Source organism: Arenibacter hampyeongensis (genome assembly GCF_002909255.1).
GTDB classification, from domain to species: domain Bacteria; phylum Bacteroidota; class Bacteroidia; order Flavobacteriales; family Flavobacteriaceae; genus Arenibacter; species Arenibacter hampyeongensis.
The window spans coordinates 461,371-519,041 of the sequence record NZ_PIOB01000003.1 but is presented as its reverse complement, the minus strand read 5'-3'; the positions used below and the strand labels follow the sequence as shown (position 1 = coordinate 519,041).

Below are 57,671 nucleotides of genomic sequence, written 5' to 3'. Positions count from 1 at the left end.
TCCTGTGCAAAGCTATTTCCGGAAGTGAATACAGTACCCAATACTAATAGAACAATAATTACCGTGGTGCTTTTATTGACATAGCTTTCATCATCTTTATTACCCTTTTTTTCTTTTCGGGTTTCGAGCCAATAGTATAAAACAGGGATGACTACCAAGGTTAAAAATGTTGCCGTAAGCAGTCCACCAATTACCACTGTTGCAAGAGGCCGTTGAACTTCAGCACCACCAGAGGTAGAAACCGCCATAGGGATAAAGCCCATAATAGCCGCAGTTGCAGTAAGCAAAATTGGACGTAAACGTTCGTGCGTAGCTTCGTATATACGTTTTTTTAAATCTGTCATTCCACCTTCTTTTAGTTCATTGAATTTATTTATGAGTACCAGTCCATTCAATACAGCAACTCCAAAGAGTACAATAAACCCAACACCTGCAGATATACTAAAAGGCATACCACGGACCAACAGGGCGAAAACTCCACCAATGGCAGCCAAGGGTACGGCCATATAAATCATTAAGGACTGAGAAAATGAGTTGAGTGCGAAATAGAGCAATATGAAAATTAAGAACAATGCAATTGGTACAACAATCATTAATCGGTCTGTTGCTCGTTGCAAATTCTCAAAAGAACCGCCGTATGTGATATAATAACCCGCTGGTAATTTAACTTCGGCTTCCAATTTCTGCTGAATTTCCTCCACCATCGTTTTTACATCACGCCCACGGACATTGACACCAATGGAAATACGACGGTAGGTATTGTCCCTTGATATTTGCATCGGGCCAGGTTTGTAACTGATATCAGCTACTTCTTTTAAAGGTACTTGTGCACCACTTGGTAAATCGATATAAAGATTTTTTAGGCTATTGATGTCTTTTCTAAATTCCTTGGCCAAACGGATGACCACATCAAATCGTTTTTCGCCTTCGAAAATGACACTGGCTTTTTCACCCGCAAAAGCAGCACTCACATAATCGTTCAACTTATCAACGGTAACACCGTATTGTGCCATCTTTGCACGGTTGTAAACCACGGTCATTTGAGGCAGACCGCTGGTGGCTTCCACATTCAGGTCGGCCGCTCCGGGAACGGTTCTAATGACGGCTGCTATTTCTTTAATTTTATTAGCCAATACGCCCAGATCCTCGCCATATAATTTTATGGCGACATCTTCCCGAACACCTGTAAGCAACTCATTAAAACGAAGTTCTACGGGTTGTGTAAAAACAAAATTGACACCGGGAATCACAGAAATTTTCTCTTGAATTTTTTCTCTGAGTTCTTCTTTACTATCTGCCGAAGTCCATTTGCTTTTATCTTTCTCCAGAATAATATAGCTGTCGGCGATGTCCATAGGCATCGGATCAGTTGGGATTTCAGCAACACCAATACGTGAGACCATTGTTTTTACTTCAGGGAATTGTTTTACGATATTTTGAAGTTTTTTTGAAGCTTCAATGGATTCCGTAAGGCTACTACCAGGTTTTATAAGGGCCTGCATCGCAATATCGCCTTCATCAAATTTTGGAATAAATTCGCCACCCATATTGCTGAAAATAAATCCTGCAATCAATAATAGCCCGACGGCTCCAATTACAACACCTGCCTTAAAGCGCAGTGCAAAATTGAGCAACGGTACATAGGCTTTGTTTAAACCGAACATTATTTTATCACTAAACCTGTCAATCTTGTTTTCAAATTTGGCGAACCAACTATTTTGATCTTTGATGGGTTTTAAAAATAATGCCGAAATCATTGGTACGTAGGTAAGACAAAGAATTATCGCTCCCAAAACGGCAAATCCAAAGGTAAATGCCATCGGACGGAACATTTTTCCTTCAATTCCAGTTAAGAATAGAATAGGTGTAAATACTATTAGAATGATCAATTGTCCAAAAAATGCGGAATTCATCATCGTACTTGCCGATTCATAGGCTATTTCATCCATTTCAGATTTCTCGATAACAGTTGTAGTTTTTTTCATCCGTTGATGAATATGGAATACCATTCCTTCCACAATAATTACTGCTCCATCTACAATAATTCCAAAATCAATAGCTCCCAATGACATCAGATTGGCCCAAACACCAAATTGTTTCATTAAGATAAATGCGAACAATAGGGATAGTGGAATAACCGAGGCTGTTATCAATCCGCCACGGAAACTTCCCAAAAGTAGCACCAGAACGAATATTACGATCAACGACCCTTCTATAAGATTTTTTTCGACGGTACTTGTTGTTCTGTCAATGAGATCGCTTCGGCTTAAAAAAGTATCAATGTAAACGCCCTCCGGAAGGGATTTTTGAATTTCGATTATACGTTTCTCGACATTTTTGACCACGTTGCTCGGGCTTTGCCCTTTTAGCATCAAAATTTGTCCACCAACGGATTCGTGTCCATCTTGGGTAAAAGCACCATAACGCACCTGACTTCCATAACCTACTTTTTCTGCAACGTCACGAACTAAAACAGGACTACCGTTCTGTGAGGTAACAACAATATTTTCTAAATCGGCGATGCTACGTGCCAAGCCTTCGCCTCGAATAAAATTGGCTTGATGGTTTTTTTCGATATAAGCACCGCCCGTATTGGCATTATTAACTTTCAGGGCTTCAAAAACCTGATTCATTGTAATGCCAAAACTTTTCAATTTATCGGGGTTAATGGCTACTTCATATTGCTTTACAAATCCTCCAAAAGCATTGACCTCCACAACACCGGGCACTAATGCCATTTGACGCTTTACAATCCAATCCTGAATGGTACGTAACTCCATTGCATCAAATTTATCCTCGTAGCCTTCCTTTACTTTTAGCGTGTATTGGTAAATTTCGCCCAATCCCGTAGTAATTGGTGCCATAAAGGGCTTCCCAAATCCTGCGGGGATTTCTTCGCTCACTTCTGCAAGTTTCTCTTGCACCAACTGTCGGGGCAAATATGTTCCTGCTTCATCATCGAAAACAATGGTAACTACGGAAAGCCCAAAACGGGAAACGGAGCGCAACTCAATAACATCGGGTAAATTGGCCATTGCCAATTCCACCGGATAGGTTACAAATTGCTCAATATCCTCTGTCCCCAGATTAGGTGCAGTTGTTATAACTTGTACTTGGTTGTTGGTAATATCTGGTACCGAGCCCAGGTTTATAGTGGCCATAGAGTAAATGCCCGTGCCTACAAGTGCCACTATAAATAGCCCAATAATAAATTTATTATTAATGGAAAATGAAATGATTTTGTTAATCATGGATTACAGCGTTAATTCAGTTAAAAAAATGATGGTGTGCGCAATTGAATCCGATACTTATCGAAACGAAAGCTTCATAATAGGACAGAGTTATCCTAGTTGTCCTATGAAAACTGAATTATCCCCGTGGGGGTTGGTAAAGTGATTCCAGGAATCTGGAATTGAAGAGGAATGAATATTTGCCATACTCAAAGCTGTTTTCAAATCTTATAGACTTAATTTCAACTGAATTAGCGGGAGCAACAAATACTATGGGATGGCAGCACTGATTATGGGTATGTGATGGAATTTTGTCCTCTTCCGAACCCGTATGGTGGAATCCATTATCGCCTTCTGAATTAAAATAATCCTCGACCACATACTCAAAAAATGAATCTCCATCGTACTCCCTGTGATCTTGATAATGTTCAACGAAATGCGAAATTTTTTCAATTTGTTCACATAAGTCCATATCCATAGCTACTCCTTGAAGAAGAAAAATAAATGACATTGATATGGAAACAAATATATTCATTTGAATTGCAAAGGTAATTGAATTTTAGTGCAACTGGGTTGCAAAATTTTTAAATCCAATTGGTTTCATAAAACGACAGTGGCTGTCGCAGAAAGGTTAATTCTATAATTAGAGCTGTTTGTATTATAATATTCCGCGATATGTAATTTCGCTTTGGTACGGTATGATATTAAAAGGGCTTGCAGACCTTTTAATATTTGAGAGGTTGGCATACTTTGTACCACACTTTGTATATGTTTTTCTTCTAAAAAGTTTCATTTACAAGCGTAATGTGAGCGGGATGGTAAATAATCCAATCCTTTCTTTTAGAATATAGATAGTTTTTTCGCCGTATAATTTTTCCAACCAAATTGCACCTTAGAAATAGAACTTTATTCTTACATATTACGGTAATTTGATGCTTTAGCCTCGCTCACTTCAGGTTTGACCAAAATGCTTTGTTTGCAAGGTAACATGATAGAAAAAATTATAACTGACATAAAATTCCTACAAAATATACAATATTCTCTACTAGATATACAATCTGTTCTTGGGATATTCATTTTTGAAGTACCTTCCTATATATTCTTTTTTTAAAGACCTCACGACTTGCCAACAGCGATTGAACTTTTGGCATGATTTCCTTCCTCCAGTTCTAAAACCTTGTTTTAGATTCCTTTATTTATAATACGAAAATATTAACAGTTAAATCGAATGCTATGGCTGCAACAGGAAACAATTATATCGATTTCGTTTCGGAATTAATTTACGGTGATTTGGGAGCCGGGGAATTGGGAGCAGTAGCCCCCATAGGAGCAAAAAACCATATCCATTGGACACGAGATAATATTCCTTCATCAGGTGCAACCGCGGTAACTGGTGATGCCTTTCTTGAGCATCACCTAGATTATATGCTAAGCTTATACGAATCATGGCGAAGTAAATATTTCCTTCCTCCGGTGAGACCATGGGATGGACAAAGCAGTATGGAAGGCGAGCAATCGGCTACAGTTCCTGGAGCCGGCCCCTTACCTGGAAATACAGATGCATTGGGAACGAGTATTCGACTATATTACAACACCAATTATCGTAGCCTATTAACAGAAGAGATGGCTGATGAAGTAAAGGCGCCCTATAGTTACCGATATTGGGCATTTGTAAAATGGGCAAGCGATTTAAGAAAACGAGTTTTGGGGCAACCGGTAATACATGTTCACAAGGTTTTTGATAGAAATGGTACGATACTTTCTGAAAAAGATTTCACCGATATTTTTCATCAGGTGCATCATGTTTGGCATCCTAATGGACCAATAGGTGGAGGCTGGACAACTGCAACACCTTTCTTCAATACGAGTGTAGGTCAGCACCAAGGAAAAAAGGAAATAAGCCGTACCCAAGTGGGTGCGGAATTCTTCACTTTTCATAGGGATCATTTGGAGTTATTTGATCGCTGGTTAATAAGCACAGGTCAGGATGTAATACAAGACATAAATACATGTGCCCACGATACCGATCCCAATGACCCACCTCCTGCCGGAGTGCAATCTGATTACTCAGGTTATCCACATATTGAAGATTGGAGCGATAATCCACCGGATGTTATCTTTAACGATATTCATACGACTTATTGGGAAAGTGATGTGGATGAGTTTAGTAATATCGGGGAAATGGGTCAACGTTTTGCCACAGATTTTAATCAGTTTCCTGCTATAAATATACCCGGAGTTTCGGATACCGGTTATCATGGAACAGGGCATGTACTTAATGCTGATCTAGCACCACCAGTTGATAATAATCATTCGCCTCGTTTTTTTGCTTGGCACGGTTATAATGATAGTGTTTGGCGTAAAAGAGAGCCTAGATTTGACACTTTTAAATTGGTGCAATCAGACAATTCAGATTTTCCACAGCCAAATATATTGACCATTCTAAGAGATCTTAATGCGTCAACTGATACTGTTGAACCAAGTTTGGGTGTTGCCGGTATTGATATTACTAATGGTCAGGGAGCTTTACAAATTAAATTAAATGTAGAACCAGACCCTTTTGGTCGCACTTTAGAATTGGAATTAAAATGTGAGGTTTTTCGCGGAGCACTAGGTAGTACTGCCGTAATAGCATTAACACGAAATCTAACAATAATTCCAGCGGGTGTTCCAGCGGGGAATCAACGTTTGGCGAACGTCGATTTTTTTGAAGATTTTGATTTTGATGGAACGGCCGGAACCGAGGATACAGATTTTGATGGGCCTTTTAAATCAGATAATTTACTTTTTGTACCTACTCCAGTTGGTTTTAAAAATCACACTATCCGAATTAGCGGTTATCTAACTTGTACTTCGAAGCCAGATGGAACTGTGCCCATCGTAACTGGAACAATTTCAAGTGCCGGTTTAAATGTAACCGGTGTTGGGTCTGCATTCTCCTCTGAATTGAGACAAGGCGATTTAATTCGTAGCAACGGACAGGTTAGGATGATTACTAATATAAGCAACAATACCAGTTTAATTTTGCTTGAACCTTTTAGCCCGGATTTACCGGCTGGATCCACCTATGAACGATTGGACGGTTTTGATCATAAATCGGAAGTAGAGATCTCGTTAATTCAGGAAAAATCGGTACCTGATATCACAACTTATTTGGATTTAAGTACTTTTAGTATTGAGCAGGTAGCCGCTGTAGGAACCACGGTTTTTGACGATGCATTTTATGTTGTCTTACAAGATCAAACTACCAGACCGTATACAATTACATGGCCCGCAGATGTAGAGCCTGCCCTGTACGGCCTAATTGCTCCTCCATTATATTCAGCTGGTCTTTACACAGATTTGGCACACCGTCCTACCATTGAGTTGCGGGATGCTATAACGGATGCAGTGATACCGGGCGTGGAGGTGCTGGTTACCTCCTTACAACCTGAAGACCCGGGATTACATCCTACATTTCAGCAACGGGTCACTTGTCCTTGCCAGGTTACATTTACCGGGCAGGATGCGTTTGCCGGCTTAATTGCAGCAGGCGATTTCACTATGGTAAAGGTAGTGGTTACTGCAACAGACCGTTGTGGAAATCAAGTAGTTGATGATAGTATTCAAATCAGATTACAGTTTAATCCAAATCCATATATGTTGGATGGTCCAACGCATTGGTTAAGCACCGATACAAGGGTATTTCAAATTCCAGAAGGGCAGGCTCGTTTTGGGGTTCCAGCCGGATGGACAGATCCAAATACATTTATTCAACAAGTAATTTCTAATTTTAGAACAGGGAACGGTACTGCAGGAGGGGAAACCTTCGACGGTTTGGAGGCTGATCAAGGAGATGCTAAATTGGAGTATTCTACTAGCATAGGTGGAGTTAATATTTATAATTTTGCTTTGGCACAAGTGCATTTACAGAGTGAGGTTCCACTTGATGATCTACGGGTAACATTTAGGTTCTTTCGTTGGGGAGTGGCAAATGTAGAGTTTAACAATACACTGGCATATCGCTCAGATGCATCAACCATTGGTTTGCTCGGGAAAACCACGTCTAACGAGTTGGCATCCATTCCGTTTTTTGCTGAACCTCGGGTGGCAACCACTGTGGATATGGGCACACAGATCGATCCTTTCAACTTATTTGATTTCGCCCCTACCGGAGGAACGGAAGCGCTAAGTTATTTTGGTGCTTATCTGGATATAAATCAGACAACGCCACGCTTTCCGCAGACGTACACGGGTGATGGACCCTTTATTGGCGCTTTGCAGAGCATTCGGGATTTATTGGAAGATCATCACCAGTGTATGGTAGTTGAATTGCTACATCCTTCAGATCCCACTATAAATGGATCTACACCTGGCAATTCAGATAATCTATCCCAGCGAAACTTGCTGATCGTTCAAACAGCAAACCCCGGTTCGGAAATAACCAGGACTGTACAACATGCTTTTAATATTGATTTAACAAGGAGTATAAAAAGACCACAAAAAGATCTTCCTCCAATAATAGATCCAATTCATTTGCATCATTCCCATAGTGATGACGGGCACGGTCTGTCCGTGGCTGACACTGATAATCATGAAAATCACGATAAGGGCAATATACTATTGAACAATAGTTTATCACCAATAAAAATCAATCGAGCTCGACCCATAGTGGATGGAAACCACCATAATGGCGACTTAAAATCGGAAGTATTACATCTTGAGGAAAGTTGGTTGGCGCAATCTCCTGGATTGCTAAAGCGCTTTAAGGATAAGTTGCATGCCAAGCATGAAGCAATGGAAAGGTGGACCTTTAGTATTGACAAATGGAAACCCACAACTGGACTGGATGAGTTGGCGATTTTTTGGAATAACCTTCCCAAAACCTCAGAAGTTGAACTCTACCTACCAGGGGTGAATGTCGAGGAAATATTCAATTTCAGAAGCCTAAGACACGCACCCTCTACGGTAAAAATAGTTGATTCACATACTTTAAGACTTTTCCCCACTGGGACCACATATTTGCCAATTGCCCCATTCTGGGGTGATAATATATCGGGCTTGATAAAAGTAAAATTACCGGCCGGTATAAAAAAAGGACAACGCTTTAAAGTTGATATTTTGCAAATGCGTGCAGATGAAGCACGTACCTTAGGTGGGTTTCAGCTAAATATTCAAGTGGAAAAAGCGTTAGAAATTCTAGATGCCGATCTTCGCATACTTGAATTGTTTCACAAGCGGTTTAGTGTGAAAAAGGCTGACGACAGATGGTATCCTATAGTTGCCAGACAGGTTGAATTTGCAAGAAAACGTGCAAAAGATATGGTTGCTTTGGCAAATGAGGAGAACCCGGAAATGGAGCCTTTGGAATGGAAGGACCCCACAGAATTTCAGAAGGGTAAAAAGGTGAGGGTCGTAATAGAGAAAATTCAAATCACAGATGATAGGGAACCATTTTTTAAAGGCAAAGGTGAGTTTCGTTTTTTTGCCAAAGTATATACGCCGAACAACGGCGGGATATTAACAAAAAACATATTTCCTTTAAAGGGGCACTACCATTTAAGTGATATCAAAGGGTCGAATGAAATTATTCTCAATGCCGCCATATTTGAAAATTGGGTTGAGGACAAATTAAGGATCCAGATCGGCGGCGTAGAGTTGGACACCTTTGATCCGGATGATCATCTTCTTAATTATAAGCAAGAATATGACGGAAATCCAGTGTCATGGTTTAAAAATTATTCACCTTCAGGAGACCCCATTGATTCGATGGATATGGATGGATGGAAACTATGGTATCGAATTGAGCAGGCGGGATAGAAATTAAGACTTTTGGAAAAATATCTTGTAGGTTGGGATTTGAACCTATTAAACTTATATGTCAATCTGTACTATACTGTCTTGCGTGGCGCATGTCTCTACCCACCCGAGGGAAAACTTTGAGCGGATCCACATGGACGTTCGTAAATTTCTCCCGTTAAAGCTAAAACGGCCTTAATTTGTTGATAACTAATGGCTTTGGGGTTATATGCGTTTTAATAAAAGCTTCGGATTTTGTAATTTAATAGGTCAACAATAATGATGAAACCATGTATTATAATCAGGCCATCTGCGATATATATATCGGTACGGGAGCCGGAAAGAAATTAATGGAGGACATTGAGAATGCCAAGCAATCGGTAAAAATTGTATCGCCATATCTTTCTCTCTTTCTGGTCAAGAAATTGATCGACCTGTATTTTAGGGGCATTGAGGTGCAATTGATTACTATGGATAACATAGAGGATTTTTACGGGGATAGACAAAAGAATATCTGTCAACTTATCATTCAGGACAGAAGTATTGATAATGATGCAAAGTCCCTTCGATTAAAATGGGTCAATAGAAAAAGATTGCTTTACTTTTTTTTGATTGTAATGATTTTAATGTTGTGTATCATGGCATTTATTACCTGGAATCGCATGGTTTTATGGGGAGGTATTCCTTTGATCCTGGTTTGGCTCTTGATTCGGCATTACACATCGAAAATTAGGAACGCTAAAATCTACAAATATTCCTACAGACAGTTATTTCCATTCAAGGTATTTACAACTCCTGAAGATAACTCCTATTCACATCCTTTTGTTCATGGGAAATTGTACTTGATCGACGATGGGATTGCGTATTTGGGTTCCTTGAATTTCACTGGAAATGGGACCAAGAATAACTATGAAACCAGAATTCGAATTACAGACAGAAATGCGGTTAAGGAATTGGTGGTTGAATTTGATGCCTTGCTTCATAATGAGAACCAACCCGAAAGATATATTGTTGAGTGGGGAAGGGAATTGTATGAGGAGGCCAGATATTGACAGATAACGTTCTGCGTTATCTCTTTCCATAGAAGGCATTACAATGACAAGTCTTCAATATCTAAATTTTTTGTGCTGGTTGGTGCGCTGGCGTATTTGTCTCATCTTTTTCTTTAAGTTTATCTTTTAAAAATATTCTTCGTAAAAGGTAATAGAACACTTAATACGCGAGATGACAATAAGAGGTAACTGTAATGTCTGTGGAATGTTTTTGATAAATGAAGTATATGTCCTAAATTTGAGATATGGGGAAATCAACGATTTATTCAATTGGTCATGGGAATAAGCAATTTGATGAGTTAGTTAGTGAACTTAAAAGATATCGAATTGAATTTCTCTTAGATGTTAGGTCTAGTCCTATGTCTAAATTTAACTTCCATTTTAATAGAGCGTGGCTGGAAAAAGATTTGCCTGATAATAATATTACATATGAATTCCTAGGAGAATATCTTGGGGGCCTGCCCAAAGACAGGTCTTGCTATACAAATGGTAAAGTAGATTATGCTAAAATAAGAACTAAAAAATTCTTTAAAGATGGTATAGATTTATTAATTGAAGCAAATGAAGAAAAAATGCGAATTGCTTTAATGTGTAGCGAGTCCAAGCCAGAAGAATGTCATAGGTGTAAATTAATTGGTCAGGAACTAATGAATCATGACATTTCAGTCCAGCATATTACTGCAAATGGGCTTAAATCTCAAGAGGAGGTCATTGAAATATTAACTCAGGGATTCGGGGTCAATGATCTTTTTGGAGAGAATGACTTCACTTCTAGAAACACATATTTGTAATAATAATGGAGTTTTATACTATAGGTGTGTACAATTCTTCAGAGGCTAATTTTTATCAGAAGCTTATTGAAAATAAAATTGATACTTTTTGTGATATACGCCAAAGAAGAGGTGTTCGTGGTTCCAAATACTCATTTGTAAATAGTAAACAATTACAATCCAAGCTTCAAAATCATAATATCAAATATATACATTCCCTTGATTTGGCTCCTACCAAAGAAATTAGAGCATTACAGAAAGAGGCTGATTTAAACAATTCTGAATTAAAAAGAAATAGGAGATCTTTGGGACAGGTATTTATAAATGAATATAACAATCAAATTATTAATACTTTTAATTTTAACCAGTTCATTATTGATCTTGAAAATCTTAATGCTAACAAGATTGTTCTATTTTGCGTAGAAGAAGATCATAAGGCATGTCATAGGTCATTGGTAGCGGAAAAGTTATCTTCTATGGAGTATCAGTTCCAAGTAAAAAATATTTAATTTTGGAGGTACTGATAACATCAAAAACCAAATGGAGCAAATATTATTGCATAGGTGGGTTGGAATTGCCTTCCAATAGGATGGTCAGGTTAATGACTTCAATTGGCACTTATCAACCACTTAACTGTCCCTTCGAAATTGGAAATATTTGGGATTTGGAATACAATTATTACCCCGATTCCCCACCACATATAGAAGATGTTAGAGTCATTCGCAGAAATGGATTGGTAGGTAAACATCATGACTTTGTTAGCTATGTAAAAAACAATTGTGTTATTTGGAATGGTGACTTTAATGAATTATACGAAGGAAAACTACAATGGACATATGCAGGTAGTGGATACTTAAATAATCCAAATAATGTACCAGCAAACAGTGTAGGATTTTGGATTTCTGATAATGAATTAACATGGGATGGTAAGGAATATTATGTTTATGAAAGAGGAATTTTGCTTAGAAATCGAAAATTTAAATACAAGGGTATTGTTCCGCCAATTGATGTAATACCAGTTGGCACATTAATTAGAGTTTCACTTGCGAAATGGTGGGATGCACATGGGGAAAAAAGATGTTATTTACAACTATCTGGTTGGCATTTATAAGTTCCCCTTTTTCTTAAATTATTGCAGCAAAATCTTTAGATATTCTCGAGTGGTGGTCACTTTAGCATATTTCTTCGAAACCTGCTAAGTCCTTCAATAGTCTTTCCTTAGATAAACTTTTAAGAAATTCGACGCACTTGAGATGACATCTTTTGAATTTTTTATCTAATCCGCATATACATGGCCGATCATTTCTACCTGGCAGGGCGTTGATCAAAATGGCATTTAGAATTCCAATTATTAAATGCTTATTATCCAACAGCAGTTTTTCACTATAAAATTGTTGCACACCCTTAAAAAAATGACGGTATTCTCCATTCGAATATTTCCCAAAATTCATTTTGTATACCGTATTTGCAAAAAAAGGGTAGATACTATTCTGATAGAAATCTATAAATTCAATTCCTTTTTTAGCTTTATATTCTAACTCATGTTCAATATCCAAACAACAAATACCGTCTTTATCAATATGCCAATCCTCGTGTCTTTTAATCTTGGTGGAGCGTTCTTTAACAATTGGTATAAAATATGGGTATCTATCATTATCTAAATAAATTTCAATATTAAAAGAGTCTAGGTAATTCCCCATAGTATCACAAACATCAATTTCTCCCTTAATTACTGAATATTTCTCTCCATATTTTTTATAGTAGGAATAGCCAGGGTAGATTTCCAAAAAAGACTTTACATCTTTTTTTAGTTGTTGATTCGTCCTAGTTGAGATTTTCTTCATGACTGTTTACAGAAATATGGTTTGTTTTTAACTGCAATGGGTCTTAAATTCGTATCTGATATTGGCCGAGCGTAGTCCCTAAACTTGACAATGGGATTGCCATACTGGTCTAAGGCAATAAAATCGAGTGTTTTTAAGAATTTGGACCAAAGAAAGTCATACTGTGTATAATAGAATTTTTTGGCGTTATCTATATAAATATAGCGTTCGTTTTCTCCCTTTCTTGCGGCCACCGGAGTAAAATAATCGTCCCCATTACTGATTTCATTCTTAACATGAGCGCCAACCACCACACCATTTTTTTCGGCGGATGATTGCATCTTACTTGCTAAACTAGTATGTAGACTGCACGTAGTAACTTCACTAATATCTCCAATCCCTGAATTACCCCAAATGACATGCTCCTTATATCCAAGATCTACCCCGGTTCTAATTCCGATATATTCAATACCAACCGATTCCAAATACTCCTTCAAATCCGTTTTCACGAAATGTGTAAAGACGCTTACTGCTGAAAGAGCCTTTTTTACAGCTTCCTTCTCGTTCATCTTTTTGTCACCAAAATAGACAAAAATTCCATCGCCTTGCAAACGATGAATATATCCGCCAAAAACTAACATTGTATGAATTCCAGCTTTCAAAATCGTGTTTGTTATAAGAAAAACAGTCTCTTTGTCAAATTTCTTGAAAAGGTTAGTGCTACCTTTAATATCAATAAAGCTTGACACTACATAATGCTCTTCAATAGCTTCTGTTCCTTTTAAATAGTTAAAATCTGGGTGTGATCCAAGTTGTTGCTTATAATTAATTTCTCTATTAATGCTCTCAGATAAATTAACCATGCTAGGAGCTATTTCGTTTTGTTTAATTCTAGAAAATAATGCCTTAAATTGATCATTACTTCTTTTTATGTTTTCAATTGGCACACCAAGCCCTTTAGATAAATAACTAGAAGAATCTGAGTCAACAGCTTCCTTTATTAATTTCATATAGTCTTTATATACATCCATTTTTTAAAATTTATTTATTATTAAAATTGATATGAGCAAAGAAAGAATCACGAACTGTGAAAAAATCAACCAACCGGATATCTTAAGTCGCGTAAACTTCAGGTTTAGACCTTTTGAAAGTGTATGAACTTGATTTCGTAAATCATCCATTTCATTTTTCTTACTTATGCTCTTAGAACAGTTAAAGAATTTTTCTTTAGTCATTGAACCGATACCTCCAAAGTAATAAAGGGAGTCCGAATCTTTCGAAAAATATGGTATGCTGGCAATAGTTATAACCATTAGCCCAACAACACCCAAAAACATTTCAAATGCTAGTAACAAATTAAACGTAAACTGGAATTGACATATATGTTCTTGTACTGCTATGTATCCAGTAATTATACCACCAAGCAGAAAAGTATTCATGGCTAAATAAACAGCAGTCTTATTATTTACGCTTTCAAAATAATGATCAAATCGGTTTATAGAATATAGCAGTCTATCCTTTTCAATATTTCTTTTGTCTTTATCCATCAATTATTTTTCTTTTCTTACACCTTTAAACTTGCCGCCAGTAGTTTTTACATCCATAAATCTTCCCGTTTCAGTATCTCTCTTTACATAGAGCTTAGTTTTCGGGTTTAATACTTGGGAACGTCCTTTTACAGCTCCTTTTCTAGCATTGTCTCCTTTTGGTGGATTTTTAGCCATTTTATTGTTTTATGAGATTAATATTTTTGTTTTTGTAAGTAAATGCTCACGGTTTTTTATATTTTTCCATAACGAATTAAATAAATGAGCAAACCTTTAATGTTGTCCCATTTTTATATTTTTCCATAACGAATTAAATAAATGAGCAAACCTTTAATGTTGTCCCACAATTGTATATGCTCATAGGTTTTGTTTTTTAGCCATTCACATGGATAATTTTTAATAATAATGAGCATACTCTATTGAAATATGGCTTTAGCGAGTAAAAAGGAAATTCTTGAACATCTTGATTCTATCGATTTGAACGAACTTTTAGATAGGATGGAGAACTATGTCCGAAATCGTTTTTACAATAAGTCAGAGAAAGAAAGAGAAGGGTTTGATTATCTTGATTTTTGTTATAATGTTCTAGTTAAAGCTTCTACAGGTGTTAGAAATTGGGATAAGGAAAAGACCTCTTTTGATAAGTTTATTTTTGGGTGCTTAAGAAGTGATTTATATAACTTCTTTAGAAAACAAAAGAATAAAAAAAAAGAGGTAGAAGATTTGCAATCTAAAGACCAAGAAATATACCTAATTGAAGTAAATGACTTTATTGAATTAGATGAAGTTGAAACGGATGATGAACCTCCAGATATTGATTTTAAAGATATATCACAAGATGCACTAAAGTCTTTACGAGAGCAAGGGTCCGATAAATTAGAGATAGAAGTATTTGACTGTTGGCTAAATGGTTATTATAAGCCAAAAGAAATAGCTGAATTATGTGGAATAGATACTACAGAAGTAAATAACACTGTTAAGAGACTTTCTAGAAAAACTATCAAGTTAAAAGAAAAATGGAAAAGCTTAAAAAAATAATAGATAAAGGTTTTACCGAGAATTATCTTTTTGGGGATATAAATGATGTTCGTAAAAGTTTATCTGATTTCGGAGTCAATTTAGGCGATAATCGTGAGCGTCAGGATAAATTGATTAAGCAATTAAAGTTTAAACTTCGTTCATCCATAAACAAAGAAAAAAATGAAATCCTTTTACTTAAGGCAACAGAATTCTTTCAAGAAGCAATAAATAAGGGGTTAGATAAACCGATTGCTTATTTAAATAACCTGATTGAAGATAATAGATTGTTAGTTCAGTATAATAAGTTGGATAAGCTAAGCCCTGATGAAATAAAAGAGATTATTAAAGACCAAAATTTGATTGAAATAATTGAGTTACTTGAAAACGAACAGTAAAGGGAAAAATAAGGCCAAAGAGGTACTAAATGATATTGGTTTTGATGAAGTAACAAAACTCAAAAATTCAGATTTAGTTAGTGGTTTTGGTATACTTTTTATTTCTGAACCTTTAAAAAATGCTGATGGAAAAATTATAAGAGGAAAAACTAAAACCATAATTAAAGTAAACTCTTTAATACCATATCCTCAAAGAATTCGCTACGTAGTAGCTCATGAATTAGGACATTATTTTTTACACGAAAAACTGGAAATTCATACCGATGATTCTAAAACACTAAATTGGTTTAAGGTAGAAGACCAGGCGAAAAGAGGGCTACAGGAATTTGAAGCAAACGATTTTGCATCGGAATTATTAATGCCAGAAACTGTTTTTAGAAAGTTTATTGAATACAAATCTTTTAGTCCACCTTTAATAAAGGAAATTTCGAATAGATTTCAAACTAGCTTAACTTCAGTAGTTTACAGATTAATAACTTTAGATGTTTTTCCGTTATTAGTAGTTTTCATTTCTGATGGAGTAGTTCTGTATTGGAGAAAATCCCCCGATTTGAAAGGTTGGCTTAAAGATATGACCAAGCTTTCCCCACCAGAGGATTCTGTTGCAAAAGAATATATTGACGCCAATTACGATTTTATTTACAAAGGAGATGAAAAAGCTCAGGAAATATACCGTTCTACTTGGTTTAAATTATATGAAAATCAAGAAGATTCTGATTTTATGGAGTATTGCATTCCAACCAAGCAGTACAAAACTATCATCAGTATAATATGGGAGGCTTAATATTGATTTTGATGGCCTAAGAGAATTTCAGCTAAAGTAATAGGGGAGAGGAGCGTTAACAATTTTAGGAGGGTGGTTATAATAGTTGTTGACTGGCAGTATTGGTTATATTGCCTTTGAGCGGTTTTAAGAGTTACAATGGATCCTAAAATTTAGTGACCGACCCGTACGTTGTTTCCAAAATTATCTGTAAGCCTTGATTTTTTTTGTTTCTTTTTTCATCAAGTAAAAAAGAAAAGAAGACTTTTATTTTATTTCAAAAATTTAAATCAACTTAAAGCTACTATGAATCTGAAGATTCCGGTTTTTTCTTTCCAGCTTTTTTAGAAATCATAGAACTTATATAATTCCCAAATGCACTTGCTAGAGCTCCTAAAAAAAAACTTGCTAAAAGATTAATGAATGAATATCCATTAGAAGATTTGTCAAACTGTTTAATTACTGCAGTTGCTTCTTCTTTACTTAAATTGGATAAATTTTTGTAAAAATCTATTTGTTCTATATATCCAGCTCTTTCACTTTCAATTTTTTTGAGTTCTTCATTTTTATTCTTTATCTGCTCCATTAAAACATCAAAAGTACTATTGATATTGCTAGTTTCTATGGAAATTACGCTGTCCAATGAGCTAATGTTTTCATTTATTTTATAAGCACTTTCTTGTATACCCTCAATACCAATCTGATAATCATCTATTTTTTTATAGGGATGATTCATATCGAGTGTCGCATAAGTTATTACACTCAGTGCGAGGAAAAATCCAAGACTTTGACCTGTCATTCGTATAATTTTCATTATAAAACGTGGAAGAATTGGAAAATAAAATAATAACGCATCTAGTAATATCGGTAAAATAGCCAGGAATAATAATAATATTATAGTATTGGAAATTGGCCCTTTTTCTGGCACGTAGGAATATAAGCCTCCTATTGTAATAAGTGGTACAATTATGTAGGCCCATGAATGGTAGTAAACCGATTCTATTGGTCTAAACGAAAAATCAATATCTCTTGACCTTTTAACTAGATTATAAAAGCCTAAAAAAAAGGTAACTATAGCTAAGCCCAAAAAAATATACAAATTCATCATCGGATTTTGATTGGTTTATTCCTGTATTATTTTGAAAGATAAAAGAATTTATGGGTAATATAATTTCTATTTTTCATAATATTACATGCACTATTTATAAAAGGCTAAAACAAAAGAATGGTGGTAGCAAGTGCTAAGAATCTTACTCGCTGAGAAAATTTTAGCTGTTGCGCCAAGAAATCTAAAATTCCCTGAAAAATTTACTGGCAGATCGTTCCTCATAAATCGCATATTTAAAAATATCTAAAAAGTTTTGCTTTTTTGGCACTGGCAAAGCGGCTGAGAATTGCGTATAAAACTAAATGCATATGTATTTAGTTTTATGAAAGCAATAAGTTGTTGGCCGATCGGCAATTTGACATAACGGCAAATTATAGATACAAATGCAAACAAACTCTGCGCAGCAAACCGATTATTAGTTTCATGACCCTGCTCATTATTCGTATAAATAATAAAATGCTCAGGGATATTTTACATAATAGAATTATTGCTACATTTATTAAACTTCTGTGGAATTTAGATAGCACGCCAGCTTTCTTGATTATTGCTTCAGCCACTGGCTAAACCAATAATGCAAAATGTACGATAATGTTCTGCGTTATGTAACCTGAGCTTTGGTTAAAAGCGAAAGGTTCTTCTTAAGTTTCTTAAAAAAATTTATTTTCAAAAGGTTCTTCTACCATTTTAATGGAACACTCTTTTTACGAAGCGACGATAGGAGAGTAGTGGAATGTGTGTGGAATGGGTTTAAAGTCCTAATACACAACAAAATAATCAAAAATTATCACGATGGTTTGTATAAATATTACGTTTATATGTAAAATTATTACGTTTTATTATAAATATATTACATTATTTACTATCTTTGTAACATAAATCCAAAATAATATCACACATATATGTATACTGAGCTCATTAAAATAATTGAAGGTGGTCTTAATCACGATCCAAAGAAGGTTATTAGCTATTCTAAACACTTGGCTAAAAAGTTAAGAGAAGATGGAGCAGATAAACTTGCAGATAAGATTATGAAAACTATTGAAGGCTCAACAGGTATTCCTGTTTTTAAAGATCAATTATTTGATGCCCCTGTAGATAATGATACAAGATTAAATATTGCTGATATTATTTTACCTCAAGATATAAAATTAGATATATTACTTTCTGAAAGTATTCAGAACCCTGTAAATAATTTTATCTCTCTGGTTAATTCAAAAAATGAAATAGAAAGTAAGGGTTTGCAAATGAATTTATCATTATTGCTTTATGGACCTCCTGGATGTGGTAAAACTACTTTAGCTAAACATATTGCTAAAGAATTAGATATTCCTATAGTAATAGCTCGATTTGATTCTTTAATATCATCGCTTTTAGGTAATACAGCAAAGAATATTAGAAAATTGTTTGATTACGCAAAAAGCAAACCATGTATATTATTTCTTGATGAATTTGATGCAATTGCTAAAGCAAGAGACGATAATCATGAAACGGGTGAGTTAAAAAGGGTAATCAATAGTTTACTGCAAAATATTGACGATTTTTTAGAAACAGGTATTCTAATTGCAGCTACAAATCACGAACAATTGCTAGATAGCGCTATCTGGAGAAGGTTTGAAAAAGTAATCAATGTAAATAAGCCTAGTTCAGACGAAATTAAGAACCTTATTGGGAGCTATTTTAATAAAGTAGATTCTAAATTAGACATAGAAGACAAGAAGTTTGATATACTAAGTTCTTATTTAAATGATTTTTCACACTCTGAAATTATTAAGATTATAAATAGTGCATTTTATAATTCAATCATTAAAAATAAAGAATTTGAATATGATGAAATTTTTTCTGAATACTTCAAATACAAACATAACAATAGGTTTACACAAGAGGAAATGATACGTTTTTTAAATGAGAGTCATATACCTCAAAAACAAATAGCTAGTTACCTAGATATTTCAATAAGACAAGTAAGAAACGCATTAAATGTAGAGTAAGATGGCTAAAAAAAACTTACCAATAAAACTCTTTCAAAAGAGACAAAAAATTGATGATAGAAGAGTTGAAGGCATGAGTAGTAATATTCCACCAAAATGGCAACTTGGTGGTGAAGAGCTTCTAGCTAGGGCAAACAGTCTATTAGAACCTTTAAATGAGTTAGATACCTTTTTTGATACTCGTGATAAAGCAAGAAGTTTCATACCAGCAACTTTGCGTGTGGATATTGATGATAACGCTATTGCAAAATCTCATAGAACAGACATTCAGAAATTATTTAATGGTCAGTTTTCTAAAAATAATATAATTGGCTTTATAGATTCTAATAGTGCTATTGTTAAAGTAGACAGTATTGAAGATAGTAAAGTTATAAGAAGAAATATCAAAAATTATAATCAAAATCCTAAAGCTATTTCTGCGGTAGAGGCTGTTAAAGTATTTGAACCGTTTATAGCAGATATTGAAAAAAATGAGACAGTTAAAATTTCACTAATAGATTTTCTAAACTACGAAATAAATAACGCGGTCAAGGTCTCATTTGAAAAATACTGTAAACAAAAAAACGTAGATATTATAGAAACAAATTACTCATCAGGCTTAATCATTTTTAAAATCAAAAATGCGACCAAAGCACAATTAGATAGTATTAGTGATTTTGAAGCTTTAGAATCTATAACTTTTATGCCAAAATATAGCGTTGGTATGGACTTATTAGGCACAACGGAGGCACTAGAGGTTAAAGACCCCATTGAAGGAGAAGAATACCCTATTATTGGAGTACTGGATTCTGGTATAGCTAAAAACAAATATCTACAACCTTGGCTTCTTGATAGAAATTATTCATCATATCCAGAGGATTTAATAGATCCAACTCATGGCTCTTGTGTTTCTAGTATTATTATTTATGGTGATGAATTGGAAGGTCAAAATTGGACAGGTAATTCAGGGTGCAAACTTTTTGATGCAACTGTATTTCCTGATGAAAAAAAAGAAAGTATAGATGAAGATGAGCTTGTCATAAATATTAGAACAGCAATAAAAAACAATTCTGATATTAAAATTTGGAACCTTTCCTTAGGTACAGGATCTGAATCGGATTTAAATGATTTTTCTGATTTTGGAAAAGCTCTAGATGATATTCAAATATCAAATGATGTAATTATTTGTAAGTCTACAGGAAATTGTAGAAATTTTGAGAGAGGATTTCCTAAAGGCAGAGTTGCGAGGTCTGGGGACTCAATGCGTTCACTTGTGGTGGGATCTATAACGCATTCAAAAAATGGAAATGATATTGCAGAAGTAAATCATCCATCACCATTTACTAGAATTGGACCAGGTCCTGCTAATAGTATCAAGCCAGATTTAGTTTCTTATGGAGGCAATGCTGGAATGAAAGGAGGCAGAAGAGTTGAAAACGGGGTTAAAGCTATTGCACCAGATGGTAGTTCAGTAAAAATCATTGGAACTAGTTTTTCAACACCAAGAGTGACTTCGCTATTATCTGAATTGAACTTTAAAGTAAAAGAAAACTTTAATCCAACATTATTAAAGGCATTAGCTATTCATTCAGCAAAATATCCAATAGGAGTAGATTTTTCTATTAGCGAAAAAGTAAATCAAATGGGTTTTGGAGTTGCTTCGTCTGCAGATGACATTATCTATAACGACCCACACGAAATTACTTTAATATTACAGGAGAATATTAACAAAGGAGAATTTATAGAAATTCTTGATTTCCCCTTTCCAGAAAGCTTAATCGATGAGAATGGTTTCTTTTATGGTGAAGTTAAGATAACATTAGTTGCACAGCCCGTACTAAGGGAGAAACAAGGAGCTGAATACTGTCAATCAAATCTAAAATTACAATTTGGCACTTATGATGACATAAAAAATAGAGATACAACTAAATCAAATATTCTAAATCCAATTGGACCAGAGGACCCAAAAAATGTAATACTAGATTCGAACTATGGCAGCTATTATAAGAAGGATACGACAAGTGATTATGCTAGAGAACGAATGCTTTTAAACTACGGTAAAAAATATCAGCCTGTTAAAAAATACTCAATAAACCTAGATGAAATGACAGCTGCTAGACAAAGAGACAGTTTAACAAACGGAAGAAAATGGTATGTTAAAATTAAAGGGGAATATAGAGAATTTGCCGAAACAAGGTCAAAAGAAGATGGCGAAGTTTTAAATCAAGATTTTACTTTGATAGTGACCATACGAGATACCAAAGGACAACAACAAGTTTACAATGAAGTGTCTAGGTTATTGGCTGATAGAAACTTTCTGCACTCTAATATAAAAATAAGGGAAGAAGTGCGAATAGAGGTTGATGCTTCAATAGGTACAAAAACTGTTAACGATGAGCTACAACTTTGGGAAATTGAGGCAATTAAAAGAGCTGAATTACTAATGAATAGAGCTCAACTTGATTTAGAAGATAATTTATTGATTTTCGAATATGATTTTGAGAATAATATAGAAGGATTCACAGCAAACAATCTAGATACACTAACCACGTATTTGGAAGGTCAAGTTGAGAAAGAAGCAATTAATTCTATGCCATTAGATGAAGAAATTAGAAAAATGGAAATTAATAAATTGGATAGTAATAAATTAATACAATCTGGCATCAATGGCAATATTGATAAACTATTAGCGCTTGGTTGGGTAAGATAATTATATATGTTTAATTTTAAAAAAAAATAGCTGATAAGAAAAAAAATCCAATTTATTGCGACAACAATAAATTGGATTATAGTAATAGGAATAAAAGTTTCGACACTCTAGTATTAAGGCTTATCACCTTAACAATTCCTTTGTTTTGTTATACAATAGTAGTATTTTTTTGTAATCTACACAAGTATAACGACCAATATCTTGTCTGAACAGTATACTCAAACTGTTTTAAAAAAGTGAGGTGATCCATAAAAAAAAAGAAAAAATGGAGAAGTTTATATTTAAAGTTAACAGACAAAAATTTGAATCTGTTAACGCAATTATTACAGGTAAAGAAATTTTAGAAATAGCTAGTTTATTACCTGTAGAAGATTACGAGTTATTAATTAAGGTAAACGAAAAAGGTTTCGAACCAGTTCAATTAGATGAAAAAATTGATTTAAAAGGCGCTGGAATTGAAGGTTTTTTTGCAAAACCTTATAAGAAGCTAATAATTTATATTGATGATGAACCTTTAGAAGTTGATGAATGTTTCATGACACCAAATGAAATATTAACTACTGCAGGAAAAGATGCTAATGGGTTTTATTTAAAACAAATTAGTGGGCATAAAGAAGTTAGTTATAAGAATGACAGAGAACATAAAATAGCAATTAAAAATGGTCTTAAATTTAGTTCTTGCAAGCTTGAACCTACAACTGTTTCATAGTTATGGGAAATCAAGAGTTGATGAGTCAGTTGCAAAGCAAAGGACTCGAAACTTGGATGCACACAAATAACTTTGTGTGCTTCAAGTTTATCGTACCATTAGGAAGGTTTAAAGGACAAGAAATTGAAATAGCTTTACAAGGTCTTCAATTTCCATTATTACCACCTTCGGGACCACATATTAAACCACATTTACTTCCAATTAGTGGAGGTGGAGGAGTACATCCTTTTGGTGGAATACATGACAGAAAAGTTCCTACACCAGAATATCAGTATTGGAGTCGACCATTTAGAGGTTGGACTTCTGGTATGACTGCGGATGACTATTTAGCGTTCTTAAGAACATTATTAGATTTCGAATGAAGTACAGCATAACAATGACAGAAAATGTCAATAGGATATTTTTTGAACACCTCATTAGAGAGGATGGTCAAGAAGATTTATGCTTTGCTTTTTATAAATTATCTTCTGGAAAATCAAGAAAAACAGGAGTAATTAATGAGGTGATTTTACCAGAATTTGGGGACAGAAATGTACATGGAAACGTAAGTTTTAATTCAGTTTATTTTGATAAAGTGACTTCTTATGCGTTAGCTAATAATTTAGGAATCTGTTTTATACATAGCCATCCTTATCCAGGTTGGCAAGGAATGAGCTTTGATGACATAGAAGCAGAAAAAATGTTAGCACCAAGAGTTAAGGCCGTTACAGGATTACCTTTAATTGGAATGACACTTGGAACAGATAACTATTGGAGTGCTCGCTTTTGGATTAAAGAAGCTCCAAATACTTATGAACGTTATTGGTGTGAATCTGTAAGAGTAGTAGGGAAGTCTCTAAAAACATATTTTTGTGATGATATTTTGCCAAAATCTAATTTCGGAGAAGAGTTTAAACGTACTATTTCATCTTGGGGAGATTTAAAACAGCATGAAATTACTAGGTTAAAAATTGGAATAGTTGGATTAGGTAGTGTTGGTTCCATTGTTGCTGAAGCTCTTTTAAGGACTGGTATAAAAAACTTAACCTTTATAGATTTTGATGTAGTTGAATTGAAAAATTTAGATAGATTATTAGCAGTAAATAGAGTAGATGTAGGCAAATTTAAAGTAGATGTTCTAAAAGAACGTCTTTTAAGTACTGAGCTTATTTCAGATTTAAGTATTAATGCTGTCACATTTAGCATTACTGAAAAAGAAGGACAGGATGCGGCTCTAGATTGCGATATATTATTTTCTTGTGTAGATATGCCTTTGCCGAGATACACTTTAGATTGTTTATCATTTGCTAATTTAATTCCTGTAATTGATGGAGGAATTGATACAAATCCAAAGGAAGATTTATCAAATATAGATCAAGCAAGATGGAAGGCTCACACAATAGGACCTGAAAGAATCTGTATGCAATGTTTAGGGCAATATAAACCCGAAGATGCTGCGTTGGAAATGTCTGGAGAGTTGGATAATCCTAACTATATTAAAGGCTTACCAAAGAATCATTTTATTAATAGAGGTGAAAATGTTTTTGGTTTTAGTTTAAGTTTGGCAGGAATGGAAATACAACAATTCTTATCCTTGATTTTGAAACCTAGAGGGATTTATTATGGTCCAAAAGAAATGGATTTTAATACAGGAAATATAGATTTCGAATTTGACAATGAATGCAGGAATGATTGTTCAATTTCTCAAGGTTTACTTGGTAGTGCAGATGAAATAAATAAATCTTTGATAATAAATCATTTAGCAGCTGAGAATAGCAGAATTAAGCATGAAAATTCGTTAGTAAATAAAAAGAACAAAGGATTTTATGCTTTTTTAAAAGAATCTATAAATTCCTTGCTTAGTTTTTAATTTTCTTGGCCTCATATAATTTTGGTTAAATAATAGGTGAAATAAGCGTTTATATTTTAGGGGTTTAGTAATACAGTTTCTTAAGAGTTATAATTACATAATAACTTCAGAGCAATCTTAATTAGTTACAATGTTTCCTAAAATATAGCGAATGAGCCGTTAATTGTTTCCAAAATTATATGCAGCCTTGAATTTTTGTTTCTTTTGTTTCAAGACAAAAGATAATGAAAGAAGAAAAAAAGATTAATTGAAGTTCTACCGTTAACAAGTGTATAGAAATTTTTAAGCAAGGATTTGAGCAAGGGAAAATTTTATACTCTTGTGGCAAGCTCACGAGAATCTCGTAAATTTTTTTATTACGTACATTTTATCGAATACGCGATTTTAATAAGTGCAAAAAGGTTAGCTTTTATTTTGGCGTTGGCAAGCGTTGGATAAGTGTGTTTAAAATACGACGTAAAAAGTGAAAGTCTAGTAGACTTTTGATTTTTCGTGCGAGACGATGCGGCTGCAGAGCAATTTGATTTTATAAAACAATCGAGCGCTTGGTAGCGGCTATTTTACATAACGGCTAATTATAGATACATAATGTTTTAAATAACTCTGCGAAGCAAACCGCTTATAAGTTTAATGACCCTGTTCATAATTCGCTTAATTGACGAAACGTCGAGGGATATTTGATATAATAGAATTATAGCTTACTAATATGAACAAACTTTTCAGTAAAACGGCTTTGACATAATTGTTGACGATATAGAACACTGGTGTGTCGCTATATCTACAATTATATCAAATACACGGTATGCGCCGTTTTACAACACAAGCATATATGTACTATAATTTTATTTATGTATAACAGGAGTAATATTTTCACCACAGAGTGAAGTTTATTATGGACGTTTTACCAAAACATCTCTAGCCCCATTCAATTCCTCCAATTTAACTAATAGCTTTTCACGGACCCCTAAAGTAAATTTAGGATATACACATACAAATTGTACTTGCTGGCCTTTTGGAACCGTTAGTGGCACCTTATACTGATAAATAGGCGAAAGGAGTAGTTCCTGGTAGGAAGCCTTTCGTTTTTTGGTGCCGTTTGCTTTGTACAGGTTCAAGGTGTTGATTTCGAAATCAATTTGGGAATCGTTATCAATTTCAAAGACCACATAGACCTCGTTAAGATAATAGATACTTTTCGTCATGCCAATAGTGACTCCATCCTTATATTTTATCTGATCAAAAGGCCTGGGATTTCGAAGCAATTGAGAACACAGCTTGGGATAGTCCAAAGCTTTATCTGAGTTTGGGATGGTGTCCAAATCAATCGAAGACAATTCCTGATGTGGCAATATAGTGGGGCCCGTCCTTTCATTGCCTATACTCTCGGATCCGGCAATAAAATAATTGAGCCTTTCCAATTTTTGGGAATACCGTAGCAGATAGGAATAGATCCCACCGTCCTGGGTTACTACCAAAAGATTACTTTCCTCGCCGGGAGTGGCCTGTAGCAGCCCAAAGTACTGTGCTTTTTCCCTATTGAAGCTAAAGGCGAAATTGGAGGCCCCTGTAACTCCCTGTCGAATGGGACCTGGAAAGAACAGGGATACCGTCTTTTGTTCATTTGCATAAATGGTGTCGATGACTTTTCCATTTTGCGCCTCTAAAGTGGCCATAATGATCAGAAGACCGAGCAAGGGTATCAATTTTTTCATAAGAATGTAAGTTTATTGCCCCATAGGAGCTTTTAAAATGAGTTTATAATTGTTGAGCACGGCTACTTTTGTTTTTCTGTTATTCCGTTGAAAGACTTTTTTGATACCGCTTACCTGTGGTACCCCAGCGATGTTGATATCGTCCAGGACATCATCAACCACCTCGTTTGCTACTTCGCCCCGAAAACTGTTCTCCACATAAATGCCCTCCAGTCCGTCCTGTAGATCGAAGGCCTTGAGCTTAACAGGAATATGATTGATATTATCAATTTTAAGGAGTGTCCGGTTGGGCTTAAAGCTGACAATGCCATAGATCAAAGTATTCTTAGGAATTTTTGTATTGCCCAATTGTACTTCTTGCAGTAGGCGCAGCTGCAGCCGGCTGTATGCCCGTACCACTTGACTGCCATCCACTTCTACTTTAACAACAGGGGGATCGAGAGCAAGGGATATAGGATTTGATTTTGGATCCGCAGCAAAAAAGAGCTGGTGCTCCAACGCCAATTCCTTAGTAGAAATAGGTAGCTCAGCTTCAAGTTCAATAGTATCCTTCTCTATGGGTGCAACCACCTTAGCTTTTTTGGTTTCCACTTTCCGGTACCTGCTTTCTGAATAGTCGATCCGCCCTTGGCTGTAGATGCTATCAACGATACGTTGTTTATCCCTGTCCAAAAAATCGGGATCATATAGCCCGGTAGAATCCAAAAACCTTTCATCATATACGCTGGGTGCATTTTTCACGCGTTCTTCTGGGATATTGTCTACAGCTTCCAGTTTGGATTTGTACTCATTTTGTTGTTCTTCCAATTGGGGTACTTCGGTCTGTTCCAAAGACTCTTCCGAATTCTCATCGTTTCCTATAACCATCATGGTATATCCCCCAATGAACAGTACAATGACCAGAATTACCGACCCAAACACGATCTTGTTCTTTTCAATTTTCATCCTGTATTTTTTTTAACGAGTTTTCGAAATAGTTGGTGATCAAAAGCCCATGGGTATTTTTTGGAAAGTTCCGGTCCACGTGAATCAGATTGCCGGTTGTCACCAATTCGTAGATGTCCGTTACCTGACCCCGATTGATTTCGAATAGGGTTGTGGTACGGAAGGTATAAGGTTCTTGGGAAATCTCTATTTCGGATTCGATCTGGAGTACCTTTTGGACCAAGGAATACTGCAATAACCGATTATAGACCCCGTCCGATTTTTTCTGTCTATATAGGGCATCCACCGAACTGTTGCCCAACCAAAGTGCTTTTTCCAAGTTCTTTTCATAGTTGCTTGGGTCTATATTGTAAAAATAAGTGTGGAACAATTCCAAATGGGACAAAACTTCTACTCCCAAATTTTCTTTTTGGGAAACCAATTTTAAGGGGATTACATTTCCATCGGTATTGACCATAAAGGCCTTGTTGACAGTTTCCCTATGCAGTTTTATGACCATGCATATGGAAAAGATGCTAGTTAAGGTTGCAGCTACAACTACGGACAAAACGATAAAACGATTTTGGTTCAGGATTTTGTAAATATTTTTATAAGGTGTTTTCATCAGTGGTTTTTTATTGTTTATATACCGCTAAATAGTTTCAACGTAAACGAGATAGCCCTACGGTACAATTTGAATTTTAAGAACACAATAAATCCTATGGACCCCAACTGTATTACAGGCGCAAAGAATTGGCTTCCCCAGTCCGTTCCGAACAGACTTGACCAAAAGTTGGTGTTCAGCTCGGTATATATAAAGTTGACAAATACATTGACCAAGAAAAATGCCGGCACCAACATATAAACCCCTGCATAGAGCTTAAAGAAATTGTATGCCAATGACCTAAACTTTTCGAATACGGCTAGGCTGATGATCAATGGAAAAAAGGCCTGCATTATCCCCAAGAGAAAGAAACGTTCTGCCAAAAACAAAGGATAGATGAACAGGTCCATCAACCAAAGAAACAATCCAATTATGAACGCCAAAATCTTTAGGCCGAACAAGGGTGTCACCAAAGCCTCATATAAAAGTGCCATAGCCTTTTTTGCTGCTTCGATCGCCCCCACATCCTGTTCTATGTCAATTTCCTGCATCTGCAAGGGAAGTAGGGCAGGGGCCGTGTCCCTATATTGAGACTCAACGGCCACCAAAATTGAGTCGAAAACCCCCAGCACCTGAGTGGAAAAAATGACAATAATGATTACCGCAAAATTCTTGGCCAGTTCGGCAGGGGTCAGTCCCCAGGTGTAACCTTCATTATTGGCCACGCCTTCATTGTATTTTTTTAGAATATTGATCAGAAAGAACAGTACCGCAAGGGTCTTCATTCCCGTAATGGTGTACCGTGAGAATTCACTGTTCTTAATGGCTTGAAAAACAGTGTCCACATATTCCAGACCGATACCTAAAAAAATGTCCGACATTAATACTTGGCTTCTCGGTTATTGATCTTGTCCTGCATTTCCCTAAAGGCGATTATTTCTCGATAACGGCGTGTTTTGGCCTCTATTTCGGCCACCATTTCCTTGGATTGCAGTTCCTTTTCCTTGAGGACCGCAGCCCGTTCGGCATCGGTCATTCTCAGGTTGTCACTGGACAGCACCTCTTCTATATAATCCATGCCGGACAGAGAGTTTTCTATGATGTCGTTGAAGGAATCCGAGATACGGGTAACTTCATCAGGTTTGATATAGGGAGAGTTGAAAATCTCCCTCAGGTCGTCCTGTACGAAATCGAACAGACGTTGGTTGCTATTGGCGAGTTCCTTTACGGCCTTTAGTTGTTTGATCACATCATTGACCTTATCTACGTTTTCCTTCTGTTGTTTTAAAAACTTGACAGTCTTTAACAATTGTGAGGTCTGTTTTCCCGACTCTAGAAGGGATTTCATAAAGGAGATGAAATTGGTGTTGTCGTAGACCGGCACTCCTTGGGCCGTGGCACGGCCTGGCAATAATATGGCCATGGTCAGGGCAATGACCATGGTAAGTACGCTTTTCTTAAAGGTTTGTTTCTCATATGTTTTACTCACGGCGAATCTATTGCCGAAGTGTTCGTGAATTTTTTTTGAAAATTTCATGTTTTCTTGTTATTTGGGTTAATAAATTCGGTTATAGCTTTCTCCATATCATTGGTATTTTCATAAATCCGCATTATGCGGGCGTTTTCTTCGCCATCGGTTAAATAGGCGGCATAGACTTCAGGGGGTACTTCCAACCTGAAAATGTTGCTTTCCTTCCCTATCTTGATAAACATTTCCGTGTACTTGCGTGGCCCGGAAAGATTATTCTTGATGGATTTTAATTGGTTTAGGTCATGGCTGGACAGGTTCAGCCTGTTCTTCAGTTCCCCATAGCCCTTTTCGTTGTTTAGGCTATAAATGACCTGGGTGTTTTCCAGTATGCTCGCCGAAGTAGAATTATTTGGCAATTGGTTGATGGATTGCAGGATGATCCCTATGGCCCCGTTCTGTTTCCGGATGGCCTGATAGTAGAATTCCACGCTTTCCAGGACATTCTCGAATTTCAGTTGTTTGGCAAACTCATCGAAAAGGATGATGCCCTTTTCCGCTCGATTTTTCCAAATGGTTCTTTGGATGGCGGACTTGATAAGTTTCAACATTACCGAAAGGATTTCTTTATTGTCCTTTACTTCGTCCAGCTCAAAAACGATCAAGCGTTTGTCTTCGATCTTAAAGGTCTGGTCCTCGCTGACCTCGAAAAGGAAGCTGTACAGTCCATTGCCAACATATTCGGACATAATATGGAGGAAGCCGGGGATATTGAAGTAATCGGCCTGTATTTTAAGTTCGTCCAACAAACCCTTTTGATGTTCCTCTATGAAGCGATAGAAGCTGTCCAAGGAATGGTTCTCCCCAATTATCTGATAATAATACAGTAGTATCTTTTTTATGGAGACCGACTGGGCTTTAGTGGCTTTTAGCTCAGAGGCCAACAATTCAAAAAGAAATACCGAAAGGTCCTCCAATCGCTCCGGGGTAAGGTCTTCAGGATTTTGAACGTAAAATGGATTGATGCCCAGGTTTTTACCGCTCTCATATCTCAGTACGGTGTATTGTTCGGGATAAAGTTTCGCAAACTTGGTGTAGGACCCTCCAAGGTCGATGATGACCAGCCGGACTCCGGCCTCGAAGTATTGACGGAGTATATTATTGGCCAGAAAGGACTTGCCTTCTCCCGTTGGCGCGAAAATGGCAAAATTCCGTGCTTTGATTCGTTTTTTTCTTTCATCCCAGACATCCTTTAGTACCGGAATGTTGTGTTCCCGGTCATTGAAGATGATTCCCGTAGCATCCGATTTGTAGTTGCTATTGTTTATGTACAAACACAGGGCATGTTTCAGGTCGGTCACATATAGGTCCTCGTCAGAAAAATTGGGGGAGAAACAGAAATAACTATTGAGGATATAATTTTTGCGTTCCTCCCCCCTGGGGTAGTAGGGGACAATATCAAGCTCTTTGAACTCGGTCCTTATTTTTGAACCTATTTTAGCAAGGCCCTTGGCTTCGGGATTCCAAAAGATGACATTGAGATGGCCACGGATGATGCGCGAGCTGTCATCGTTATTGATCTGGTCAAGAATCAGTTGGACTTTTGAAAGCGTTACCTTGTTCTGGGAACCGAAATTGGAACTTTTTTTAAGATCTTCGATCTTCTTGTCCAACAGCTTGCGCCATTTATGTTTATCGTCCAGGTAGATGATCTGGTTTACGATATGGTTTTCGTTCAACGCGAGTCCTATTCCATCGATGAACCCCTGATGGAACACAAAATCGTCCGAGGTAAAACGTTCATTGGTCTTGCTGCTCTGGACATTCTCCCCAAAGCAAAGCTCACTGTTTATGGCCAAAACATCAAAGAGATTCTCCCCAATGGAAATCTTGGACCGGTCCAAGAGGATGTCGGTATCAAAACCCTCATTGAACCCGTTGAAATAGTTGTCGGTAAGGGTTAGGATTTCCTTTTCGGTCAAAGGGACAAACTGCATTTTTCGACTGTTGTTGATATAGGAAACGGAGTCGTTTACTGAGTCCATAAAACTTTTAATCTGATCGTTCAGTTCCTGGGGAATCCCTTGGGGAACTTTTCGGAACGGGTTCACATATTTGGCATTGTTTAATGCCTTGTTCTTGGTAAGGATAAAAAACACAAAACACCTATGTTCTATATAATCACGTCCTTTGAAATGCTTATGTGTAGCCTTGGCCAGAAACGTGGTATTGGGCAAATTTTCAGAAGTGTACTGTTTCTTTAAATAAACATCCTGTTTGTGGATTACACATCCGATGGGTAAGGATTTGATAGCCTGGAACCAAGTACCATGGATATCCTCAAAATCCTTCTCGGAAAGGGAATAGATCTCGGGTAAGGAACCCTCATAACACAGGATTACATTGCCATTATTGGCAAAGACCATATTGGATCTAATATCCGCAATAGGATGGTGTGCCGAAAGATTAATCTTGTCCATAGCTAATTAATGACGATTTTTTATTGCTGATGATTTTTGGATATACCCCCCAAAGTGTAATTGATTGTGGGTTGTTTGAAATCCTGATCAAGGCTACATAAAGGCCAGCATTGAATACCAATACACCCATGATCATCGCAAGACTGAACGAGAAAATGATAACCATTAAAGAACCGACCACGCAAATCATTTGTAGGGCAAAAAAGGAGATGGATAGGCCGAATATCACGGCCTGTTTTCTGATGTTGCGATATACCTCGAACCTTTTCATTAAACGACTATTCCAATTAGGTACGTAAAGATGCCCACCACGGCACCTGCGATAAGGACAAAGACCAGTACCCTGGTTATACCCTTTTTAAGATCTGAATTTTCGCCAAAGAAATGGCCGGCATTGAACAGGAAGCCGATAAGGAAAATGACACCTAGGATAATGGGAAAAATGGTCCTAATGGTATCCGAAACATCATTGACAGAGTCTTCTATTCCCCCGATTTGGGCAAATGTTGATCCCGTCGTCATAAGTAAGAGGAAAAGAGTTTTAAGAGGTTTATTCATGACTGTTTGTTTTTTATGCTCCCCTAATAATGTTGGAAAGACCGATTGATGAATTATTCGTTATGGAATTTCCAAAGGATGGTAGAAATTGATAGGAATCGAATAAATTTTAACAGTTGAAAGCGTTAAAATTTCACGGATTGGAAGCGAATTCGACGAAACGATGAAAATTGTGCAACACGCACATTAAAAATCGAACAAAATGAAACGCCTTTGGATAGTTTGCCTTTGGATAGGTTTTGCTCTGTTTTGCAATCGCACACAGGCACAGGAAAATAGAAGACAAATGGTAATCCTTGATCCCGGACATGGCGGAATGGATTCCGGAGCGATTGGAATTAATGGAATAAAGGAAAAGGATATAGTTCTGGAAGTTGCGAAAGAAGCCATCCGATTGAACAAGGAATTGTTTGGAAACACCCTAGATATCTATTTGACCAGATATAAAGACACTTTAATTTCTTTGAGTAATAGGACCAAATTGGTGAAAGTATTGCAACCTGATGTTTTTATTTCTATTCATTGTAATCAGGCAGCAAGGAAGGCAGCACAAGGAATTGAGGTCTATGTGCAGCAACACAATACTTCCATGAGCTCAGAACTACAATTCGTATCCGAAAACTTGTCAGAAGCCATCTTGTTAGAATTCGATCAGGCTTTGGGGTTTAAAATTAGGGGTATAAAGTATGCCAATTTTCAAGTGCTCCGAGAAACCCAATACGATAGTCCAGGGGTACTTTTGGAAATAGGATTTTTATCTAATTGGGAGGAGGCGGAGCACAGTAGAAGGAAGGAGAGTGTTAGGGGATATGCGATGGTTATTATTCAGGCATTATATCAGTTAATAGATGCAGAATATTATTAGAATTCTGGTTAGATTATCAATAATAATTATCAGCGGGCAATAACAATTACTACAAATTATTCATAAGATTTGTATCTCTTTTTAAGAACTATGAATCTATATTCTTTAATTATTTAATTGAACTATGTTGGGCATATGAATTATTTTAAAATCGATTCCCCATAAAAATCTGTGAATGATTTTTTCCAAGGTTGAGGAAAGGGATGTTTTTTTAATTTCTCCATATCATAGGCCATTAACAACGATTTAGATATTGCCACAATTCGTTCATGTTTTATACTGTAGATTTTTCCTTCGCAAAGCACTCTATCTTCCAACAATTCAATTATATCCAAAGAAATGACAACTTGATCGGGATAGGTCAGGGGAAAGACATACTTACAATCCTGCCAGGCCAGTATAGGAACTATCTTTTTAAATTTGAAATCGCCTTTATGCATTTTTTGAAACATCTCAATACGTGCCGATTCTATCCAACGAAGGTAGACGGTGTTGTTCACGTGTTGTGCAGCATCCATATCACCCCATTGTACTGGAAGTTCAAGAACTACATAACTATTGGAAATATTATCTATCATGCCAACGATTATTTAAACTTTAAGCGATTCTACTGAATGGTCATTATACCATCTACGCCTATGTATTTAGGTTTTAGTTTTTGGATGGGCTATCGAGTATTTCCGACTGGCCACTCAACAATTTCCACCCGCTTTCCCGTTTTATGATTGTTCCCGATTCTATTATTGATATTGCTGATTCGAGTCCAGATGTATCTACCATAACCCCTTCAACAATTCCGAAATAATTTGCAATTTCGTTTGTTAATGGAAATATTTGCAGGGTATCCCATTCCATTTTAACCGATTGAAGTGCCTTATGGCTAGCATTCAAAATTATCTCCACCGAATCGAATGATAGGGCCGAACTGTAGCCAGGAGGAACCCAAAAAAAATCAGGAGAATCATCCAAAATATTTAAACTCCGCTATCAATCCTTCCTTACCAATATCCCTATGGTACTCCTGAAGCATAAGATAAACTTCTTTTGCCGTACGCTCTTTGTCCAGGCCATTGAATTTATTAGGTTTACCACAAGAAATAAGCATAAATAGTATTGAAATGTAACTTAGTAACTTCATATCCGTGTTGCAATTATTTTTTGTTTCTAAATAAAGTTACATATTTCACCATCAAAAATGGAGGCAATTCTTGTTAAGAGCAATTCTTCTTGAAATGTATCACCTGTTTTGCCTAAAACAACAAGTAATCCACCAGGGCACCAAAGATTATTTAATCATTTGCCAACACCTTAAATCCTATAGTTTTTCAAAAACCTTAAATGTGGAAGAAAAGTAAGAAAAAGCATCGCTGTACGTACCATTTGATAGGAAACCCAATTGGCTAACACTTTGAAAATACCCGCTCTATGACTTATAGTATCTGATGTAACTTCGTTACACTGGCTTATAACTTTTTCAAAGTGAACCTTAAGATTTTCGGCAAATTCTTCGGAGTGAATTTCTACGTTCATTTCAATACTGCCATAGCAACTAAGACTGTTCAGGTTAAATGAGCCGATAGTAGACCATTTATTATCAACTACTGTCGCTTTACCATGCACAACGGACTTGTTCCATTCATAGATCCTCATATGATGACTTAAAAAGGACGAATACAAGTGTTCGGTTGCCCTACGTACCAAAGGTACATCGCTAATGCCAGCTAGGATCACCGTTGTTTTTATGCCTTTTTTACAGGCTTTTTTCAAAGCCTTTGCCATAATGCTACCAGGCAAGAAATAAGAGCCTACGATTACTATTTCTTTTTCAGCATGAATTAAGGCATTTGTGTAGGCATCACAGACTTCTGTTTTTCGATGTAGCCAGTCGTTTTGTAAAATTCCCACAAGTGCGCTACCGGCCGAATGTAACACAGGTGGTATTTTTTTGAAGCTTCCTTTTTTGAAAAAGTAATCGCTGCATAGCTTTTGCAGATTCCTGGCTGCCGGGCAGTTGAGCTGAACAGCATAGTCCAACCAAGGCTCCGAAGCTACTGTTCCGTGGTATTTATCGGCAATGTTTATTCCACCGATCAATGCTACTTTTTCATCGGCGACAAATATTTTATGGTGCATTCGTCTTCCGATATAAAAATTGTTCAAAGAGAATAAAGGCGAAAAAAAACGAAGTAAAACTCCATGCTGTATCAAATCCTCAACAAAACTATTGGGCAATGCTGCACTACCATAAGCATCCAATAAGACGTATACCTTCACCTTTCTTTGAGCGGCTTCCTTCAGACTTGCAGCTATACTGTTTCCAGTTTCATCGTTTTCAAAAATATAAGTCTGTAAATGGATTTCCTTTTTGGACTTATCTATAATTTCCTTTAACCGTACAAAATAGTCTTCTCCCGAATGGACCAACTCAATATATTTAGTATTGTCGACAGAATTTAAAAATGCCGTTTTACTATGTCTTTTTGTTGTTGATTTATGGTCCATTACTATATTTTTTTATGTTGGTCGGCCAATAAAACTGGATCAATCTCTTTTTCTTGATGATTCAATAAATAAACCAGTCCCATAGCGCCCAAAACGGTTGCCCCGGAAATGATGAAGGGATAATAAAATCCACCTCCAATCAGCCAAGTTCCCAATACCGGGCCCAATATTTGACCGATACTGTTAGTGGAACTTTGTATGGATATATTTCTTCCCGTGTTCTGCTTGGAAATTAAGGAAACTGCTGAAAGCAGATTAGGTGTTACCATAGCTCCTCCGGCCGCAAATGTTACTATCGTAATATATACGTATAGCTCATTACTTAAGTAAGGGAACACAATTAACGAGACTCCGGATATTAACAGACCTAGTGTAATTTGTTGTTTTGAGGTCAATATTTTTTCGCCATAGGTCGCGAATACAGGCTGTAAAACGGCCATAACTGAACCACAAAGCATAAATCCAATACCGACTTGATTGCTTGTAAATGCCAACTCATCCTTCCCATAAATAGAAAACACGGTTTCAAATAAAGTAACCACAAATTGCATAACAAAGGATAGCAGCAACAAAATGATAAAATATTTACTTAGCGAAAAACTGAATTTAACTACCTCCGAAGCAATACGACTTTTTATTTCAGTATTCTTCAACCATTTTACTATGATCAGTACTACAATAAAGCCCAAAAGAGCAGCAAAAATAAAAGGAACCGAAAAACGATCTAAATGAAATACTCCGAAGGAAAATTTAAAGTGAAGGTTCGTTTGCGACAGAAATCCTCCCAAAACAGGCCCAAAAATAAGGCCCGAACTGATAGCCACCCCGGACCATGCCATTATTTTTGTACGTCGCTTTTCTGAAGTAATATCACTTAAATAAGCATTACTGACCGGAATGACAGATGATGTAAATATGCCACCTACGATTCGGGCAATATAAAGCATTGTAAGTGACGTGGCCAGACCCGTTAACAAGTTCATCACTACAAAACCAAATAGACCGATTACAATTAAGGGCTTACGACCATATTTATCGGAAAGCTTCCCCCAAACGATTACAAACAAAAGCTGGAACAGCGGATAAATACTGGTCAACATTCCAATATGAAAGTTGATCAGATCCTTATCTAGATTGTCTTTTAGCGCTAATCTTTCAGTGTAATAGGGTAGGGTTGGTAATAATATACCGTACCCCAACATTACCACAAATAAGCTCAACAGGACTAAAATTATCCTGTTGAGCTTTTCCTTATTATTCATTATTTTTTTCCTATTTTCCTTTTCAATAATTGTGCATTAATGGCTACTATAATGGTGCTCAAACTCATAAATATCGCACCCACGGCAGGACCAAGAACAAAGCCTGATGAGTACAACACACCGGCCGCCAGAGGTATGGCCACTACATTATAGCCCGTAGCCCAAATGAGGTTCTGGATCATCTTGTTATAGGTAGCTTTCCCGAATAAAATCAGGTTGGCGATATCCTGCGGGTTGCTATTGACCAAAATAATATCGGCAGTTTCAGCAGCTACATCGGTACCGGAGCCTACGGCTATTCCAACATTGGCTTGTGCCAAAGCAGGAGCATCATTCACTCCATCTCCAGTCATCGCGACAAATTCATTTTTACCTTGTAGTTCTTTAACGATTTCGACTTTTTGATGGGGAAGAACTTCGGCATAATATCCATCCAACCCCAATTTATCACTTACGGCCTTTGCAGTTTTTTCATTATCCCCAGTGGCCATCAACACTTTAATATTGTTCTTTTTGAATATTTTTATAGCTTCTGCTGATTCCGGCCTGATCTCATCTGCCAAGGCAATATATCCAGCCAATTTTCCATCGATTAGAACAAAAACCACGGTTTCAGCGGCATCACTATAGGCATCCTTGGGAATGGTTATTTTCTCGTCCCTTAAATATCCGGGACTGACCACTTTTACTTTTTTGCCCTCTACATTTGCTTCCACACCTTTGCCGGTAATCGCTTGAAAATTTTCAGGTTTTGGGATGGCAACTTTATCTTCCTTTACCTTTTTTATAATTCCAATGGCAATGGGATGTTCCGAACTTTGTTCCAATGCACTTGCAAGCCTCAAGACTTCATCGGGTGAATACTTTTTATCAGCCGATTCAATACGGGTAACGCCAAAATCACCTTTGGTCAATGTTCCTGTTTTATCAAAGAGCAATACCGATATTTTTCGTGATTCCTCAAAGGCAGTTCTGTTGCGAATCAACAAACCATTTTGTGCAGAAACTGCGGTGGATATAGCCACTACTAAGGGGATAGCCAAACCTAGGGCATGTGGGCAGGCAATGACCATTACGGTAACCATTCTCTCCAAGGCATACACAAATGGAAAGCCTAAAATCAACCAAACTGCCAAAGTGCCAAAACCAATGGTCAGTGCTATATAAGTCAACCATTTTGCGGCCCTATCGGAAAGGTTCTGCATTTTGGATTTGGTTTTTTGGGCTTCCTCGACCATGGTAATTACCTTGTTGAGATAGCTGTCCTTACCGGTATGTTCCACTTTGACTTTTAAGGTGCTGTTGCCGTTTACCGAACCTCCGATTACCTTATCGTCCAACTCTTTTTTAACTGGTTTGGATTCGCCTGTAAGCATAGATTCGTTCAAGTAACTGGAGCCTTCCACAATTATTCCATCCGCAGGAACTTTTTCACCAGGTTTTACTAAGATGATATCATCTTTTAATAAATCAGCCAATTGGATATCTTCTATGGTTTCACCTTTCACCCGATGTGCTTCCGCAGGCATCATACTGACCAATAATTGTAAAGCTTTTGATGCTCCTAGGACGCTTTTCATCTCTATCCAATGGCCAAGGAGCATAATGGCGATCAGGGTAGCTAATTCCCAAAAGAAATCGACCCCTGCTAAGCCAAAAACAGTCGCCGAACTATAAAAATAGGCAACGCTAATGGCCATGGCAATAAGGGTCATCATTCCCGGAGCCGCTTTTTTTACCTCGGACCAGAATCCCTTGAGGAAAGGCCAACCGCCATAGAAATACACAATGCTGGAAAGTGCAAACAAAATATATGGGTTTCCAGGGAGCAGTAAACTATATCCAAAAAAATCTTGGATCATTGGGGAAAAGAAAAGGATAGGTATCGACAATATCAACGTAATCCAAAACCGTTTTCTAAAGTCGGCAATCATCATTTTATGGTGGTCGTGGCCTGCCATGCCCATTGGGATGCTACCATGATCATGATTACCATGATTCATCTTACTGTGATCCATTTTTGAGTGATCCATTTTACTATGGTCATCCGATTTTGGGTCTTCCATTTTCGAGTGGTCCATCCCTGCCTTGCCGGCAGGCAGGTTTGAATGGTCCATTTCTGGGTGATCATCTTTATCGTGATTCATTTTCGAGTGATCCATCTTTGAATGGTCATCTTTGTCGTGATTCATTTTAGAATGGTCCATCTTCGAGTGGTCCATTTTTTTGTCCTTGTGATCTTTGTTATTGTCCATATTGTTCTATTTAAGGGTTAACGCAATTTTTTTCGCATTTCTTCCGAGATATTCTCGGCATATACTCCGTAGGCATCCACTAAAATGCCTTTGACTCCGTTTTTAGAAGAAATGGCATATAGGATACTATTATCATCCGTACTGCTCATGCCTTCAAAACGGTGCAGTTCATCTACTTCAAATTCTTCCGGATGGATTTCTATTTTCAGTGACGCACATTCCAGACATTCTGGCTTTAAGTTGAAATCATAAGTATATCCTCTTTGCTGGAGATTGCTTATGGCTTCTGAAAGGGTATCGTAATTGTTCATCTTTTCATTATTTATAGGTCATTATAAAATAGCTGCCGTCTTCCTCGGTAAATTTCTGAAAGGTCAATAAACCCTTGTCCGTCAATATTTCACTTGCGACATAAATTAACTGTTTAATTCGTATTCCAATGGCGTATGCTTTAATATTGATTTTAGATCTAATTTCTTTTCCATTCCCATTGGATTCCAACACCCGGTCATAAATTTTTATTTTACTATTGGAACCAAAAAAATTTAGCAATCCCGAATCAAAACTCATTTCGAGTTCAATATCTTCTAAGTTTGTCAAATCATAGAGTTCCTTGAAATTTTTGGACACCGTATTGATTTCGGTTTCCTTTGATTTTGGTTTTGAAAAAGGAAAGGCCATGATCATAATACTAGATTCTTCCGGTTTACATCGGTAAGTGGTGGTAAATTTATCGGTGGAGGCACCATTTTCATCAAAGAGTTCGGTCACGACCTGAATTTCATAATATCCATCGGCTTCTTTAAGCTCACCTGCCTCAAAGGTTTGTTTGTTCAGAAAGTTACCATTTTTATCAAAATTTTCCCGTACCACCAGCCTATCGGACAATTGTCCGATCAACATTTTGTCTTGGGCATAGCCGGAAATAATCATTAAAACGAATAATATTAAGTGTAATCCTATTTTCATAAATGGCGCATCAATTCCGTGACTTCCTTTGCAATGACATCGCTTAAATCAATGGCGTTCGATTGGTGTGGGATGGTATTGCAGGTAATAATATCCTGTACATCGGCATCCCACAAATCTTGATAGGCGTTTCCTGAAAATACGGCATGAATGCCTATACATATCGGGGGTTTCATTCCTACATTTTTTAAATGAGATACGGTTTCAATCATGGTCCTTGCGGTAGAAATAATATCATCTACCAAAACAGGTGTGGACTCTTTATATTTATCCACATCTGGCACAGAAACTTCAACGTCACGGTCGCCATGTCGAACTTTTTGTAATACGATAAAAGGAGCCCCTGCTTTTTTTGCCACATCGGAAACCCATTGCTCACTTTCGGAATCAGGTCCGATAAGTACCGGATTGTGAATCTTTGTCTTGATGTATTTCGATATTTCATCTGCAGCATGGATGACCCTGTTCGGAATATCATATACCTCGCTCAAAGAACTTATTCTGTGCAAATGAGGGTCAATGGTCGTGATGCTATCTGCAAAACCAGAAATCAATTTTCCGAAAAAAGTAGAGGTTACCCCTTCCCCTACGTGAAACACCTTGTCTTGCCGCATGTAAGCCAAATAGGGGGCCACTAAGCAGGTACACATGGCTCCCAATGACTTGGCCGTATGGCTCAAAAAATATAAAGGCAATAATTTTTCGTCTGGATTGTGCAAGGTGCAGATCATGACCACACACTTTCCCTTCACATCGGAAAGGATGCGGGTATAGGATTCCCCATCAGGAAATTTGCGTATGGAACATTCCCCTATTTCTGCTTTCATTTTTTTTGCTAACAATTCCGTGAATTCTTGGTTTCCCGGAAGGCTGAATAATATAGTTTTCATTTTTCTTTTTATTTATTCTATTACTATAATATCATTGTGATTCTCATAATATTCCAAGGCATAATTCAACTCGCCTTCAGATTCTGCAAAGAGCGTATAGAGCAATTGGCCTTTTTCTATTTTATCGTTCAAATGAACGTTCAATAAAATACCCGCAGATTTGGATTGCGGAGCTCCCGATAGTTTTGCGAGTTTAGAAACCTTTCGGTTATTTATTCGTTGAAGTACCCCTCTTTTTCCTGCCCGAATTTCATGCGAATAGGATGCCTTTAGGGGGCGTGAAAACCTTCCTTGTGCCCTGCAAATGGCTTCGAATTTTTTATAGGCCTTTCCCGATCCCAAAATTTGCGTCGCGGTTTCGTAGCCTTTATCTTTCACAACTTCTTCCGATAATTCGAGCAGTTGCCCTGCCAAGAATAAGGCCCTTTCTTTGAGGTCTTTTGGTGCTCTTTCTTCATTGCGCAGTACACTTAAAATATCGATGGCCTCCAAATTGGGGCCAATTCCCCTTCCAACAGGCTGGCTGCCGTCGGTAATAACTACTTTTACTTTTAAACCTACAGTATTGCCAACATTTTCCAATTGTTCTTGCAGTTGTTGTGCCGTTGCCAAAGATCGTACTTTGGCTGTCTCGCCTACTGGAATATCAATAACTACATGGGTAGAACCAGCGGCCGCTTTTTTGGAAAGTACCGATGCAATCAACTGCCCTTCACTATCAATATCCAAGGCTTTTTCAATTTTGATAAGCATATCATCAGCCGGACTTAATTGTGCAGTACCTCCCCACACAAAACATCCACCTTCTTTTTCTACCACAGCTTTAATTTCTTCCGATGAGAGCGCAACATTCGTAATTACCTCCATCGTATCCGCTGTTCCTGCCGGGGAAGTTATCGCTCTCGATGATGTTTTTGGCATTGTAAGTCCATAAGCCGCAACAATGGCCACAACGATAGGGGTTGTGCGGTTACCGGGCAAGCCACCGATACAATGTTTATCGACTATGATTTTCCTGTTCCAATCCAATTGCTTTCCAGAAGCGATCATAGCCTTGGTCAGGTCTGAAATTTCAGTGACATCCAATCTATTTCCTGCACAGGCGGTAATAAAGGCAGAGAGATGAATGTTGGAATAATCTCCTTCAACGATATCGGTAATAATCTCATTAAAGGCCGTATAATCTAGTTTTTGATTATAGATTTTGGCCCTTACATGACTTAATGAATCTATGGGTTCTAAATGGGATACTCTTAATGTTTCATTACCGGATACCTTTAATCTTTTTGCCGCCGCATCTGATAGTCCAATTTCATGAGGCAACAGAATGTCCGAATTTATTACGTTAAGGTTAGCCACTATAGAGTTGGTCGTATTGGCAACCCTAATTCTGGTAAGTGCTTCAAACCCTTCGGAAATACAAACGTGACAATCTTCTCGCATGTAGACCACATGCTCGTTCTGTGTGTAAATACCGAGGTGTTTGTATTTTAGGATATTTGACCGTTGTTCCATATTATCTGTTGTTTTTGAGATTTTTATAACTATCCTATTTTTTCAATGCTATAAAGCTGAGGAATTTCAGAATCCCAATCATAGGTTTCTTTTATTCCCTTTTGAAGGGCTTCTGCACCTTCTTTTTCCCCGTGCACAATGAAAATTCTCTCCGGTTTATTCTTTATTTTATCCATCCAGTCCATAAGCTCTGTATGGTCTGCGTGTGCCGAGAGACCTTCTATTTCTGCTACCTCCATTTGAAAAGGAACTGTTTTTCCATATACTTTCAATTCCCTGTTGCCTTCCAACAATTTTCTTCCCCGAGTACCTTCCGCTTGATAACCTATAAACAGCAGCGTATTATTGGGATTTTGAGCTTGTGTTTCAAGATAGTTCAGCATTCTGCCTCCTGTGAGCATTCCGCTACCTGCAATTACAATTTTTGATTTGTTGTCGGTTCTTAATTCCATAGTTTCTCGATAGCTGCTTACGACGGTGAAATATGAACACATCTCATCACATTCAATTTCTTTTAGTTTGTGCCAATCCCTAGTGCGATGGAATAATTCCAGAACATTGGCTCCCATAGGGCTGTCCATTATCATCGGGACTTTAGGGATTTTGTTTTCCTTTAATAACCTCCAGAAAATGAGCATCATCAACTGGGCACGTTCTACCGAAAAACTTGGGATAAACAGGCTGCCGCCTCTATTGATGGTATCATTGACCAATTTTTCAATCTGCGGAATGGCTTCCACTTCGTCAGGATGAAACCTACCACCATAGGTCGATTCTATAAAAAGTACATCAGCTTTTTTAGGTTTTAAAGGCGGATAGAGTAATAAATCATTGGTTCTACCAATATCTCCAGAAAAGACAAAACGTTTTCCGTTTACGTCCAACTCGATGAACGTTGCACCCAAAATATGTCCATTATACTGAAAACGAGCTTTGATACCTTCAAACAATGGAATCCATTGAGATTGGGGAATCGCTTTAAAATGCGGTATGGTATTTTCAACATCCTTTAAATCGTAAAGTGGTTCTGCGGGACTATGTTTGGAATAGCCTTCTTTATTTGCCCGTTCAGCTTCTTGTTCCTGGATTTTTGCACTATCGTTCAAAATGATTTTGGCAATGTCCAATGTTGGGTTGGTACCGTAAATGGGACCTTTAAATCCTAGTTTTACCAACCTTGGCAAATAACCTGTATGGTCCATATGGCCATGGGTAAGCAATACCATATCGATTTCTGAAACCACCACTGGCGGATATTCCCAATTTTTTAGCCGCAAATCCTTAAGTCCTTGAAATAGTCCGCAATCTATAAGTACTTTTTTATCCCCTGTATCCACTAAATATTTTGAACCGGTTACAGTACCTGCTGCGCCCAAAAAGTGAATGTTTATTTTGTTGTTGTTCATTTTTTTAGTTTAAAAGTGCTGTAAATAATTTTACTGTTTATTCTGAAATCTTTTTATTGCTAGTATCCAGAATCACTATTACCTTCTAACCATTACTATTGTTTATTCACCTGTTTACGGACTTCAAGGCTCGTGCTTTCACAATTCCAAATATTAAAGTCCACCACAACAGGAAGGTGCGTTCCCTTTGTCTTCATCCGATTTGCATAATTCCGCTATTTCTTTGTACAGTTCATGAAAGTCCTTTTTGATAAGAAGTGCCAGTTTCTTTGCGGATTTAGGCTCGGAGTTTACCATCTCCAACAGTGTTTCAAAGGCCTCTTCAAGTAACCTTGGTTCATCCTCCAATGCTTGGTAAAATGGCTCAAGGTCTATTTTGTTCTGTTTTTGTAGTGCTTCTGTTTTCATCTGTATTCTATTTAAGATTAATAAATGTTTATTTACTTATTTTTCATTTTAATGCGTGGTACATAATTTTTCCGAATCTTCAAGAATGTCTTTTTGTCGCCGTTTGGATATACCTATTTGTTCCAATAGTGAAGGGCTTTTGTTAATTTCCTTGCAGAGCACAATGCCTTTATCCAATAATTTGGACTTCTCGATCTTTGTCAATGTTGTTAAAGAGGTTAAGGGATGTAGGCCGGATCTGTCTATCCGTTCTTTTAGACCGTCCCCCTTTGGATAATCCCAACTTGTGAGCAACAACCCAACACAGGTTCCATATTGTATTGCATCTGTCGTGAAGCGGGTGTTAGTATATACACCACCTTGATGGAATTTGGTTTCATGGCCCTGCTGTTTCTCCCATTGTTTTTCTACATCCAAAAATCTGGATTGGATGTAGAGTGGAATCTTTACATTGCAGTTCCTGCCCTGATCACTATGATATTTGCATTCGATCATATAATGTTTATTGTCTTTTTGGGCTATCACATCCACTTCGTGCTGTACACAATTGCCCTGAACAATTACTCCGACTTTTGTGTCAAAACCTTCGTGTGCCAATAGTTTACCTACCAGTTTTTCAAATGGATAACCTGAAGGACCAAGTTCCATAAGTGCCTTTTTAAGCTTATATCGAGAGGCATTTACCCTAGCCTTGCCTTTGAGCATCCTGAACGCCATTTGATATATCTTTTTGGTAGTCATTCCATCGTACACTTCCTTTACAATATCTTGAACTATCTCTTCCACCAACAATTTATCGGTTCCAGCTCGTTCTAATGAAATTCTTACCTTTTCTATTTCAAAAGGTACTTTGTCCCCGTTTGCTTTTATAATATTTATCTTATCCATTGATGTGTATTTTTTTAATATTGGCCAAAGCAAAGACTATCAAGAAAAAACTTAAAAATATTTCTAGCATAACAACGAATCTGGCTACGTCAGAAGTTGGAATAATATCGCCGTAGCCTACTGTTGAAAAGGTAATCACACTGAAGTAAAAAAAGTGGTACAAATTATACAAGTAAGAGTTTGAATAATCGGGAACACCTTCAAATGTGGTAGGACTGAATTGGAAAAGACAGGCATAATCGGTTGCAAAGGAGAAAATACTTATGGTGATTATCAATCCAAAAACCCAAAGCAATCTCTCCAATGAATGACAGATTTTTATCAATTTTGACAGTCGTTTCAAGGTAGTCATCGTAATCACTATGGTCTTTCCCAATGCGGCTGTTATTATGATAATGTGGAATGGCAAAGTACTATGATCGATTGTTGACATTAAAACAACATAGAAGATGCCAATTCCCAAAATGGTGACGAGTGGCAAGACCGTTCTTCCCAACAATAATTTGTAAAAGGGCTTTTTTTGTATTTGATTTAAGCTATCCGACATTGAATTATACTTTTTTTTAAATTTTAATCGTCATTACCGGAAGTGCGGAATGGTTGGCCATTCCTTCAGCGATACTTTTGGAAAACAAACTCAAAAATCCCGTACTGCCGTGGGTGGACATAGCAATCAAATCCGTTGGTTCGTGTTTAACGAACGTGTTTATGCCAGTTTCCACAGACGGTTCGTTATTGACGTACATGGAATAGTTTTTCAAATCGGGAAACTTCTCCAAAAATCTCTTAATCGGATCCAGACCTGCTTCGATACTATTGGTATCAGTTTCGGTGTTGATTCGCAACAAACGAATATGGGCATTGCATTTTTTCGCAATTGAAATTACATGCTCGAAAGCACCACTCACATCCTCCATAAAATCAGAAACAAATACTATATTTTTAAAAGGGAACGCAACGTCATCTCCTTTCACCACGATTACGGGTACATCTGATTTTCTAATGATTTTTTCCACATTGCTACCCAATAATTCCCTTACGGTCCCTTTGGTACCACTGCTTCCCGTTATGATAAAATCATGATGAAAATGACCGGAATGTCGTAAAATATTGGTTGTTTCTATTTGGTATTCCAAGAATGTCTGGCATTTTAAGCCTTCCTTTTCAGCCTTTTTTTCCAATTCCCGTAAGGCGGATTTGGCCGACCCGATTTCCCTCAAGGTATCAGGGTATCTTTTTTCTTTTAGCTTGTCAAGTTTTACCCAGTCTACGGGGGTATGTATCAAGTGAAAGAAATGGATTTCCGCTTCATACAGCTTGGCCATTTCAATTCCCAAATTAGCTGCTTTGGTACAGTTTTCGGAAAAATCGGTAGGTACTAGTATATTTTTCATAGTGATTGTTTTTTAAGATTCATATATTTAAACGATTAAAAGAAACTTGTCGTTTTTAGTTATTAGCAACTTCGTTTCCCGAATCGATTTGTTTTTCAAAGCAATCCAGATTATAAATTGTGGTGTCCGCAATGTTTGTCAGTGCAGTATCGGTCAAGAAGGCCTGGTGGCTCGTTATCAGAACGTTGTTGAAAGTCATTAAACGCGCAATCACATCATCCTGAAGTATTTCATCCGAATGATCTTCAAAGAAGAGTCCTTCCTCTTCTTCATAGACATCCATCCCAAAATAACCAACTTTTCCTGATTTTAATCCTTGAATAACCGCTTTGGTATCCACCAAACCACCTCTACTTGTATTGATAAGCATTACTCCTGGTTTCATAAGAGAAATATGCTTGTCATTGATCAAATGTTTGGTGGAAGGAGTTAAAGGGACATGTAAGCTAATGATATCAGATTCACTGCATAGCGTTTTACAATCAGTATAGCAAACCCCATATTTTTCAACGAGCGATTCATCTTCGGAGGTATCAAAGGTCATTATTTTACAGCCAAAACCATGGAGTATTTTAACAAGGATAGCCCCGATTTTCCCGGTGCCCATTACCCCGACCGTCTTTCCATTCAGGTCAAAACCCGTCAATCCGTTCAAGGAGAAATTCATATCCCTCACCCTATTGTGTGACCTGATCAGTTTTCTGTTCAAGGCCAATATCAGGGCGACGGTATGTTCAGCAATGGCATAAGGGGAGTAGGATGGAACGCGTGAAACTTTGATACACAATTCAGCGGCCTTTTTAGTATTTACATTGTTGTATCCAGCGGTTCGCAGGGCAATGTATTTTATTCCAAAGGCACTTAGTTTATCAAGTACTTCGGCCGAAGCATCGTCACTCGTAAATAGGCTCACTGCATCTGCTCCCTGAGCCAAGGAAACAGTGATTTCGGTCAGCCGTACATCAAGTAGGTTAAGCTCGTGCTTGCCTTTGTTTGCAGCTACCAAATGGGGCTCTTCAAATTTGTGGGTGCTGAATACCGTTGTTTTCATTTTGTTTTATTAAAATTTATTGTACTAATTCTTGGAGTTCTAATAGTCCTTATAAAGAGCCCATTTAGTTTTTCCATTTCCAGTTTCTGATCTCGGGCATATCCAAACCGTTTTTCCGTATGAAATAGTTGTGCTCGATCAGCTTGTCCTGCATTTCCTGTTTTAGATAGGCCACTTCATCTCCTAGGTTCGGCAACCTGTCCAAGACATCCTGTACTAAATGAAAACGATCCATATCATTTAGAACCGTCATATCAAAAGCGGTCGTGATAGTTCCTTCTTCCTTATACCCCCTTACGTGAATATTGGCATGGTTAGTTCGATTATAGGTTAGCCTGTGTACAAGCCAAGGATAGCCGTGAAAAGCGAATATGACAGGCTTGTTTTTAGTGAACAACATATCAAAATCGGCATCCTTTAATCCATGAGGATGCGCCGTATCGGTTTGTAGCTTCATTAGATCCACCACATTTACAACACGTATTTTCAGATAAGGTAATTTTTCACGTAATATGGACACTGCTGCCAACGTTTCAAGAGTTGGCACATCCCCTGCGCAGGCCATAACTACATCGGGTTCCGCATCTCTATCAGTGCTCGCCCAGGTCCAAATACCGATGCCCTTGGCACAATGTATGACCGCTTCTTCCATGGGAAGCCATTGGGGTGCGGGATGTTTACCGGCTATCACGACATTTACATAATGTTTGCTGCGGAAACAATGGTCCATTACGGATAAAAGACAATTGGCATCCGGTGGCAGATATACCCGGACTATTTCGGCTTTTTTATTTACGACATGATCAATAAAGCCTGGATCCTGATGGGTAAACCCGTTATGGTCTTGCCGCCATACATGGGAGGCCAAAAGAATGTTCAGGGAAGCAATTTTTCTGCGCCAAGGTAACTCTGAGGTTACTTTTAGCCATTTGGCATGTTGGTTGAACATGGAATCTATAATATGGATAAATGCCTCGTAGCAATTAAACAGACCGTGTCGTCCAGTCAAGAGATACCCTTCCAACCAACCCTCGCATTGGTGTTCGCTCAGCATTTCCACTACACGTCCGTCTTTTTTAAGAAGTTCATCGGTTTTCATGATCTCGGCTTCCCATTGTCTACTAGTGGCCTCGAAAACTGAATTCAAACGGTTTGAAAGTGTTTCATCAGGGCCAAAAATCCTAAAGTTTCGTTGTTTTTCGTTCAACTTGATAATATCCCTTGCGAATTCTCCAAGAACGCGAGTATCGCCGTTTCCCATCTCTCCACGTACCGATACATTTAAGCCATACCCCCTAAAATCGGGCATGCGAAGATCTTTCAGTAAGATGCCTCCATTGGCATGCGGGTTGGAACCCATTCGCCGCTCACCTTTAGGGGCCAAATCCACCAGATCGGCCAAAAGATGCCCTTGTTCATCAAAAAGTTCTTCAGGTCTGTAGCTTTTGAACCATGTCTCAAGTTGCTTAAGGTGTTCCTGATTACTGGCAGCATCAGCCAACGGCACCTGATGTGATCGAAAATGGTTTTCCACGGGCAAACCATTCACAAACTTGGGGCCCGTCCATCCTTTGGGGGATTTTAAAATAATCATTGGCCAATGGGGACGTTCCCAATTGTCATTTTGAGCCGCATTCTCCTTAATCGTTTTTATTTCCTCGATTACTTTATCCAACAATGCCCCCATTTTCCGATGCATTGTCATAGGTTCATCGCCCTCGATGAAATAAGGCTTCCAGCCGTACCCTAAAAAAAGCTGTTCCAGCTCTGTATCCCCGATCCGGGCAAGAATTGTTGGGTTGGCAATCTTATACCCATTGAGGTGCAGAATAGGAAGTACCACACCGTCCGTTACAGGATTTAGAAATTTGTTGGAGTGCCAAGCGGTAGCCAAAGGACCTGTTTCCGCTTCCCCGTCGCCCACTATACAGGACACGATCAGATCTGGATTATCAAAGGCCGCCCCGAAAGCATGGCTGAGCGAATAGCCCAACTCGCCCCCCTCATGAATTGATCCTGGGCATTCTGGGGATACATGGCTGGGAATACCGCCAGGAAAAGAAAATTGGGTAAACAGTTTTCTCAATCCCTCTTCGTCTTGGCTAATATCAGGATATACCTCACTATAGGTTCCCTCAAGATAAGTGCTTCCGACGATGGCGGGTCCTCCATGTCCAGGACCCGACACATAAATCATGTTCAGGTCATATTTTTTGATGATACGGTTTAGATGAACATATATGAAATTTTGGCCCGGGGTAGTGCCCCAATGACCCAATAACATGGGTTTAATATGTTCCGTCTTCAGGGGTTGTCGCATTAAGGGGTTATCCCTTAAATAGATCTGGCCTACGGAAAGATAATTCGCCGCCCGCCAGTACGCATCCATTTTATCCAAAAGTTCCTGCGCTATTTGAACTGACCCTAATTCACTATTTTGATTTTCCATGTCTTATTAATTTTTATGCTGTCTTTCTTTACTTTTAAAATCGTTGTATAGATCTGCCGTGCATTTTGCAATCATCAACTCTTCGTTAGTAGGGATTACCAATACTTTTATTTTGCTCTCTGCCTTCGAGATTTGAAATCCATTTTGTTCGTTTTGCTCTTCATCCAATTCTATTCCTGTAAAGCCCAAACCTTTACAGATTCTCGAACGGATGATTGGGGCATTTTCACCTATACCGCCGGAGAAGACCAATATATCAAGTCCACTTAATACAGCCATAAATGAACCGATCCACTTTTTTATCTGATAACAAAATAAGGCTACCGCCTCAGCTGCCCTTTCGTCTGAACTTTCTTTTTGCAGTAGGTCCTGCATATCGGCACTGGTTTCCGAAACCCCCAAGAGACCAGCTTCATGATTGATCAAATGATTGAACTGTTTAGTATTCAGACCTTCGCTTTTCATCATAAACCAAGCAACCCCAGGATCCAAATCCCCACTTCGGGAGCCCATGACACACCCACCTGCCGGGGTAAATCCCATAGTGGTTTCGACACTCCTCCCTTCTTTCAAAGCCACTAAACTGGCCCCGTTTCCCAAGTGGGCAAGAATGATACGCCCTTTAGCTTCTTCCACACCTATTGTTTTTTTCAGTTCTTCCACGAGGTAGGCATACGATAGACCGTGAAAACCGTATTTTTGAACGCCGGCTTGGTCAAAGCGCCTTGGTATGGGCAGAATCTTTGCTATGCGTGGTAATGTTGCATGAAAGGCAGTATCGAAACAGGCTACTTGAAATATTCCAAGGCATCGCTGCCTGAAAAGTTCGATGATTTCGATTTCGGCAGGAAGATGTTCCGGGTCATAGTCCTTTATTAGCTTTAATTCCTTTAACAAAGTTGCATCTATTACCTCCGCACAAGAATGTGCCTTTCCGTGGACGATGCGATGGCCGATACATTTGACCCTATCAAAACCAGCTTGCCTTTTTAACCAAAGGATCAAAAAGATGGCTGCCTCGTAAAAACCGGGACAGTATATTTCATATCCCTTCTTTTCATCAAGGTCGAGATTGGAAACATTGAAAGTCGTAGTCGCCAACCCAATTCGGTTAATACACCCAGAAAATATGAGTTTCGGAGTTTTGGCCATTTCATACATAGCGAACTTGATGCTGGATGAACCACCATTGATCGTTAAGATATTTGAATTTTCCGGAAGCATTTATTTTCTAGTTTACATTTATAAATTATCTATACCTAAGGTTTTGATGACGTGATTGCTATTTGGATCCTATCATAAATCCAGATAAGTAAAATCACAATCCTTTTCTTTCATAAAAGATGATGCCATTTCTTTATATTTCGCCCCAAGCTCATAACGCACCATTCCAATAATGCCGGTTGTTCGGAACAAGTGGTATTTCGAACCGCCTTCTTCAGTTCTATCTGCAACAGCTCCTCGTCGAAACAGACTTTTTTTATTATGGTTTCATGATATTTCAGTGTCTCCATTTTTCTTTTTATATTTTAAGTTCTATTCTAATACTGCCACAAAATCAAGTTGTCTTCTAATGGTACAGAAATGCCTTCGTAGCTGGGTACAATACGAACGGTATAATGATCTGAAGGTCGGGAAGTATTTGCCTGTGCATAAAAATTATGTGCACCATCTTCCCCCAACCAATCAAATGTCATTTTGATCCTTTCGGACGCTTCACCGTTCAAGCCTTCCGCGAATAGTTCTACCTGAATATGTTTGGGGTCTATTCCTTTCAACCATATGACTACTTTAAAGTGGTGCTTTTGGCGTTCACTTTCAATTTCGACTCTCCCAAATTGTATGGTATCCCATTTATTTTTAAGATCATGTCCTGCGCTGACAATTCTTTTCCCTTTAGCTCCTTTCCTAGCTGCGCATTTTTTATAGTTGATTGCCGCTGGCAGATAATAGTCCTCCGTATATTCGCGAACCGTTCGATTGGCGGAAAAACGAGGCGTTAGGATCGCCATACTTTTTCGCATGCGTTCCACCCAGGATTCCGACACCCCTTTTTTGTTACGTGCGTAAAATTCGGGGACGACCTGTTGTTCCAGTATTTCATATAATTCTGCTGCCTCGTGTGCGTCCCATGCCGGATCATCTCCATGTTCTTGGCCATCGCCCAATGCCCAACCCACTTCAGGACTATATGCCTCGGCCCACCAACCGTCCAGTACCGACAAATTGAGGCCTCCATTTACAAGTACTTTCATGCCACTGGTACCACTGGCTTCCCATGGTCGTCTCGGCGTATTGAGCCACACATCGACACCTTGCACCAAATTTTCCGCCAACATAATGTCGTAATCACTTAGAAAGAGGACATGCTTGTACAAATTATGTTCTTGGATAAATTGCACCCATTTTCGTATCAAGGCCTTCCCGGATTCATCGAAAGGGGGTGCTTTACCGGCCAACACCAATTGTACCGGATGTTCTGGATGGGTAAGAATTCGTACAAAACGTTCCGGATCCTGCAATAAGAGGTCCGGTCTTTTGTAAGGCACAAATCGGCGGGCAAAGCCCAATGTCAAGGTGTCCGGGTCAAAAACTTGGTTAGCGATACCAACCACTTCCGACGGTAGGCCCGAGACTATTGCCTGTCTCTCAAACCTTTGCCTTATAAAACCGACGAGCCTGTTTCTGGATTTAGTCCTAAATTGCCATAACTGCTCATCGGATAACTTTGAAATATGTGCAGAATGATCATCGAGTTCGCCCCTCCAGCGGTCCTTTCCGCAGGATTCCGTCCAGATTTCATCTGCATATTTGGAGTCCCAGCATGGCATGTGCACTCCATTTGTTACATGGCTTATCGGAACTTCCTCCAATGGCCAACGCGGGAAAAGATTGTTAAAAAGAGTTCTACTTACCTCTCCGTGCAATCGGCTAACGCCATTTACCCCCCCGCTGCCACGAATGGCAAGATAGGCCATGTTGAAACTCTCCGATCGGTTATTGGCGTCTGTCCGCCCCAAGGCCATCAAATCATGAAAGTTTATGCCCAATTGTTCTTTGGCATAAGTACCTAAATGGTATTCCATAGACTCATGACTGAAATGATCAAAACCAGCTGCAACCGCAGTGTGTGTGGTAAATAGGTTGCCCGCTCGAGTAACGGTAAGTGCCTCTTCAAACGAGGTACCGTTCGCCTTCATAAAATCGTTGGCTCGTTCCAGGACCAAAAAAGCGGCATGCCCTTCGTTCATATGGCAAACTTCGGGAATTATATCCAGGGCCTTAAGCAGCCGGTAGCCCCCGATACCCAAAATAATCTCCTGTTTTATGCGGAGTTCTGGCCCACCCCCATACAGCTCATCTGTTATTCCACGATGTATGGGCAAGTTGGCAGCGTCGTTGCTATCCAACAGATAGAGCTTAGACCGTCCTACCTGTACCTGCCATGCCCGGAGCCATATCGGGTGACCCGGCAACGATACCTTTATACGTAGCCACTCCCCGTTAGGTAAACGTAAGGGCGTAATGGGCAATTGTCCCGGGTCATTATAGGGAAATAAGGCATTTTGCGTTCCATATTTGTCAATTTCCTGACGGAAATAGCCTTTGGCATAAAGTAGTCCCACGGCAACAACGGGTACCCCCAGATCACTGGCTGATTTTAATTGATCACCCGCTACATTTCCGAGGCCTCCGGCATATATGGGTAGGGCCTCATTAAGCATATATTCCATACTAAAATAGGCAATAGTGGTAAGCGGTGTCTTCGGATGCTTTTTCTGAAACCAAGTGGGAGTTGAATTCGCTTGCTCATTTGCCTTTAATAGGCCATCGAGCTTTTCCCGAAAAGCTGGATCTGCCAAATGTTCCTCCAGTCGATTTCGTGAAATCGTTTGCAAAATTACCCATGGGTTCTGCGTGAATTCCCAAAGTTCCGGATCCAGTTGTTGCCATAGTTCATCCGAGGCATGGTTCCATGACCATCGTATGTTCAGGGCCAGTTCTATCAGTGCATCGATTCCCTCGATGTCTGTGTGCATTAATCCGTAGATTTGATTTGCATTGTATTTTTGTTTTTTCATGCTTGTAATGCTTGTTCTTTATTAAGTTCCTTTATTTAATGATTCTTGAATATCAAAAATTCCATGGGTTTTAGCTTTACCTTGATGAAAAGGCGGTCAGCATCTTGATCTATATTTTTTTCTATCCTGATTTTTTTCTTGTTCCCATAAATGCATTGCATAAGTGTACCCTCTTTATTGATAGTGGTATCAATTGCTATATATTCCTCTTTGATATCTTTTGGGGAAGAATTATAAACAACGAGAATTTCACCCGTATGCAGAATCCTTGAAAATGCCAAAAGACATTTCTCGCAATCAGGAAACTGAAAATCGAGTCCGTTTTTTGAAGTTTCCCGAAAATACATTCTGCCGAACTTTAGAATGGCCTCTTTTTGTCTTAGATGTGCCAAGACAGCAATTCTCTTGAATATCCATGATTCTTGGTTCAATACGTTCGACTCCTTATCATCGGGATTGAACATTCCTTCCCTAATATATCGGTCATCCATGCCGTTACCCTCAAAACCTTGTTCGGTACCATAATAAATACACGGAGCGCCAAGGGCACAAATAAGAAATCCCATTCCCGCAACAACTTGTGCAGTAGTGGCGTTATGGCCAAATCGGTGTTTAAAGTCCATCCCCACCTGATCATGGTCATCGATGTAGGTCACGAGGAACTCCCCATGCCTACCTCGGCTTAGAGCATTCTTTTGCAAATCCGAATACCTCTGTATCAATCTATTCGGGGATGAATTCCCTTTTATCACTTCTGCTAAAACACTGTGTAATGGATGATCTAATATAGAATCAAGCCCGTAATATATATTCCGGTCCTCGGGCAGTATTTTGGGACCTATATAGGGATTACCCGTCTCATCGTCCCCGATAATTTCACCAAATAGAAAAAAGTTTCTTTTGCCTAAGGAGTAGGCATATTCCCTTATCGTAGAGCAAAAACGGTTAATGTCGTTTCCCTTCATATGTTTGACGGCATCCAAACGGAAACCATCCACATCTGTCTCACGAATCCAGTAACAATGTATCTTGGCCAGTATCTCCCGTAAATCTTCACTATCAGGGGAACCATCGTTTCTAAATGTTTTTAAGGTAAAGAAGTCGCCTTCCTGTGTCTCGGGATAATTATCGAAATTTATAATCTGCCCTTTACGGTTATACAGTTCCATATTTCTCAGTTCAACTGGAATTGGCCTATCTTTTTCCCGCCATTCGTCCAAGGGAAAACGCTGGCCGTTAAAATAGTAATAGTTGTAATCAAAAGGATACGACCAATTATCTCCGGAATGATGCAAAACGATATCCAAGAACACCCTTATATCCAACCCGTGTGCCTTGTCCACTAGTTTTTCCAAATCTTTCTTGTTGCCCCAGCGTTTGTCCACGTCCATATAATTCTGGATGGCATATCCATGATAGGATTCTGGATTATTTTCAAACACAGGGCTTAACCAAATGGCGGTACAGCCCAAATTTTTGATATAGTCAATGTTGTTGATGATTCCTTGGAGGGTACCGCCAAAAGGCTTTTGCAATTGATCTTCATTTCCGAAACCGGGATGTCTCATGTCGAACTTTAAAGAATGTCGTTTTCTACTATCATGAAATCGGTCGACCATCAGAAAATAAATGACCTCCTCCCGCCATTCCCTGTGACAGTTTACCCAGTAGGCCTTGCCCGGTTTTGGAGAAAAATCTATTTCGTTAATTGATTTTATCATCTTCTTCTTTAAATATTTAAATAGTGGAAAATTCCGTATTTGCTTTTACATCAGTCTCTTTGGATCCTTCCATTTTATTCCCGTAAAAACGATTGAAAACCATACAGGCTGTTAGGTCACCGGTAACGTTGACTGCTGTTCGGAACATTCCAAGCAAGCGCTCAACCCCTATTATTATGATAATTCCTTCGGCGGGAATTCCTACGCTGGATAGCACAGAAGCCAAAATCACGACGCCACCTCCTGGAATGGCCGGAGTTCCAATGGAAGCTGCAACTATGGTAACTACTACAACAATAATATTCAGAAGGCCCATTTCCAATCCGTAGGCCTGCGCTATGAACAAAGTCGTAATGGTCTGATAAAGGGCCGTCCCATCCATATTTACAGTAGCCCCGATGGGAATAATGAAATTGCTGATGGAGGCATCCACTATGAGCCCTTCCTCTGCTGTTTTTAGAGATAGGGGCATTACTGCGGCTGAACTTGTAGTTGAGAATGCCAATAGTTGAACATCCGTTATTTTTCGCAAAAATGTCAATGGGTTGCTCCGGCCAAGAATGCTTACCAACACGAGGTAAATACCTACCAATATTAGCAATCCTATTAGCACCACGAGCACATAAAAGCCCAAACCCCTTAGGGAGTTCAAACCGACGCTGGAGGTCAATTGTGCCATTAAACCGAATACGGCGATCGGAACTAATAACATAGCCCATTTGACCACGGTCATACATATTTCCTGAATGGCCCCTAGGAGTAACTTTACCGGTTTAAGCAAGTCGTCGGTTAGTGATAATACGGCAACTCCAATTATAATAGTAAAAATAACGATACTCAACATTTCGCTGCTTACCATAGAGGCCAATGGATTTTCAGGCAACAAATTTGTTATGGCGTTCGGAATATCATTTATTCCAAATGACAGTTCCGAACTTTCGGCAGTATTGGCCACTGCATTTGCATGACCAACTTCCGCCTGTTGGTGCAGATACTTTCCAGGCCTAAAAATTAATGCAAGAATTGTACCTATTGTCACTGAAATAATGGTTGTTGATATAAAATATAATAGAACACCACCACCCAACCTTTTCAGGTTTTCCTTATTGTTACTTGCAATACCAGTAATGATTGATGCTACGATCAAGGGAATCATGATCATTTGTACCAATTTTAGGAATAACATACCTGGTAGGGCCAACCAATTTCCTAATGCATCGGCAGTGTTTTTGGTTATCCAACCATTTTGAGGACTTAACAACAGGCCAACACCAACACCTAAAAACAAAGCAATGATAACCTTAAGCCAAAGCCTATTTTCTACCAACTTTTGCAAGTAGTGGTGTAGGGATTTTAATGATTTTATTTCCGTATCGACCATTCTTTTATCTGTATTATGCTACCGTGATTCTTTTCTCAATGTAAACGCCCTGAACCGCATTTATTAATTCCACCCCATCCTTGAAGGGTTTTTGAAAAGCCTTTCTTCCCAGAATTAAACCCGATCCTCCGGCTCGTTTGTTTACGATTGCGGTTGTGATGGCTTC

The 57,671-nt window shown here is 38.1% G+C and carries 51 protein-coding genes (2 of these 51 only partly in view); 14 read left to right on the top strand and 37 right to left on the bottom strand.

Translation table 11 applies throughout. The features are described 5' to 3' along the window. Window positions 1–3,251: the 5' portion of a CusA/CzcA family heavy metal efflux RND transporter gene (locus CWD91_RS10600; protein ID WP_103440907.1), read on the bottom strand. 1,165 nt of this gene lie to the left of the window's left edge; 3,251 of the gene's 4,416 nt are visible here — the first part of the coding sequence; the start codon lies at window positions 3,249–3,251; its stop codon lies off the left edge, out of view. A gap of 118 nt (window positions 3,252–3,369) precedes the next feature. Continuing rightward, a complete protein-coding gene (locus CWD91_RS10595) occupies window positions 3,370–3,741 on the bottom strand; it encodes a hypothetical protein (RefSeq protein WP_103440906.1) in 372 nt (123 codons plus the stop codon). Between the two features lie 722 nt (window positions 3,742–4,463). Between CWD91_RS10595 and CWD91_RS10590 the strand changes: the two genes are divergently transcribed. The 5 genes from CWD91_RS10590 to CWD91_RS10570 all read left to right on the top strand — a co-directional run bounded on the left by CWD91_RS10590 (window position 4,464) and on the right by CWD91_RS10570 (window position 11,941). Beyond that, window positions 4,464–9,029 (top strand): hypothetical protein, encoded by a 4,566-nt coding sequence (locus tag CWD91_RS10590; protein WP_103440905.1) that lies wholly within the window; start codon window positions 4,464–4,466, stop codon window positions 9,027–9,029. Between the two features lie 269 nt (window positions 9,030–9,298). After that, window positions 9,299–10,060 carry a phospholipase D-like domain-containing protein gene (locus CWD91_RS10585; protein ID WP_157943765.1) on the top strand — a complete coding sequence of 254 codons (762 nt, stop codon included), beginning with the start codon at window positions 9,299–9,301 and terminating at the stop codon, window positions 10,058–10,060. A gap of 245 nt (window positions 10,061–10,305) precedes the next feature. Further along, window positions 10,306–10,851 carry a DUF488 domain-containing protein gene (locus CWD91_RS10580; protein WP_103440904.1) on the top strand — a complete coding sequence of 182 codons (546 nt, stop codon included), beginning with the start codon at window positions 10,306–10,308 and terminating at the stop codon, window positions 10,849–10,851. A gap of 5 nt (window positions 10,852–10,856) precedes the next feature. Continuing rightward, the gene (locus tag CWD91_RS10575; RefSeq protein WP_103440903.1) at window positions 10,857–11,339 is read left to right on the top strand and encodes a DUF488 domain-containing protein; all 483 of its coding nucleotides are present in this window, start codon (window positions 10,857–10,859) and stop codon (window positions 11,337–11,339) included. Window positions 11,340–11,341: 2 nt separating this feature from the next. After that, window positions 11,342–11,941, top strand: a complete 600-nt coding sequence (locus CWD91_RS10570; protein ID WP_103440902.1) for a dual OB domain-containing protein — start codon at window positions 11,342–11,344, stop codon at window positions 11,939–11,941. A gap of 61 nt (window positions 11,942–12,002) precedes the next feature. Here CWD91_RS10570 and CWD91_RS10565 read toward each other — a convergent pair whose 3' ends face one another. From CWD91_RS10565 to CWD91_RS22795, 4 genes are read right to left on the bottom strand one after another with little or no spacing between them, the layout of a single operon-like run. Beyond that, complete coding sequence (locus CWD91_RS10565; protein ID WP_103440901.1) at window positions 12,003–12,674, bottom strand: SEC-C metal-binding domain-containing protein; 672 nt, start codon at window positions 12,672–12,674, stop codon at window positions 12,003–12,005. Then, window positions 12,671–13,684, bottom strand: coding sequence for an adenylate/guanylate cyclase domain-containing protein (locus CWD91_RS10560; protein WP_103440900.1), 1,014 nt, complete (start codon window positions 13,682–13,684; stop codon window positions 12,671–12,673). Before CWD91_RS10560 ends, CWD91_RS10565 begins: the two co-directional genes overlap by 4 nt. 3 nt (window positions 13,685–13,687) lie before the next feature. Beyond that, window positions 13,688–14,200, bottom strand: a complete 513-nt coding sequence (locus tag CWD91_RS10555) for a hypothetical protein (RefSeq protein ID WP_103440899.1) — start codon at window positions 14,198–14,200, stop codon at window positions 13,688–13,690. Between the two features lie 3 nt (window positions 14,201–14,203). Further along, entirely contained in the window at window positions 14,204–14,377 is a 174-nt protein-coding gene (locus tag CWD91_RS22795) for a hypothetical protein (RefSeq protein WP_192877653.1), read from the bottom strand. Window positions 14,378–14,626: 249 nt separating this feature from the next. On the opposite strand from CWD91_RS22795, the gene CWD91_RS10550 reads away from it, so the two are divergent. The 3 genes from CWD91_RS10550 to CWD91_RS10540 are packed head-to-tail and all read left to right on the top strand — an operon-like array spanning window position 14,627 to window position 16,399. Then, window positions 14,627–15,238, top strand: a complete 612-nt coding sequence (locus CWD91_RS10550; RefSeq protein ID WP_103440898.1) for an RNA polymerase sigma factor — start codon at window positions 14,627–14,629, stop codon at window positions 15,236–15,238. Beyond that, complete coding sequence (locus tag CWD91_RS10545; protein ID WP_103440897.1) at window positions 15,217–15,615, top strand: hypothetical protein; 399 nt, start codon at window positions 15,217–15,219, stop codon at window positions 15,613–15,615. Before CWD91_RS10550 ends, CWD91_RS10545 begins: the two co-directional genes overlap by 22 nt. After that, window positions 15,599–16,399 carry an ImmA/IrrE family metallo-endopeptidase gene (locus tag CWD91_RS10540; protein ID WP_157943763.1) on the top strand — a complete coding sequence of 267 codons (801 nt, stop codon included), beginning with the start codon at window positions 15,599–15,601 and terminating at the stop codon, window positions 16,397–16,399. Before CWD91_RS10545 ends, CWD91_RS10540 begins: the two co-directional genes overlap by 17 nt. A 283-nt stretch (window positions 16,400–16,682) precedes the next feature. Here the strand turns inward: CWD91_RS10540 and CWD91_RS10535 are convergent, their stop codons facing one another. Then, a complete protein-coding gene (locus CWD91_RS10535; RefSeq protein ID WP_157943762.1) occupies window positions 16,683–17,486 on the bottom strand; it encodes a hypothetical protein in 804 nt (267 codons plus the stop codon). An 899-nt stretch (window positions 17,487–18,385) separates the two neighbouring features. On the opposite strand from CWD91_RS10535, the gene CWD91_RS10530 reads away from it, so the two are divergent. From CWD91_RS10530 to CWD91_RS10510, 5 genes are all read left to right on the top strand, one after another. Next, the gene (locus tag CWD91_RS10530) at window positions 18,386–19,474 is read left to right on the top strand and encodes an AAA family ATPase (RefSeq protein WP_103440894.1); all 1,089 of its coding nucleotides are present in this window, start codon (window positions 18,386–18,388) and stop codon (window positions 19,472–19,474) included. Window position 19,475: 1 nt separating this feature from the next. Further along, window positions 19,476–22,163, top strand: coding sequence for a S8 family peptidase (locus CWD91_RS10525; RefSeq protein WP_103440893.1), 2,688 nt, complete (start codon window positions 19,476–19,478; stop codon window positions 22,161–22,163). A gap of 265 nt (window positions 22,164–22,428) precedes the next feature. Beyond that, entirely contained in the window at window positions 22,429–22,872 is a 444-nt protein-coding gene (locus CWD91_RS10520) for a multiubiquitin domain-containing protein (RefSeq protein ID WP_103440892.1), read from the top strand. Window positions 22,873–22,874: 2 nt separating this feature from the next. Next, window positions 22,875–23,234: a hypothetical protein gene (locus CWD91_RS10515; protein ID WP_103440891.1), complete on the top strand. Its 360-nt coding sequence runs from the start codon at window positions 22,875–22,877 to the stop codon at window positions 23,232–23,234. Then, window positions 23,231–24,721 carry a ThiF family adenylyltransferase gene (locus CWD91_RS10510; RefSeq protein ID WP_103440890.1) on the top strand — a complete coding sequence of 497 codons (1,491 nt, stop codon included), beginning with the start codon at window positions 23,231–23,233 and terminating at the stop codon, window positions 24,719–24,721. The genes CWD91_RS10515 and CWD91_RS10510 overlap by 4 nt, the downstream gene beginning before the upstream one ends. Before the next feature lie 890 nt (window positions 24,722–25,611). Here CWD91_RS10510 and CWD91_RS10505 read toward each other — a convergent pair. The 8 genes from CWD91_RS10505 to CWD91_RS10470 form a co-directional block, all read right to left on the bottom strand. Beyond that, window positions 25,612–26,433 carry a DUF4138 domain-containing protein gene (locus CWD91_RS10505; RefSeq protein ID WP_103440889.1) on the bottom strand — a complete coding sequence of 274 codons (822 nt, stop codon included), beginning with the start codon at window positions 26,431–26,433 and terminating at the stop codon, window positions 25,612–25,614. A gap of 12 nt (window positions 26,434–26,445) precedes the next feature. After that, complete coding sequence (traM, locus tag CWD91_RS10500) at window positions 26,446–27,378, bottom strand: conjugative transposon protein TraM (protein ID WP_103440888.1); 933 nt, start codon at window positions 27,376–27,378, stop codon at window positions 26,446–26,448. Next, window positions 27,368–27,982, bottom strand: coding sequence for a conjugal transfer protein TraK (locus tag CWD91_RS10495; protein ID WP_103440887.1), 615 nt, complete (start codon window positions 27,980–27,982; stop codon window positions 27,368–27,370). The genes traM and CWD91_RS10495 overlap by 11 nt, the downstream gene beginning before the upstream one ends. 17 nt (window positions 27,983–27,999) lie before the next feature. Then, window positions 28,000–28,842, bottom strand: a complete 843-nt coding sequence (locus CWD91_RS10490; protein WP_103440886.1) for a hypothetical protein — start codon at window positions 28,840–28,842, stop codon at window positions 28,000–28,002. Further along, window positions 28,842–29,402 carry a conjugal transfer protein gene (locus tag CWD91_RS10485; RefSeq protein WP_103440976.1) on the bottom strand — a complete coding sequence of 187 codons (561 nt, stop codon included), beginning with the start codon at window positions 29,400–29,402 and terminating at the stop codon, window positions 28,842–28,844. Before CWD91_RS10485 ends, CWD91_RS10490 begins: the two co-directional genes overlap by 1 nt. A 92-nt stretch (window positions 29,403–29,494) precedes the next feature. Continuing rightward, entirely contained in the window at window positions 29,495–31,909 is a 2,415-nt protein-coding gene (locus CWD91_RS10480) for a TraG family conjugative transposon ATPase (RefSeq protein WP_103440885.1), read from the bottom strand. Continuing rightward, window positions 31,896–32,180, bottom strand: a complete 285-nt coding sequence (locus CWD91_RS10475; RefSeq protein ID WP_103440884.1) for a hypothetical protein — start codon at window positions 32,178–32,180, stop codon at window positions 31,896–31,898. Before CWD91_RS10475 ends, CWD91_RS10480 begins: the two co-directional genes overlap by 14 nt. Then, the gene (locus CWD91_RS10470) at window positions 32,180–32,467 is read right to left on the bottom strand and encodes a hypothetical protein (protein WP_103440883.1); all 288 of its coding nucleotides are present in this window, start codon (window positions 32,465–32,467) and stop codon (window positions 32,180–32,182) included. The genes CWD91_RS10475 and CWD91_RS10470 overlap by 1 nt, the downstream gene beginning before the upstream one ends. A gap of 202 nt (window positions 32,468–32,669) precedes the next feature. Here CWD91_RS10470 and CWD91_RS10465 point away from each other — a divergent pair, with 202 nt between their 5' ends. After that, window positions 32,670–33,332 carry an N-acetylmuramoyl-L-alanine amidase family protein gene (locus tag CWD91_RS10465; protein WP_103440882.1) on the top strand — a complete coding sequence of 221 codons (663 nt, stop codon included), beginning with the start codon at window positions 32,670–32,672 and terminating at the stop codon, window positions 33,330–33,332. A gap of 140 nt (window positions 33,333–33,472) precedes the next feature. Here the strand turns inward: CWD91_RS10465 and CWD91_RS10460 are convergent, their stop codons facing one another. From CWD91_RS10460 to CWD91_RS10355, 22 genes are all read right to left on the bottom strand, one after another. Then, entirely contained in the window at window positions 33,473–33,910 is a 438-nt protein-coding gene (locus CWD91_RS10460; protein WP_069858943.1) for an acyl-CoA thioesterase, read from the bottom strand. A 383-nt stretch (window positions 33,911–34,293) separates the two neighbouring features. After that, window positions 34,294–34,470 (bottom strand): hypothetical protein, encoded by a 177-nt coding sequence (locus tag CWD91_RS22680; RefSeq protein ID WP_157943761.1) that lies wholly within the window; start codon window positions 34,468–34,470, stop codon window positions 34,294–34,296. A 170-nt stretch (window positions 34,471–34,640) separates the two neighbouring features. Further along, on the bottom strand, window positions 34,641–35,834 hold the full coding sequence (locus tag CWD91_RS10450; protein ID WP_103440881.1) for a phospholipase D-like domain-containing protein: 1,194 nt from the start codon (window positions 35,832–35,834) through the stop codon (window positions 34,641–34,643). Between the two features lie 2 nt (window positions 35,835–35,836). Continuing rightward, window positions 35,837–37,096, bottom strand: coding sequence for an MFS transporter (locus CWD91_RS10445; protein WP_069858937.1), 1,260 nt, complete (start codon window positions 37,094–37,096; stop codon window positions 35,837–35,839). Beyond that, a complete protein-coding gene (locus CWD91_RS10440; RefSeq protein WP_069858957.1) occupies window positions 37,096–39,243 on the bottom strand; it encodes a copper-translocating P-type ATPase in 2,148 nt (715 codons plus the stop codon). The genes CWD91_RS10445 and CWD91_RS10440 overlap by 1 nt, the downstream gene beginning before the upstream one ends. Before the next feature lie 125 nt (window positions 39,244–39,368). Next, a complete protein-coding gene (locus CWD91_RS10435) occupies window positions 39,369–39,662 on the bottom strand; it encodes a phosphoribosylpyrophosphate synthetase (protein ID WP_069858935.1) in 294 nt (97 codons plus the stop codon). Window positions 39,663–39,669: 7 nt separating this feature from the next. Then, window positions 39,670–40,320, bottom strand: coding sequence for a hypothetical protein (locus tag CWD91_RS10430; protein ID WP_069858933.1), 651 nt, complete (start codon window positions 40,318–40,320; stop codon window positions 39,670–39,672). Then, window positions 40,317–41,210: a ribose-phosphate pyrophosphokinase gene (locus CWD91_RS10425; RefSeq protein WP_069858931.1), complete on the bottom strand. Its 894-nt coding sequence runs from the start codon at window positions 41,208–41,210 to the stop codon at window positions 40,317–40,319. Before CWD91_RS10425 ends, CWD91_RS10430 begins: the two co-directional genes overlap by 4 nt. A gap of 12 nt (window positions 41,211–41,222) precedes the next feature. Beyond that, window positions 41,223–42,725 (bottom strand): thymidine phosphorylase family protein, encoded by a 1,503-nt coding sequence (locus CWD91_RS10420; protein WP_069858929.1) that lies wholly within the window; start codon window positions 42,723–42,725, stop codon window positions 41,223–41,225. A gap of 29 nt (window positions 42,726–42,754) precedes the next feature. Next, on the bottom strand, window positions 42,755–44,131 hold the full coding sequence (locus tag CWD91_RS10415) for an MBL fold metallo-hydrolase RNA specificity domain-containing protein (RefSeq protein WP_069858927.1): 1,377 nt from the start codon (window positions 44,129–44,131) through the stop codon (window positions 42,755–42,757). A 153-nt stretch (window positions 44,132–44,284) separates the two neighbouring features. Beyond that, a complete protein-coding gene (locus tag CWD91_RS10410; protein WP_069858926.1) occupies window positions 44,285–44,539 on the bottom strand; it encodes a hypothetical protein in 255 nt (84 codons plus the stop codon). A 48-nt stretch (window positions 44,540–44,587) separates the two neighbouring features. Further along, window positions 44,588–45,427: an ATP cone domain-containing protein gene (locus CWD91_RS10405; RefSeq protein WP_069858924.1), complete on the bottom strand. Its 840-nt coding sequence runs from the start codon at window positions 45,425–45,427 to the stop codon at window positions 44,588–44,590. Beyond that, the gene (locus CWD91_RS10400; protein ID WP_103440880.1) at window positions 45,420–45,974 is read right to left on the bottom strand and encodes an ion channel; all 555 of its coding nucleotides are present in this window, start codon (window positions 45,972–45,974) and stop codon (window positions 45,420–45,422) included. The genes CWD91_RS10405 and CWD91_RS10400 overlap by 8 nt, the downstream gene beginning before the upstream one ends. Window positions 45,975–45,990: 16 nt before the next feature. Further along, window positions 45,991–46,821 carry a universal stress protein gene (locus CWD91_RS10395; RefSeq protein ID WP_103440879.1) on the bottom strand — a complete coding sequence of 277 codons (831 nt, stop codon included), beginning with the start codon at window positions 46,819–46,821 and terminating at the stop codon, window positions 45,991–45,993. 55 nt (window positions 46,822–46,876) lie between these two features. Then, complete coding sequence (locus CWD91_RS10390) at window positions 46,877–47,872, bottom strand: 2-hydroxyacid dehydrogenase (protein WP_103440878.1); 996 nt, start codon at window positions 47,870–47,872, stop codon at window positions 46,877–46,879. A gap of 64 nt (window positions 47,873–47,936) precedes the next feature. Beyond that, the gene (locus CWD91_RS10385; protein WP_103440877.1) at window positions 47,937–50,321 is read right to left on the bottom strand and encodes a phosphoketolase family protein; all 2,385 of its coding nucleotides are present in this window, start codon (window positions 50,319–50,321) and stop codon (window positions 47,937–47,939) included. Between the two features lie 6 nt (window positions 50,322–50,327). Further along, a complete protein-coding gene (locus tag CWD91_RS10380) occupies window positions 50,328–51,545 on the bottom strand; it encodes an acetate/propionate family kinase (protein ID WP_103440876.1) in 1,218 nt (405 codons plus the stop codon). Window positions 51,546–51,655: 110 nt separating this feature from the next. Then, a complete protein-coding gene (locus tag CWD91_RS10375; RefSeq protein ID WP_069858912.1) occupies window positions 51,656–51,835 on the bottom strand; it encodes a hypothetical protein in 180 nt (59 codons plus the stop codon). Window positions 51,836–51,862: 27 nt separating this feature from the next. Beyond that, the gene (glgP, locus tag CWD91_RS10370) at window positions 51,863–54,403 is read right to left on the bottom strand and encodes an alpha-glucan family phosphorylase (RefSeq protein WP_069858910.1); all 2,541 of its coding nucleotides are present in this window, start codon (window positions 54,401–54,403) and stop codon (window positions 51,863–51,865) included. A 35-nt stretch (window positions 54,404–54,438) separates the two neighbouring features. Beyond that, window positions 54,439–56,124, bottom strand: coding sequence for an alpha-amylase family glycosyl hydrolase (locus CWD91_RS10365; protein ID WP_069858908.1), 1,686 nt, complete (start codon window positions 56,122–56,124; stop codon window positions 54,439–54,441). 16 nt (window positions 56,125–56,140) lie between these two features. After that, window positions 56,141–57,505, bottom strand: coding sequence for a dicarboxylate/amino acid:cation symporter (locus CWD91_RS10360; protein WP_103440875.1), 1,365 nt, complete (start codon window positions 57,503–57,505; stop codon window positions 56,141–56,143). Between the two features lie 13 nt (window positions 57,506–57,518). Beyond that, window positions 57,519–57,671, bottom strand: the final stretch of a protein-coding gene (locus tag CWD91_RS10355) for a class I fructose-bisphosphate aldolase (protein WP_103440874.1). Its footprint extends 909 nt past the window's final position; only the last 153 of its 1,062 coding nucleotides appear in the window; the start codon falls outside the window, past its right edge; its stop codon occupies window positions 57,519–57,521.

Bases quoted from the DNA above. Each gene is read 5' to 3' on its own strand.
- CWD91_RS10595 (WP_103440906.1), bottom strand. From the start codon at position 3,741: ATGTCATTTATTTTTCTTCTTCAAGGAGTAGCTATGGATATGGACTTA.
- CWD91_RS10590 (WP_103440905.1), top strand. From the start codon at position 4,464: ATGGCTGCAACAGGAAACAATTATATCGATTTCGTTTCGGAATTAATT.
- CWD91_RS10585 (WP_157943765.1), top strand. From the start codon at position 9,299: ATGTATTATAATCAGGCCATCTGCGATATATATATCGGTACGGGAGCC.
- CWD91_RS10580 (WP_103440904.1), top strand. From the start codon at position 10,306: ATGGGGAAATCAACGATTTATTCAATTGGTCATGGGAATAAGCAATTT.
- CWD91_RS10575 (WP_103440903.1), top strand. From the start codon at position 10,857: ATGGAGTTTTATACTATAGGTGTGTACAATTCTTCAGAGGCTAATTTT.
- CWD91_RS10565 (WP_103440901.1), bottom strand. From the start codon at position 12,674: ATGAAGAAAATCTCAACTAGGACGAATCAACAACTAAAAAAAGATGTA.
- CWD91_RS10560 (WP_103440900.1), bottom strand. From the start codon at position 13,684: ATGGATGTATATAAAGACTATATGAAATTAATAAAGGAAGCTGTTGAC.
- CWD91_RS10555 (WP_103440899.1), bottom strand. From the start codon at position 14,200: ATGGATAAAGACAAAAGAAATATTGAAAAGGATAGACTGCTATATTCT.
- CWD91_RS22795 (WP_192877653.1), bottom strand. From the start codon at position 14,377: ATGGCTAAAAATCCACCAAAAGGAGACAATGCTAGAAAAGGAGCTGTA.
- CWD91_RS10550 (WP_103440898.1), top strand. From the start codon at position 14,627: ATGGCTTTAGCGAGTAAAAAGGAAATTCTTGAACATCTTGATTCTATC.
- CWD91_RS10545 (WP_103440897.1), top strand. From the start codon at position 15,217: ATGGAAAAGCTTAAAAAAATAATAGATAAAGGTTTTACCGAGAATTAT.
- CWD91_RS10535 (WP_157943762.1), bottom strand. From the start codon at position 17,486: ATGATGAATTTGTATATTTTTTTGGGCTTAGCTATAGTTACCTTTTTT.
- CWD91_RS10530 (WP_103440894.1), top strand. From the start codon at position 18,386: ATGTATACTGAGCTCATTAAAATAATTGAAGGTGGTCTTAATCACGAT.
- CWD91_RS10525 (WP_103440893.1), top strand. From the start codon at position 19,476: ATGGCTAAAAAAAACTTACCAATAAAACTCTTTCAAAAGAGACAAAAA.
- CWD91_RS10520 (WP_103440892.1), top strand. From the start codon at position 22,429: ATGGAGAAGTTTATATTTAAAGTTAACAGACAAAAATTTGAATCTGTT.
- CWD91_RS10515 (WP_103440891.1), top strand. From the start codon at position 22,875: ATGGGAAATCAAGAGTTGATGAGTCAGTTGCAAAGCAAAGGACTCGAA.
- CWD91_RS10510 (WP_103440890.1), top strand. From the start codon at position 23,231: ATGAAGTACAGCATAACAATGACAGAAAATGTCAATAGGATATTTTTT.
- CWD91_RS10505 (WP_103440889.1), bottom strand. From the start codon at position 26,433: ATGAAAAAATTGATACCCTTGCTCGGTCTTCTGATCATTATGGCCACT.
- traM (WP_103440888.1), bottom strand. From the start codon at position 27,378: ATGAAAATTGAAAAGAACAAGATCGTGTTTGGGTCGGTAATTCTGGTC.
- CWD91_RS10495 (WP_103440887.1), bottom strand. From the start codon at position 27,982: ATGAAAACACCTTATAAAAATATTTACAAAATCCTGAACCAAAATCGT.
- CWD91_RS10490 (WP_103440886.1), bottom strand. From the start codon at position 28,842: ATGTCGGACATTTTTTTAGGTATCGGTCTGGAATATGTGGACACTGTT.
- CWD91_RS10485 (WP_103440976.1), bottom strand. From the start codon at position 29,402: ATGGTCATTGCCCTGACCATGGCCATATTATTGCCAGGCCGTGCCACG.
- CWD91_RS10480 (WP_103440885.1), bottom strand. From the start codon at position 31,909: ATGGACAAGATTAATCTTTCGGCACACCATCCTATTGCGGATATTAGA.
- CWD91_RS10475 (WP_103440884.1), bottom strand. From the start codon at position 32,180: ATGAAAAGGTTCGAGGTATATCGCAACATCAGAAAACAGGCCGTGATA.
- CWD91_RS10470 (WP_103440883.1), bottom strand. From the start codon at position 32,467: ATGAATAAACCTCTTAAAACTCTTTTCCTCTTACTTATGACGACGGGA.
- CWD91_RS10465 (WP_103440882.1), top strand. From the start codon at position 32,670: ATGAAACGCCTTTGGATAGTTTGCCTTTGGATAGGTTTTGCTCTGTTT.
- CWD91_RS10460 (WP_069858943.1), bottom strand. From the start codon at position 33,910: ATGATAGATAATATTTCCAATAGTTATGTAGTTCTTGAACTTCCAGTA.
- CWD91_RS22680 (WP_157943761.1), bottom strand. From the start codon at position 34,470: ATGAAGTTACTAAGTTACATTTCAATACTATTTATGCTTATTTCTTGT.
- CWD91_RS10450 (WP_103440881.1), bottom strand. From the start codon at position 35,834: ATGGACCATAAATCAACAACAAAAAGACATAGTAAAACGGCATTTTTA.
- CWD91_RS10445 (WP_069858937.1), bottom strand. From the start codon at position 37,096: ATGAATAATAAGGAAAAGCTCAACAGGATAATTTTAGTCCTGTTGAGC.
- CWD91_RS10440 (WP_069858957.1), bottom strand. From the start codon at position 39,243: ATGAATCACGATAAAGATGATCACCCAGAAATGGACCATTCAAACCTG.
- CWD91_RS10435 (WP_069858935.1), bottom strand. From the start codon at position 39,662: ATGAACAATTACGATACCCTTTCAGAAGCCATAAGCAATCTCCAGCAA.
- CWD91_RS10430 (WP_069858933.1), bottom strand. From the start codon at position 40,320: ATGAAAATAGGATTACACTTAATATTATTCGTTTTAATGATTATTTCC.
- CWD91_RS10425 (WP_069858931.1), bottom strand. From the start codon at position 41,210: ATGAAAACTATATTATTCAGCCTTCCGGGAAACCAAGAATTCACGGAA.
- CWD91_RS10420 (WP_069858929.1), bottom strand. From the start codon at position 42,725: ATGGAACAACGGTCAAATATCCTAAAATACAAACACCTCGGTATTTAC.
- CWD91_RS10415 (WP_069858927.1), bottom strand. From the start codon at position 44,131: ATGAACAACAACAAAATAAACATTCACTTTTTGGGCGCAGCAGGTACT.
- CWD91_RS10410 (WP_069858926.1), bottom strand. From the start codon at position 44,539: ATGAAAACAGAAGCACTACAAAAACAGAACAAAATAGACCTTGAGCCA.
- CWD91_RS10405 (WP_069858924.1), bottom strand. From the start codon at position 45,427: ATGGATAAGATAAATATTATAAAAGCAAACGGGGACAAAGTACCTTTT.
- CWD91_RS10400 (WP_103440880.1), bottom strand. From the start codon at position 45,974: ATGTCGGATAGCTTAAATCAAATACAAAAAAAGCCCTTTTACAAATTA.
- CWD91_RS10395 (WP_103440879.1), bottom strand. From the start codon at position 46,821: ATGAAAAATATACTAGTACCTACCGATTTTTCCGAAAACTGTACCAAA.
- CWD91_RS10390 (WP_103440878.1), bottom strand. From the start codon at position 47,872: ATGAAAACAACGGTATTCAGCACCCACAAATTTGAAGAGCCCCATTTG.
- CWD91_RS10385 (WP_103440877.1), bottom strand. From the start codon at position 50,321: ATGGAAAATCAAAATAGTGAATTAGGGTCAGTTCAAATAGCGCAGGAA.
- CWD91_RS10380 (WP_103440876.1), bottom strand. From the start codon at position 51,545: ATGCTTCCGGAAAATTCAAATATCTTAACGATCAATGGTGGTTCATCC.
- CWD91_RS10375 (WP_069858912.1), bottom strand. From the start codon at position 51,835: ATGGAGACACTGAAATATCATGAAACCATAATAAAAAAAGTCTGTTTC.
- glgP (WP_069858910.1), bottom strand. From the start codon at position 54,403: ATGAAAAAACAAAAATACAATGCAAATCAAATCTACGGATTAATGCAC.
- CWD91_RS10365 (WP_069858908.1), bottom strand. From the start codon at position 56,124: ATGATAAAATCAATTAACGAAATAGATTTTTCTCCAAAACCGGGCAAG.
- CWD91_RS10360 (WP_103440875.1), bottom strand. From the start codon at position 57,505: ATGGTCGATACGGAAATAAAATCATTAAAATCCCTACACCACTACTTG.